54 protein-coding genes, 2 tRNA genes and 1 pseudogene (2 of these 57 cut by a window edge) are annotated in these 54,043 nt (G+C 68.2%); 24 read left to right on the plus strand and 33 right to left on the minus strand.

Features of this window, described 5'->3' with window-relative positions; genetic code table 11:
- Positions 1-409: the 3' portion of a branched-chain amino acid aminotransferase gene (locus tag ACAZ03_RS12310; RefSeq protein WP_373353976.1), read on the plus strand. It extends 458 nt beyond the left edge of the window; 409 of the gene's 867 nt are visible here — the last part of the coding sequence; the start codon falls outside the window, past its left edge; the stop codon is at positions 407-409.
- 69 nt (positions 410-478) lie between these two features.
- On the opposite strand, the gene irrA is transcribed toward ACAZ03_RS12310, so the two are convergent.
- The gene (irrA, locus tag ACAZ03_RS12315) at positions 479-907 is read right to left on the minus strand and encodes an iron response transcriptional regulator IrrA (protein WP_373353978.1); all 429 of its coding nucleotides are present in this window, start codon (positions 905-907) and stop codon (positions 479-481) included.
- 201 nt (positions 908-1,108) lie between these two features.
- On the opposite strand from irrA, the gene fabA reads away from it, so the two are divergent.
- The 3 genes from fabA to ACAZ03_RS12330 are packed head-to-tail and all read left to right on the plus strand — an operon-like array spanning position 1,109 to position 3,648.
- The gene (fabA, locus tag ACAZ03_RS12320; protein ID WP_373353979.1) at positions 1,109-1,621 is read left to right on the plus strand and encodes a bifunctional 3-hydroxydecanoyl-ACP dehydratase/trans-2-decenoyl-ACP isomerase; all 513 of its coding nucleotides are present in this window, start codon (positions 1,109-1,111) and stop codon (positions 1,619-1,621) included.
- A 10-nt stretch (positions 1,622-1,631) separates the two neighbouring features.
- Entirely contained in the window at positions 1,632-2,861 is a 1,230-nt protein-coding gene (gene fabB / locus ACAZ03_RS12325; protein ID WP_373353981.1) for a beta-ketoacyl-ACP synthase I, read from the plus strand.
- Positions 2,862-2,865: 4 nt separating this feature from the next.
- The gene (locus ACAZ03_RS12330) at positions 2,866-3,648 is read left to right on the plus strand and encodes an enoyl-ACP reductase (RefSeq protein ID WP_373353983.1); all 783 of its coding nucleotides are present in this window, start codon (positions 2,866-2,868) and stop codon (positions 3,646-3,648) included.
- Positions 3,649-3,912: 264 nt separating this feature from the next.
- Here ACAZ03_RS12330 and ACAZ03_RS12335 read toward each other — a convergent pair whose 3' ends face one another.
- Complete coding sequence (locus tag ACAZ03_RS12335) at positions 3,913-4,524, minus strand: LysE family translocator (protein ID WP_373353985.1); 612 nt, start codon at positions 4,522-4,524, stop codon at positions 3,913-3,915.
- A gap of 129 nt (positions 4,525-4,653) precedes the next feature.
- On the opposite strand from ACAZ03_RS12335, the gene ACAZ03_RS12340 reads away from it, so the two are divergent.
- From ACAZ03_RS12340 to ACAZ03_RS12365, 6 genes and pseudogenes are all read left to right on the plus strand, one after another.
- The gene (locus ACAZ03_RS12340) at positions 4,654-5,331 is read left to right on the plus strand and encodes a haloacid dehalogenase type II (protein ID WP_373353987.1); all 678 of its coding nucleotides are present in this window, start codon (positions 4,654-4,656) and stop codon (positions 5,329-5,331) included.
- On the plus strand, positions 5,331-6,170 hold the full coding sequence (locus ACAZ03_RS12345) for an alpha/beta fold hydrolase (protein ID WP_373353989.1): 840 nt from the start codon (positions 5,331-5,333) through the stop codon (positions 6,168-6,170). The genes ACAZ03_RS12340 and ACAZ03_RS12345 overlap by 1 nt, the downstream gene beginning before the upstream one ends.
- On the plus strand, positions 6,167-7,153 hold the full coding sequence (locus ACAZ03_RS12350; protein WP_373353990.1) for a threonine/serine dehydratase: 987 nt from the start codon (positions 6,167-6,169) through the stop codon (positions 7,151-7,153). Before ACAZ03_RS12345 ends, ACAZ03_RS12350 begins: the two co-directional genes overlap by 4 nt.
- Before the next feature lie 81 nt (positions 7,154-7,234).
- On the plus strand, positions 7,235-9,655 hold the full coding sequence (hrpB, locus tag ACAZ03_RS12355) for an ATP-dependent helicase HrpB (protein ID WP_373353992.1): 2,421 nt from the start codon (positions 7,235-7,237) through the stop codon (positions 9,653-9,655).
- A gap of 88 nt (positions 9,656-9,743) precedes the next feature.
- Positions 9,744-10,193: an NUDIX hydrolase gene (locus tag ACAZ03_RS12360; protein ID WP_373353994.1), complete on the plus strand. Its 450-nt coding sequence runs from the start codon at positions 9,744-9,746 to the stop codon at positions 10,191-10,193.
- A 50-nt stretch (positions 10,194-10,243) separates the two neighbouring features.
- A pseudogene (locus ACAZ03_RS12365) lies at positions 10,244-10,462 on the plus strand (cupin domain-containing protein); the annotation flags it as partial.
- A 318-nt stretch (positions 10,463-10,780) separates the two neighbouring features.
- Here the strand turns inward: ACAZ03_RS12365 and argF are convergent.
- From argF to ACAZ03_RS12415, 10 genes are all read right to left on the minus strand, one after another.
- Complete coding sequence (gene argF / locus ACAZ03_RS12370) at positions 10,781-11,707, minus strand: ornithine carbamoyltransferase (RefSeq protein ID WP_373353995.1); 927 nt, start codon at positions 11,705-11,707, stop codon at positions 10,781-10,783.
- A gap of 45 nt (positions 11,708-11,752) precedes the next feature.
- The gene (locus ACAZ03_RS12375) at positions 11,753-12,238 is read right to left on the minus strand and encodes a GNAT family N-acetyltransferase (RefSeq protein WP_373353997.1); all 486 of its coding nucleotides are present in this window, start codon (positions 12,236-12,238) and stop codon (positions 11,753-11,755) included.
- Positions 12,239-12,278: 40 nt separating this feature from the next.
- A complete protein-coding gene (locus ACAZ03_RS12380) occupies positions 12,279-13,463 on the minus strand; it encodes an aspartate aminotransferase family protein (protein ID WP_373353999.1) in 1,185 nt (394 codons plus the stop codon).
- A gap of 250 nt (positions 13,464-13,713) precedes the next feature.
- A complete protein-coding gene (locus ACAZ03_RS12385; protein ID WP_373354001.1) occupies positions 13,714-14,385 on the minus strand; it encodes an N-acetyltransferase family protein in 672 nt (223 codons plus the stop codon).
- Positions 14,372-14,872: a DUF2948 family protein gene (locus ACAZ03_RS12390; RefSeq protein WP_373354003.1), complete on the minus strand. Its 501-nt coding sequence runs from the start codon at positions 14,870-14,872 to the stop codon at positions 14,372-14,374. The genes ACAZ03_RS12385 and ACAZ03_RS12390 overlap by 14 nt, the downstream gene beginning before the upstream one ends.
- A gap of 141 nt (positions 14,873-15,013) precedes the next feature.
- Entirely contained in the window at positions 15,014-16,279 is a 1,266-nt protein-coding gene (gene murA / locus ACAZ03_RS12395; RefSeq protein ID WP_373354005.1) for a UDP-N-acetylglucosamine 1-carboxyvinyltransferase, read from the minus strand.
- A 223-nt stretch (positions 16,280-16,502) separates the two neighbouring features.
- Complete coding sequence (locus tag ACAZ03_RS12400) at positions 16,503-17,501, minus strand: aKG-HExxH-type peptide beta-hydroxylase (protein ID WP_373354007.1); 999 nt, start codon at positions 17,499-17,501, stop codon at positions 16,503-16,505.
- A 16-nt stretch (positions 17,502-17,517) separates the two neighbouring features.
- Positions 17,518-17,676 carry a hypothetical protein gene (locus ACAZ03_RS12405; protein ID WP_373354008.1) on the minus strand — a complete coding sequence of 53 codons (159 nt, stop codon included), beginning with the start codon at positions 17,674-17,676 and terminating at the stop codon, positions 17,518-17,520.
- 96 nt (positions 17,677-17,772) lie between these two features.
- Complete coding sequence (locus ACAZ03_RS12410) at positions 17,773-17,934, minus strand: hypothetical protein (RefSeq protein WP_373354010.1); 162 nt, start codon at positions 17,932-17,934, stop codon at positions 17,773-17,775.
- A gap of 57 nt (positions 17,935-17,991) precedes the next feature.
- Positions 17,992-18,159, minus strand: coding sequence for a hypothetical protein (locus ACAZ03_RS12415; RefSeq protein ID WP_373354012.1), 168 nt, complete (start codon positions 18,157-18,159; stop codon positions 17,992-17,994).
- 213 nt (positions 18,160-18,372) lie between these two features.
- Between ACAZ03_RS12415 and ACAZ03_RS12420 the strand changes: the two genes are divergently transcribed.
- Positions 18,373-19,317: a hypothetical protein gene (locus ACAZ03_RS12420; protein WP_373354014.1), complete on the plus strand. Its 945-nt coding sequence runs from the start codon at positions 18,373-18,375 to the stop codon at positions 19,315-19,317.
- Between the two features lie 51 nt (positions 19,318-19,368).
- Positions 19,369-19,443, plus strand: a tRNA-Thr gene (locus tag ACAZ03_RS12425).
- Between the two features lie 94 nt (positions 19,444-19,537).
- Here ACAZ03_RS12425 and ACAZ03_RS12430 read toward each other — a convergent pair.
- Positions 19,538-19,981, minus strand: a complete 444-nt coding sequence (locus ACAZ03_RS12430; protein WP_373354016.1) for a hypothetical protein — start codon at positions 19,979-19,981, stop codon at positions 19,538-19,540.
- A 201-nt stretch (positions 19,982-20,182) separates the two neighbouring features.
- On the opposite strand from ACAZ03_RS12430, the gene ACAZ03_RS12435 reads away from it, so the two are divergent.
- Both ACAZ03_RS12435 and ACAZ03_RS12440 read left to right on the plus strand, forming a co-directional pair.
- Positions 20,183-21,613: an MBOAT family protein gene (locus ACAZ03_RS12435; protein WP_373354017.1), complete on the plus strand. Its 1,431-nt coding sequence runs from the start codon at positions 20,183-20,185 to the stop codon at positions 21,611-21,613.
- A gap of 10 nt (positions 21,614-21,623) precedes the next feature.
- Complete coding sequence (locus ACAZ03_RS12440) at positions 21,624-22,685, plus strand: hypothetical protein (protein WP_373354019.1); 1,062 nt, start codon at positions 21,624-21,626, stop codon at positions 22,683-22,685.
- On the opposite strand, the gene ACAZ03_RS12445 is transcribed toward ACAZ03_RS12440, so the two are convergent.
- The 7 genes from ACAZ03_RS12445 to ACAZ03_RS12475 all read right to left on the minus strand — a co-directional run bounded on the left by ACAZ03_RS12445 (position 22,669) and on the right by ACAZ03_RS12475 (position 31,627).
- Positions 22,669-24,648 carry a TRAP transporter permease gene (locus tag ACAZ03_RS12445; protein ID WP_373354021.1) on the minus strand — a complete coding sequence of 660 codons (1,980 nt, stop codon included), beginning with the start codon at positions 24,646-24,648 and terminating at the stop codon, positions 22,669-22,671. The genes ACAZ03_RS12440 and ACAZ03_RS12445 overlap by 17 nt on opposite strands.
- Before the next feature lie 138 nt (positions 24,649-24,786).
- Positions 24,787-25,809, minus strand: coding sequence for a hypothetical protein (locus tag ACAZ03_RS12450; protein ID WP_373354023.1), 1,023 nt, complete (start codon positions 25,807-25,809; stop codon positions 24,787-24,789).
- A gap of 169 nt (positions 25,810-25,978) precedes the next feature.
- Positions 25,979-26,449, minus strand: coding sequence for a DUF1850 domain-containing protein (locus tag ACAZ03_RS12455; protein WP_373354025.1), 471 nt, complete (start codon positions 26,447-26,449; stop codon positions 25,979-25,981).
- A complete protein-coding gene (locus ACAZ03_RS12460; RefSeq protein ID WP_373354027.1) occupies positions 26,446-27,411 on the minus strand; it encodes a TAXI family TRAP transporter solute-binding subunit in 966 nt (321 codons plus the stop codon). The genes ACAZ03_RS12455 and ACAZ03_RS12460 overlap by 4 nt, the downstream gene beginning before the upstream one ends.
- A 214-nt stretch (positions 27,412-27,625) precedes the next feature.
- Positions 27,626-28,468, minus strand: coding sequence for a fumarylacetoacetate hydrolase family protein (locus ACAZ03_RS12465; RefSeq protein WP_373354029.1), 843 nt, complete (start codon positions 28,466-28,468; stop codon positions 27,626-27,628).
- Positions 28,469-28,591: 123 nt separating this feature from the next.
- A complete protein-coding gene (locus ACAZ03_RS12470) occupies positions 28,592-29,692 on the minus strand; it encodes a fumarylacetoacetate hydrolase family protein (RefSeq protein WP_373354031.1) in 1,101 nt (366 codons plus the stop codon).
- A gap of 18 nt (positions 29,693-29,710) precedes the next feature.
- On the minus strand, positions 29,711-31,627 hold the full coding sequence (locus ACAZ03_RS12475) for an acyl-CoA synthetase (protein ID WP_373354032.1): 1,917 nt from the start codon (positions 31,625-31,627) through the stop codon (positions 29,711-29,713).
- A gap of 212 nt (positions 31,628-31,839) precedes the next feature.
- Here ACAZ03_RS12475 and ACAZ03_RS12480 point away from each other — a divergent pair, with 212 nt between their 5' ends.
- From ACAZ03_RS12480 to hisH, 3 genes are read left to right on the plus strand one after another with little or no spacing between them, the layout of a single operon-like run.
- Positions 31,840-32,655 carry a DUF6635 family protein gene (locus ACAZ03_RS12480; protein WP_373354033.1) on the plus strand — a complete coding sequence of 272 codons (816 nt, stop codon included), beginning with the start codon at positions 31,840-31,842 and terminating at the stop codon, positions 32,653-32,655.
- Positions 32,656-32,711: 56 nt separating this feature from the next.
- Positions 32,712-33,299, plus strand: coding sequence for an imidazoleglycerol-phosphate dehydratase HisB (gene hisB, locus ACAZ03_RS12485; protein WP_373354035.1), 588 nt, complete (start codon positions 32,712-32,714; stop codon positions 33,297-33,299).
- Between the two features lie 7 nt (positions 33,300-33,306).
- Entirely contained in the window at positions 33,307-33,939 is a 633-nt protein-coding gene (hisH, locus tag ACAZ03_RS12490; RefSeq protein WP_373354037.1) for an imidazole glycerol phosphate synthase subunit HisH, read from the plus strand.
- 135 nt (positions 33,940-34,074) lie between these two features.
- Here hisH and ACAZ03_RS12495 read toward each other — a convergent pair whose 3' ends face one another.
- The gene (locus ACAZ03_RS12495; RefSeq protein WP_373357080.1) at positions 34,075-34,347 is read right to left on the minus strand and encodes a DksA/TraR family C4-type zinc finger protein; all 273 of its coding nucleotides are present in this window, start codon (positions 34,345-34,347) and stop codon (positions 34,075-34,077) included.
- Between the two features lie 181 nt (positions 34,348-34,528).
- Between ACAZ03_RS12495 and ACAZ03_RS12500 the strand changes: the two genes are divergently transcribed.
- A complete protein-coding gene (locus ACAZ03_RS12500; RefSeq protein WP_373354039.1) occupies positions 34,529-35,548 on the plus strand; it encodes a putative zinc-binding metallopeptidase in 1,020 nt (339 codons plus the stop codon).
- 85 nt (positions 35,549-35,633) lie between these two features.
- On the opposite strand, the gene ACAZ03_RS12505 is transcribed toward ACAZ03_RS12500, so the two are convergent.
- The gene (locus ACAZ03_RS12505; protein ID WP_373354041.1) at positions 35,634-36,044 is read right to left on the minus strand and encodes a DUF2147 domain-containing protein; all 411 of its coding nucleotides are present in this window, start codon (positions 36,042-36,044) and stop codon (positions 35,634-35,636) included.
- A 128-nt stretch (positions 36,045-36,172) separates the two neighbouring features.
- Here ACAZ03_RS12505 and hisA point away from each other — a divergent pair, with 128 nt between their 5' ends.
- Positions 36,173-36,895 carry a 1-(5-phosphoribosyl)-5-[(5-phosphoribosylamino)methylideneamino]imidazole-4-carboxamide isomerase gene (gene hisA, locus ACAZ03_RS12510; protein WP_373354043.1) on the plus strand — a complete coding sequence of 241 codons (723 nt, stop codon included), beginning with the start codon at positions 36,173-36,175 and terminating at the stop codon, positions 36,893-36,895.
- 61 nt (positions 36,896-36,956) lie between these two features.
- Here the strand turns inward: hisA and ACAZ03_RS12515 are convergent, their stop codons facing one another.
- Positions 36,957-38,057, minus strand: coding sequence for a class I SAM-dependent RNA methyltransferase (locus ACAZ03_RS12515; RefSeq protein ID WP_373354045.1), 1,101 nt, complete (start codon positions 38,055-38,057; stop codon positions 36,957-36,959).
- Between the two features lie 99 nt (positions 38,058-38,156).
- Between ACAZ03_RS12515 and hisF the strand changes: the two genes are divergently transcribed.
- The 3 genes from hisF (at position 38,157) to ACAZ03_RS12530 (ending at position 40,575) form a co-directional block, all read left to right on the plus strand.
- Positions 38,157-38,915, plus strand: a complete 759-nt coding sequence (gene hisF, locus ACAZ03_RS12520) for an imidazole glycerol phosphate synthase subunit HisF (protein WP_373354047.1) — start codon at positions 38,157-38,159, stop codon at positions 38,913-38,915.
- Entirely contained in the window at positions 38,912-39,220 is a 309-nt protein-coding gene (locus ACAZ03_RS12525) for a phosphoribosyl-ATP diphosphatase (RefSeq protein WP_373354049.1), read from the plus strand. Before hisF ends, ACAZ03_RS12525 begins: the two co-directional genes overlap by 4 nt.
- 269 nt (positions 39,221-39,489) lie before the next feature.
- A complete protein-coding gene (locus ACAZ03_RS12530; RefSeq protein ID WP_373354050.1) occupies positions 39,490-40,575 on the plus strand; it encodes a transglutaminase-like domain-containing protein in 1,086 nt (361 codons plus the stop codon).
- A gap of 205 nt (positions 40,576-40,780) precedes the next feature.
- On the opposite strand, the gene ACAZ03_RS12535 is transcribed toward ACAZ03_RS12530, so the two are convergent.
- The gene (locus ACAZ03_RS12535) at positions 40,781-41,212 is read right to left on the minus strand and encodes a CoA-binding protein (protein WP_373354052.1); all 432 of its coding nucleotides are present in this window, start codon (positions 41,210-41,212) and stop codon (positions 40,781-40,783) included.
- A 207-nt stretch (positions 41,213-41,419) separates the two neighbouring features.
- The gene (rlmB, locus tag ACAZ03_RS12540) at positions 41,420-42,211 is read right to left on the minus strand and encodes a 23S rRNA (guanosine(2251)-2'-O)-methyltransferase RlmB (protein ID WP_373354054.1); all 792 of its coding nucleotides are present in this window, start codon (positions 42,209-42,211) and stop codon (positions 41,420-41,422) included.
- 113 nt (positions 42,212-42,324) lie between these two features.
- Here rlmB and ACAZ03_RS12545 point away from each other — a divergent pair.
- Both ACAZ03_RS12545 and ACAZ03_RS12550 read left to right on the plus strand, forming a co-directional pair.
- Positions 42,325-42,408, plus strand: a tRNA-Tyr gene (locus ACAZ03_RS12545).
- A gap of 380 nt (positions 42,409-42,788) precedes the next feature.
- Positions 42,789-44,282 carry a hypothetical protein gene (locus ACAZ03_RS12550; protein ID WP_373354055.1) on the plus strand — a complete coding sequence of 498 codons (1,494 nt, stop codon included), beginning with the start codon at positions 42,789-42,791 and terminating at the stop codon, positions 44,280-44,282.
- Positions 44,283-44,286: 4 nt separating this feature from the next.
- Here the strand turns inward: ACAZ03_RS12550 and ACAZ03_RS12555 are convergent, their stop codons facing one another.
- The 8 genes from ACAZ03_RS12555 to ACAZ03_RS12590 form a co-directional block, all read right to left on the minus strand.
- Positions 44,287-46,293, minus strand: coding sequence for a hypothetical protein (locus ACAZ03_RS12555; protein WP_373354057.1), 2,007 nt, complete (start codon positions 46,291-46,293; stop codon positions 44,287-44,289).
- Positions 46,294-47,307: 1,014 nt separating this feature from the next.
- Positions 47,308-47,499: a hypothetical protein gene (locus ACAZ03_RS12560; RefSeq protein ID WP_373354059.1), complete on the minus strand. Its 192-nt coding sequence runs from the start codon at positions 47,497-47,499 to the stop codon at positions 47,308-47,310.
- Between the two features lie 114 nt (positions 47,500-47,613).
- The gene (locus tag ACAZ03_RS12565) at positions 47,614-48,345 is read right to left on the minus strand and encodes an N-acetylmuramoyl-L-alanine amidase (protein WP_373354060.1); all 732 of its coding nucleotides are present in this window, start codon (positions 48,343-48,345) and stop codon (positions 47,614-47,616) included.
- Between the two features lie 107 nt (positions 48,346-48,452).
- Complete coding sequence (locus ACAZ03_RS12570) at positions 48,453-48,731, minus strand: hypothetical protein (RefSeq protein ID WP_373354061.1); 279 nt, start codon at positions 48,729-48,731, stop codon at positions 48,453-48,455.
- The gene (locus tag ACAZ03_RS12575) at positions 48,700-49,140 is read right to left on the minus strand and encodes a hypothetical protein (RefSeq protein WP_373354063.1); all 441 of its coding nucleotides are present in this window, start codon (positions 49,138-49,140) and stop codon (positions 48,700-48,702) included. The genes ACAZ03_RS12570 and ACAZ03_RS12575 overlap by 32 nt, the downstream gene beginning before the upstream one ends.
- A 32-nt stretch (positions 49,141-49,172) precedes the next feature.
- The gene (locus ACAZ03_RS12580; RefSeq protein ID WP_373354065.1) at positions 49,173-50,090 is read right to left on the minus strand and encodes a hypothetical protein; all 918 of its coding nucleotides are present in this window, start codon (positions 50,088-50,090) and stop codon (positions 49,173-49,175) included.
- A 3-nt stretch (positions 50,091-50,093) separates the two neighbouring features.
- Entirely contained in the window at positions 50,094-51,026 is a 933-nt protein-coding gene (locus ACAZ03_RS12585; protein WP_373354067.1) for a hypothetical protein, read from the minus strand.
- Positions 51,023-54,043, minus strand: partial view of a hypothetical protein gene (locus tag ACAZ03_RS12590; RefSeq protein ID WP_373354068.1) — the 3' portion only. It continues 981 nt past the right edge of the window; 3,021 of the gene's 4,002 nt are visible here — the last part of the coding sequence; its start codon lies off the right edge, out of view — the gene reads right to left on this strand; it ends in the stop codon at positions 51,023-51,025. Before ACAZ03_RS12590 ends, ACAZ03_RS12585 begins: the two co-directional genes overlap by 4 nt.

Here is a 54,043-nt window from a genome sequence, read left to right on the forward strand (position 1 = left end):
GGCCGGGGCGCTCTACCCGAACAACGCTCGGATGCTGGCGGAGGCGCAGCGGCGCGGCTTCCAGAACGCCCTTGTCGCCGACGCGCTCGGCAACCTCGCCGAAAGCGCCACCTCCAACGTCTTTCTGGTGAAGGACGGCGAGGTCTTCACCCCGGTGCCGAACGGCACCTTCCTCGCCGGCATCACCCGCGCCCGGCACATCGCGAACCTCCGCGCCGACGGGGTGATCGTGCACGAGACGGTGCTGAGCTTCGCCGATGTCCATGCGGCGGATGAGGTCTTCCTCACCGGCAACATGGCCAAGGTCACCGCCGTCTCCGCCTTCGAGGAGACTGTGTTCACCCCCGGCCCCATGACCGCCCGCGCCCGGTCGCTCTATTGGGACTGGGCGGCTTCCGAGCCGCTCTGACGCTTTTCATCCGGCCGGACATTTCCCGGGAACGCGCCGGAGCCAGCCCCCGGCCTAGGCCCTGCCGCCTCAGCCGCGGCGCCGGAGCCGGATCACCACGTCGACGGAGGCCACCTCCGCGCCCTCGGGCGGGGTCGGCAGGCGGGCGATCTCCAGCTCGGCAAGAGGCGCATCGGTGAGCGTGCCGCTCTCTTCCCAGTAGAAATGCGGGTGATCGGTGTTGTTCGTGTCGAAATAGCTCTTCGACCCATCGACACGGATCTCACGCAGGAGCCCGCAATCGCAGAAGGCGCCGAGCGTGTTGTAGACCGTGGCGAGCGAGACGCTCTCGCCGCGCGACAGCGCCGCCTCGTGCAGGCCTTCCGCGGTGACATGCCTGTCGCGCCCGTCACCGACGAGAAGGGCGGCAAGGGTCAGGCGCTGGCGCGTCGGGCGGAGGCCCGCCTCGCAGAGCCAGTCTGAGGCGCGCGCCTCGAAGGTTGGGGTGTCATCATGCATGGCGGTGACAAGATAAGACCCGAGGGCCCGCAGTTTCAACGGCTTTCGACGCAGCGATGCATCCAGGCGCCTCTGACGCCCCCTCCCCGGCGCGTCGCGGCCCCGGCCCTTGCCCTCTTTCGCCTCCGGGTGATAGTGGGGCACCACACGGCCGGGGGCTCGACGCCCGCCGGCGGCAGGTGATGTTTGCAAGGGGAAGGCATGGCGGATTTTCCGACCCGGTTTGACAAGGATGCCCTTCTGGCCTGTGCCCGGGGCGAGCTCTTCGGCCCCGGCAATGCCCAGCTTCCCGAACCTCCGATGCTGATGATGGACCGGATCACCGAAGTGTCCGGCGATGCCGGCGCGAACGGCAAGGGCCATATCGTCGCCGAGCTCGACATCACGCCCGACCTCTGGTTCTTCCCCTGCCACTTTCCCGGAAATCCGGTCATGCCCGGCTGCCTGATGCTCGATGGCCTGTGGCAGCTCACCGGGTTCAACCTCGGCTGGCGCGGCTGGCAGGGCCAGGGCTTCGCGCTCGGCGTCGGCGAGGTGAAGCTCTCCGGCATGGTGCGGCCCGACCGCAAGCTCGTGCGCTATATCGTCGATTTCACCCGGGTCATCGACCGGCGCCTCAAGATGGGCGTGGCCGATGGCCGGGTGGAGGCGGACGGCGAGACCGTCTGCGAAGTCAAGGACATGAAGGTCGGCCTTGCGGCCGCCGAAGGCTGAGGGGGAAGCGATGCGCCGCGTCGTCGTCACGGGCCTGGGGATCGTCTCGCCCATCGGCAATACTGCCGCCGAGGTGACGGAGGCGCTCCGCGCCGGCCGCTCCGGCATCGAGGCCAGCGAGGAAATGGCCGAACACGGCTTTCGCAGCCAGGTCGCGGGCACGCTGAAGATCGACCCCAAGGAGCATCTCGACAAGCGGACGCTCCGCTTCATGGGGCCGGGCGCCGCCTATGCCTATCTGGCCATGCAGCAGGCCATCGCCGATGCGGGGCTTGAGGAGGCGGAGGTCTCGAACATCCGCACCGGGCTCATCGCCGGCTCCGGCGGGCCCTCGACCTCTGCCCTCTTCGCCGCCCATCAGGCGGTGCTGAACACCGGCAGCCCTAAGCGCATCGGCCCGCTCGCCGTGCCGAAGGGCATGAGCTCCACGATCAGCGCCAACCTCTCGACCGCCTACAAGATCAAGGGGATCAACTATTCGATCACCTCGGCCTGCTCGACCTCGCTGCATTGCATCGGCGCGGCCGCCGAGCAGATCCAGATGGGCAAGCAGGACGTGATGTTCGCCGGCGGCGCCGAGGAGCTCGACTGGACGCTCTCCTGCCTCTTCGACGCCATGGGCGCCATGAGCTCCAAGTACAACGACACGCCCGCCAAGGCCTCCCGCGCTTTCGACGCCGGCCGAGACGGCTTCGTCATCGCCGGCGGCGGCGGCATCGTGGTGCTGGAGGAGCTGGAGCACGCCAAGGCCCGCGGCGCGAACATCCTCGCCGAGGTCACCGGCTTCGCCGCGACCTCCGACGGGCACGACATGGTGGCGCCCTCCGGCGAGGGCGGCGAGCGGGCGATGCGGCTGGCGCTGCAGACGCTCCCCGAAGGCCGCAAGGTCAGCTACATCAACGCCCATGGCACCTCGACCCCGGTCGGCGACGTGGGCGAGGTGGAGGCGGTGCGCCGCGTCTTCGGCGAGGGCACCACGCCCCCCATCTCCTCCACCAAGTCGATGACCGGCCACGCGCAGGGCGCGGCCGGGGCGCTGGAGGCGATCTTCTGCCTTCTCATGCTCAAGGACGATTTCATTGCCCCCTCGATCAACATCGAGGCGCTCGACGAGGCGCTGAAGCCCGAAGAGATCGCGATGAAGACCGTCGAGAGCGCCGGGCTCGATACGGTCATGACCAATTCATTCGGCTTCGGCGGCACCAACGGCTCGATGCTGCTCTCGCGGTTCAAGGAATAGATTTATGAACATGAGCGGAAAGCGCGGGCTGGTGATGGGGGTCGCGAACGACCATTCCATCGCCTGGGGCATCGCCAAAGCCCTCGCCGGCGCCGGCGCCGAACTGGCCTTCTCCTACCAGGGCGAGGCCTTCGGAAAGCGCGTCGAACCGCTCGCCGCCTCGCTCGGCTCCGACTTCCTGCTCGATGTGGACGTGACCGACGATGCCTCGCTCGATGCCTGCTTCAAGGCCATCGAGGAGCGCTGGGGGCGGCTGGACTTCGTTGTCCATGCCATCGCCTTCTCCAGCAAGGCGGAGCTGACGGGGCGCTTCCTCAACACCAGCCGCGAGAACTTCCGCAATTCGCTGACGATCTCCTGCTATTCGCTGATCGACGTGGCGCGGCGGGCGGAGCCGCTCATGACCGAGGGCGGCAGCATCCTGACGCTGACCTATCAGGGCTCGACCCGGGTCACGCCCTTCTACAACGTCATGGGCGTCGCCAAGGCGGCCCTCGAAGCCGCCGTGCGCTACCTCGCCAACGATCTGGGGCCGCAGGGCATCCGGGTGAATGCCATCTCTCCCGGCCCGATGAAGACCCTCGCCGGCGCCGCCATCGGCGGGGCGCGGCGGACCTTCCGGCACACGCAGGAAAACGCACCGATGCGCGCCAATGCGACGCTGGAAGCGATCGGCGGCACGGCGCTCTGGCTCTGCTCCGACGGTGGCGCCTGCACGACCGGCGAGATCGTGCGCGTCGACGGCGGCTACCATGTGCTCGGGATGCCCCAGTCTGAGAACCTCTGACCTCTGAGGATCGGGTGAGGACGTCGCGTCGTCCCTAGGCGAGGTCCTGAACGAGTTAGCCCCCGCCGAGGGGTGCGGCGGGGGCTGAGCGCGGATCAGGGGGGTCCGCGCCGGGGGAGCGAGATCCGGAACGGTACAGGCATGCCGTTCGATCTGACGTAGATACGCACCAACCCCCGATATGGTTTCCGCCCCGATACAAAGTTTTTTACGCCGCGCGGATTTTTTTCGGGCGGGGCCTGAAAACCCCCTGCTTTCAAGGCCTCAGCGGGTGACGATCCGGATCGCCGTTGCCGCCATGACAAGGCTCGACAGCTTCGAGAGCAGCTTCAGCCGCTCCGGCGTCGCCAGACGCGCCCGCGCCCGCGCGGCGAGAATCGCATAGCCGGAGAGGACGGAACTCGCCACCAGCGCCGTCGTCACCGCCAGTTCGGCCAGCCCCGCACCGGTCAGCCCGCCGAGGTCCACCACGCTCGGCAGCACCGCGAGGTAGAAGGCCACCGCCTTGGGATTGCCGAGGTTGATGGCGAGCCCTGTGAGGAAGAGCCTCCCCGCGCCCTCCGCCGGGGCCTCTCCCGCCGCCAGCATCCGCGGCTCGGCCCGCCAGAACTTCCACGCGAGATAAAGCAGATAGGCCGCCCCGGCGTAGCGGATCGCCACGAAGAGCGGCTGGAAGCTGGCGGCGATGAGCGCCAGCCCGGTCGCCGCCACCATCAGCCATGTGAGCGAGCCGAGCACGCAGCCGGCGATCAGCGCCGGCGCCCCCTGCCCGCCCCGCGCCAGAACCCGGGCGACGAGCGCGGTCACCGCGGGGCCCGGCAGGACGATGATGGCGAAATAGGCGGCCGCGAAGGCGGCGAGTTGTGCGAGCTCCATCGGGACCTCCGGCAGGGCGTGTCGCCGGCGACCCTGCGCCCCGGCCTCGCCGCAGGCAAGCCCTCGCGCCACTTCCCCTCCCCCGCGCCTCGTGCCACCTTGGCGCGGGTCCGCATCGGCGGGGGGATCATGCCGGTCACCACCATCATCTTCGACGCCTATGGCACGCTCTTCGACGTGGCGGCCCCCGTCCGCGCGGCCGCCGAGGCGGAGGGCTCGCCGCTAACCGCCGAGAGCTGGCCGGCCCTCGCCGCGCTCTGGCGGGACAAGCAGCTGGATTACACCTGGCTCCGCGCCGCCGCCGGCCGCCATGCCGATTTCGAAGCGGTCACCGCCGATGCGCTTGATGTCTCGATGGCGGCGCTGGGGCTAAGCGATCCGGCGCTCCGCCAGCGGCTCGTCGATCTCTACACCCGCCTGCCCGCCTATCCCGAGGTGCCCGCCACCCTCGCCGCGCTGAAGGCGCGGGGGCTCGCCACCGGCATCCTCTCCAACGGCACACCGCAGATGCTGGCGAGCGCCGTCGCCGCCGCCGGGATCGGCGCACATCTCGATCAGGTGCTCTCTGCTGAGGCTGCCGGCATCTTCAAGCCGGCCGATGCCGTCTATGCCCTTGTCGGGCAGGCCTTCGGCACGGCCCCGGCGGAGGTGCTCTTCGTCTCCGCCAATGGCTGGGACGCGGCCGGCGCCGCCGGCTACGGCTTCACCGCAGCCTGGATCAACCGCCGCGGCCAGCCCCGCGAGCGGCTCTGGGCCGAGCCCGCGCATGAATTCCCCGATCTCACGCCCCTCCTGGAGCTCACCTGATGCCCACCTTCCCCGCCGATGACGGCACGGAGATCTTCTTTACCGACGAGGGCAGCGGCCCGCCGCTTCTCTGCCTCGCCGGGCTCACCCGCAACGGCGAGGATTTCGCGCCGATCCTGCCGCATCTGAAGGCCGTGCGCATCATCCGCATGGATGCGCGGGGCCGCGGCCGCTCGGCCCATGCCGACTGGCGGAGCTACAACATCGCGCAGGAGGCGCGCGACGTGCTGACGCTGCTGGCCCATCTGGCGCTGCCGGCAGTGGGGGTGCTCGGCACCTCGCGCGGCGGGCTCGTCGCCCTCGCCCTCGCCGCCGCGGCGAAGGACAGGCTCCTTGCCGTGGCGCTCAACGACATCGGGCCCGAGATCATGCCCGAGGGGCTCGCCGTCATCTCCGGCTATCTCGGCCGGCGCCCCACGGCGCGGACGCTCGAGGCCGCCGCCGCCAGCCTCTCGCGCGATCCGGCCTTCCCCGGCGTGCCGATGACGCGCTGGATGGAGGTCGCCGCCGCCCGCTTCGCCGAAGGGCCGGGCGGCCTCGCGCTTCGCTACGACCCGGCGCTCCGTGATGCCGTCCTCGGCTCCGAGCGCACCGGCGAGGCCGGCGATGCCGGCCCGCCAGGCGACGGCTGGAGCCTCTTCGCGGCGCTGGACGGTCTGCCGCTGGCGCTGATCCGCGGCGTGAATTCCGACATCCTCGCCCCCGAGGTGGCCGACGAAATGGCCCGCCGCCGGCCGGACATGATCCGCGCCGAGGTGCCTGACAGGGGCCATGTGCCCTTCCTTGACGAACCGGAGGCGCTGGCGGCGCTCTCCGCCTGGCAGGAGGAATGGGCATGAGCCTTGCCGTTTCCATCGACGATATCCGCGCGGCAAGGGGCCGCATCGGCGAGGCGCTGAACGTCACGCCGCTCCTGTCCTCTCCCGGGCTCGACGCGATGGCCGGGCGGCGGGTGCTGGTGAAGGCCGAATGCCTGCAGGTCACCGGCTCGTTCAAGGCGCGCGGCGGCTGGTCCGCCGTCTCGAAGCTGGCGGCGGAGGGCGTGCGGGGCGTCATCGCCTTCTCCTCCGGCAACCACGCGCAGGGCGTGGCCCATGCCGCCCGCGCCCACGGGCTCGCCGCGACGATCGTCATGCCGGCCGACGCGCCCGCCGCCAAGGTGGCGGGGACGGAGGCGCTCGGCGCCGATGTCGTGACCTACGACCGGGCCGGCGAGAGCCGGGAGGAGATCGGCGCACGCCTCGCCGAGGAGCGGGGGCTGACGCTCGTGCGCCCCTATGACGAGCCGCTCGTCATCGCCGGCCAGGGCACCGCCGGGCTGGAGCTGGCGGCGCAGGCGGCGGCGAAGGGCGTGAGCCAGGCGGAGGTCATCGTGCCCTGCGGCGGCGGCGGGCTCGCCGCCGGCATGGCGCTGGCGCTGGAGGCCGAGGCGCCGGGCCTGCGCCTGCGCACCGCCGAGCCGCAGGAGTTCGACGACATGGCCCGCTCGCTGGCCGCGGGCGAGCGCCTGCGCAACGCCCGCCTCTCCGGCTCGATCTGCGACGCGATCATCACGCCGGAGCCGGGGGAGCTGACCTTCCCGGTACTCTCCGCGCTCGCCGGCCCCGGGCTGGTGGTGACGGAGGACGAGGCGCTCCGCGCCATGGGCGCCGCCTTCCGGCACCTGCGCATCGTGGTCGAGCCCGGCGGCGCGGTGGCACTGGCGGCGGCGCTCTTCCACAGAGAGGAGATCCCGGGCGAGACCGTGATCGCCGTCGCCTCCGGCGGCAATGTCGACCCGGCGATGTTCGCCCGGGCGATGGAGCTGGCGCCCCTCGCCTGATGGCGGTCGGCCGACCCGCGATGGCCCCGCCCACGATTTCCATGTGGAAATCGCCGCCCGCCCCGGGATAGGTCTGCCCCCATGACCCTTCCCCGCCTGCCCATCGACGAGGCCCTGCCGGAGCTGATCGCCGCGCTCAAGGCCGGTGGTCAGGCCGTCCTCCAGGCTCCGCCCGGCGCCGGCAAGACGACGCGCGTCCCCCCGGCGATGCTCGAGGCCGGCCTTGCGAGGGACGGCCGCATTCTCATGCTCGAGCCCCGCCGCCTCGCCGCCCGTGCCAGCGCCGAGCGCATGGCCGCCGAGCGGGACGAGCGCCCGGGCGAGACGATAGGCTACCGGATGCGCGGCGAGGCGGTGGTCTCGAAGGCGACACGCATCGAGGTCATCACCGAGGGCATCCTCACACGGATGATCCAGTCCGACCCCGAGCTCCCCGGCATCGCCGCCGTGATCTTCGACGAATTCCACGAGCGGAGCCTGCAGGCCGACCTCGGCCTCGCGCTCTGCCTCGAGGTCCGGGGCGCGCTCCGGCCAGACCTCTCGCTCGTGGTGATGTCGGCCACGCTCGACGCCGCCCCCGTGGCGGCGCTCATGGGCGATGCGCCGGTCATCACGTCGGAGGGCCGCACCTATCCGGTGGAGCCGGTCTGGCTGCCCCGCCCCCTGCCCGCCCGCGCCCGGCTTGAACAGGAGATGGCGGCGCTGATCCTTCAGGCCCTTGCGGAGACCGAAGGCGGCCTCCTCGCCTTCCTCCCCGGCCAATCCGAAATCAGACGGGTGGAGGCCGCCCTCGCCCCCCGCCTCCCGAAAGGCGCGCAGGTCTTCCCCCTCTACGGCGCCCTGCCGCCCGCCTCCCAGCGCGCGGCGCTGGCGCCGTTCGAGGGCCGCAAGATCGTGCTCGCCACCTCCATCGCCGAGACCTCGCTGACCATCGATGGCATCCGCGTCGTGGTCGACGCCGGCCTCGCGCGGCGCTCGCTCTTCGACCCGGGCTCGGGCATGGCCCGGCTGGTGACGGAGCGGGTGACGAAGGCCGAGGCCGCTCAGCGCGCCGGCCGCGCCGGCCGCGTGGCGCCGGGCCGGGCCTACCGGCTCTGGACCCGCGGCGAGGAGGGCGCCCTCGCCGCCCAGCCCCGGCCGGAGATCGAGGCCGGCGACCTCGCGCCCCTCGCGCTCGACCTCGCGCTCTGGGGCTCCGCCGAGCTGCCCTTCCTGACCCCGCCGCCGGAGGCCGGGCTCGCCGAGGCGCGGGCCCTCCTTCAGGGCCTCGGCGCCCTCGATGGCTCGGGCGGCATCACGGCCCACGGCCGCACGCTCGCCGGCCTACCGCTCCACCCCCGCCTCGCCCATATGCTGGCACTCGCCGGGGCGCCCGCCGCGCCGCTCGCCGCGCTCCTCTCCGAGCGTGATCCGTTCGGCCCCGGCGCCGGCAGCGACATCGGCCCCCGGCTCGCCTTGCTGGCCGGCCGGCCCGGGCCCACGGCGCCGCCGCCCGCGCTGCAGCGCCTCCGCGCCGAGGCGAAGCGGCTGGCCCGCGGCCTGCCCGCCGGCTCCGCCTCCCCCGGCGCCGCCGCCGCGCTCGCCTTCCCCGACCGCATCGCGCTCCGCCGCCCCGGCGATGCGCCGCGCTACCTCCTCTCCGGCGGCAAGGGCGCGCAGCTCGCCGAGGCCGACCCGCTCGCCGGCGAGCGCCTGCTCGTCGCCATCGAAACCGACGGCCACCCCCGCGAGGCGAAGATCCGCCTCGCCGCTCGGCTGACGGAGGCGGAGCTGCGCGAGACCTTCGGCCCCCGCATCGCCTGGGTGCAGAGCTGCGCCTGGTCGCGCCGCGAGCGCCGCGTCGTGGCGCGGGAGGAGGAGCGCCTCGGCGCCCTCACACTCAACACCCGCCCCTGGGACGCGCCGCCTGAGGCCCGCGCCCGCGCCATGCTCGAGGGCGTCCGCCTCGCCGGGCTCTCCCTCAGCGGCGCCGCGCTCCGCCTCTGCCAGCGGGCCGAGCTCGCCCGCTCCGCCGGGGCCGCGATCCCGGCCTTCACCGAAGAGGCCCTGATGGCGGAGGCGGAGGACTGGCTCCTGCCCTATCTCGCGCCGCTGACGACAGAGGCCGACTGGCGGGCGCTCGAGCTCCTCCCCGCGCTCGAGGCGCGTCTGGGCTGGGAGGGCGCCCGCGCCGTCGACGCCGCCGTTCCCTCCCATTACACGACGCCCCTCGGCCGCCGCGTGCCGATCACCTGGGAAGACGGCCAGCCCGCCATCGCACTCCGCCTGCAGGAGATGTTCGGCGAGACGCGCCACCCGCAGGCCGCAGGCCGGCCGATCCGCGTCACGCTCCTCTCCCCCGCGCAGCGGCCCCTGCAGGTGACGCTCGACCTGCCCGGCTTCTGGGCGGGTGAATATGCCGAGGTCCGGAAGGAGATGCGCGGCCGCTACCCGCGCCACCCCTGGCCGGAGGACCCGACCGCCGCCGATCCCACCTTGCGCGCCAAACCGCGGGGGAGCTGAGCCCCGGGGGCAGGCAAACCGCGCTTTGTTTTGCGGGTGACGCATGGTAGCTTTACGTAAAATCAAGATAATCGAGCAATCTACGCCCATGCCGGCCAAAGCCCTCCCCACGTCGAAGACGCGCAAGGCCTTCACGGGCCCCAAGCACCGCCAGCTGGCGGCGCTCTGCCTGCGCAAGGGAAGCGAGGGCACGGAGGTGCTGCTCGTCACCTCCTCTGAAGGGCGCTGGATCCTGCCGAAGGGCTGGCCGATCAGCGGCCTCTCCCCCGGCGAGACGGCGATGCAGGAGGCATGGGAGGAAGGCGGCGTCAAGCGCGGCAAGGTCGGCCGCAAGGCGCTCGGCAGCTTCATGGCCACCAAGATCACCGAGGCCGGCGATGAGGAGCCCTGCCTCCTCGATGTCTTCGCGGTGAAGGTCAGCAAGACCGTCTCGGACTACCCCGAGGCAGACCGCCGCGACCGCATCTGGGTCTCGCCCGAGAAGGCCGCCGAGATGGTCACCGAGGACGGGCTCCGCGAGATCCTGAGATCCATGTGAGCCGCGACCGCCTGATCGCCCTCGGCCCCGGCGAGGGCCGGCATTACGACATGGGGCTCCTGCAGGCCCGCTTCCTCGCCGACGAGGAAGAGACGGGCGCCGCCTATGCCATCTCCGAATGGATCCTCGCGCCGGGGCAGGACGGCGTCGGCGACCACAGCCACGCGGCCAATGACGAGATCTTCCTCGTCCTCGAAGGCGAGCCGGAGCTCCTCACCGGCGAGACATGGGCCCGCTACGCCCCCGGCAGCTTCCTGCGCATTCCCGCCGGCATGACCCACAACTTCCGCAACCCCACGGCCGCGCCCGCGCGGCTCCTCAACATCTTCCTCCCCGGCGGTTTCGAGCGCGACATGCCGGCCATCGTGGACTGGTTCGCGCGGAATGGCTGAGGACGAAGGGGGCGCTGCCCCCTCTTGCCCGCGAGCGGCCAAATCACCCCCAGGAGTATTTGCAAGAAAGCGAGAGGCACGGCGCGCCCCTCATCCTCGCTCATTTTCAAATACCGGCGCGGGAGTTTGAGGGGGCTGCAGGCCCCCTCATCGCAAGCAAAGGAATGCGCCGAAGGCGCGCCGCTGAACGGCCGGTCAGACGCCGAGGCACCAGCGCATGATCGCCTTCTGGGCATGGAGCCGGTTCTCCGCCTCGTCGAAGATCACCGAATGCGGCCCGTCCATCACGGCCGAGGTCGCCTCGTCGTCGCGATGGGCCGGCAGGCAATGCATGAAGAGCGCATCGGGCTTGGCCTGCGCCATCAGCGCCTCGTTGACCTGATAGGGGCGGAGCTGGTTGTGCCGCCGCTCGCGCGCCGATTGCGGGTCGTGCATCGACACCCAGGTGTCGGTCACCACGAGGTCCGCCCCGGCCACGGCCCGCTCCGGGTTGCGCTCGATCTCGATCTTGGCGCCCTTGGCGCGGGCCTCCTCGATGACGGCGCGCTCGGGGTCGAGCGTCTCGGGGCCGGTGAAGGTGAGGTCGAAGCCGAACTGCCAGGCCGCATGGGCGAAGCTCGCGAAGACGTTGTTGCCGTCGCCCGACCAGACGACCTTCCGCCCGGCGATGGGGCCGCGATGCTCCTCGTAGGTCATCACGTCGGCCATGATCTGGCAGGGATGCGTGCGGTTGGTCAGCCCGTTGATCACCGGCACATCGGCATATTCGGCCATGTCGAGCAGCGTCTGTTCCTCGAAGGTGCGGATCATGATGAGATCGACGTAGCGGCTCAGCACCCGCGCCGTGTCGGCGATGGTCTCCCCGTGCCCGAGCTGCATCTCGGAGCCGGAGAGCACCATGGTCTGCCCGCCCATCTGCCGGACGCCGACGTCGAAGCTCACCCGCGTGCGGGTCGAGGGCTTCTCGAAGATCAGCGCCACCATGCGGCCCGCGAGCGGCTGCTCGGCATCGGGCTCGCCCTTCGGGCGGCCGGCGCGCGCGTCCTTCATGGCGCGGGCGCTGTCGATCATGGCGCGGAGCTCGGCGGCGTCGGTGCGGTTGATATCGAGGAAATGGGTCATCTTTGATCTCTTTTCGGGCGGCCGCGCCGCCTCTTGCAAGTCAGGTCAGGGGGAAAAGGTCATGACGAGGACGTCATAGCCCTCCCCGTCGGTGCGGATCGCCTCGCCGTGAAAGCCGGCGCGTCGGTAGGCCGAGATGGCGCGGGCATTCTCCGGGTCGGGGTCGATCACCACCTCGGGCGCCCCGGCGACGAGGAGCTCCAGCGCCCGCGCGCGGAGGTAGCGGGGCGCATGGCCCTTGCCGAGCCACGAGGGCTCGCCGAGGAAGGTGTCGACGGCGCGGGAGCCGGGCGGGACGGAGCCGAATTGCGGGCCGGTCGTCGCGTCCCAGTCCTGCACGAAGGCGAAGGGCGTCTCGCCATGGTGGACGATCCGCATGTCGGTCGGCCCGATGCCGATCTCCTCCTCGATGAGCGCGATCTCCTCGGCGGGATCGCCCCACCAGGGCGACATATGGGCGCCGGAGAGCCAGCGCTCCAGCAGGGGAAGGTCGGCCCGGGTCACGGGGACGAAGCGGTAGCCGCCGGCCATGCGCCCCTCCCCCTGCCGCCGGGGGCGGTCGCGTGCCGCGTCATGCCCCCGCCCCCTTGGCCTCGACGGCGGCGGCCGTCGCCTCGAGCCGCGCCAGCGCCTCGGCGATATCCTCGTCGGGGATCGTCAGCGCCGGCAGGAGGCGGATCACGTTGTCCGCCGCCGCGACGGTCAGCACGCCCTCGGCATAACCCGCCGACACCACATCGGCGTTCGGCGCGCGGCACTTGAGGCCCAGCATCAGCCCCTCGCCGCGCACGGCCTCGAAGACCTCCGGATGCGCGGCGACGAGCCCTTCGAGCCCCTGCCGGAAGAGGGCGCCCTTGCGGTTCACCTCGGCGAGGAAAGCGGGGTCGGAGATGATCTCCGTCACCCGCTTGCCGATGGCGCAGCCGAGCGGGTTGCCGCCATAGGTCGAGCCATGCGTGCCGGTGGTCATCTGGGCGGCGGCGGCCTCGGTCGCGAGCACGGCACCGAGCGGGAAGCCGCCGCCGATGCCCTTGGCGACCATCATGATGTCGGGCGTGATCCCCGCCCATTCATGCGCGAAGAGCCGGCCGGTCCGGCCCATGCCGCATTGCACCTCGTCGAGGATGAGGAGCACGCCGGCCTCCTCCGTCGCCTGCCGGAGCCGCTTCAGCCAGGCGTCGTCCGCCGCGCGGATGCCGCCCTCGCCCTGCACAGGCTCGACGATCACGGCGGCGACGTCGGGGGCCGTCAGCGCCTCGAAGACCTCCTCGCCGCCCAGGTCGAACTGCGCGAAGCCGGGCAGGAGCGGGCCGAAGCCCTTGGTCATCTTCTCCGATCCCGACGCAGCGATGGCGGCGGAGGACCGGCCGTGGAAGGCGCCGTGGAAGGCGAGGATCTTCGTCCGCTCCGGCTCCGCCTCGGCGAAGTGCTTGCGCGCCATCTTCACGGCCAGCTCGCAGGCCTCGGTGCCCGAATTGGTGAAGAAGACGGTGTCGGCGAAGGTCGTCTCGACGAGCAGCGCCGCCAGCGCCTCCTGTTCAGGCACCCGGTAGACGTTCGAGACATGCCAGAGCTTGCTGCCTTGCTCGGTCAGCACCTTCACCAGCTCGGGATGCGCATGGCCGAGCGCGTTGACGGCGATCCCGGCGCCGAGGTCGAGATATCGCTGCCCATCCTCCGCTACGAGCCAGGAGCCCTCGCCCCGCTCGAAGGCGAGGGGCGCGCGGTTATAGGTGGGAAGGATCGCGGGGATCATGTCATAAGACCTTTCGCAGGGACGCCCATTGGTGGCCGAAGCCGGGCGGATGGTCAATCAAGGGGGAAGATGAGCGCGCGACAGCTCGCGCCGGGCCTGCGGTTCAGGCGCGGATTCGGCGGCGGAGAAGGGTCGCGGCGGTGCTCATGGCCCGCTTCATGGCGCAAGACGGGCCCGGGGCGCAAGAGAATTTCTCTTTGGGGGAGAAGTCGGGGCCTGAGCCCGGCGCCTCGGCGCCGGGGGGCAGGCGTCAGGCGTCCTCGCCGACCCGCCGCATCATCAGGATCTCGTCCACATAGGCGCCATCGATACGGAGCGCGCGGGGGATGACGCCGATCCGCGTGAAGCCGTGGCGCGCGTAGAAGTCATGGGCGGTGCGGTTGTCCTCGGCGACCGTCAGCTCGAGCTGGCGGATGCCCGTCGCCTCGGCCTCGGTCACCAGCGCCTCCAGCAGCATCGCCGCCCCGCCCTGCCCGCGCAGCTTCTCGCGCAGATAGACCTGCGTGATCGTGGCACGGTGGCGGGTGTTGCTGCCGCGCTCGCGCGCAAGGCACATGAGCCCCTCGAGCCCATGCGCGGTATAGAGCCCGAAGATCGCCGCCTGCTCCAGTCGCTCGGCGAAGGCGGCATGGGGGGCGTTGGCCATGTCGGCGAAGGTCGTGCCGAAGGCTGCGGGATGCTCGCGGAGCGCCTCGAGCCGCACATGGCGGTAGGCGATGACATCGGCCGGGCCGAGCTTGCGGACGGTCGCCTCCAGCGGCTCGGCCGGGGCGGCCGGGGCCGCTGGCGGTGCGACGGCCGGCACCGGCCGCCGGCTTTCGGCCGGGCGCTCTGCGGCCTGCTCGGGCACCTTCGTCGGCGCGCGCTCCGGGGCACGGGCGGCCGGCGGCATCCTGGGGGTGCGCTCCTCAGCCATCGTCATGCCCCGGCGCCTTGCCCGAGGGGGCCACATAGGGGCGGGTGACATCGCGCAGCGAGATCTCCAGATCCTCCGCCGCGACGGCAATCGCCCCGTCGCCGGCGAGGGTCAGGATCACCCGGCCCGCACCGTCCTCCTCCGGCTCCCAATGCATCGCGAGCAGAGACAGCACCGTGTCCTCCGCCCGGGGCGGCAGGCCCTGGCTCTGGACGGAGAGCACGTCGGAGATGACGATGACCGCCTGCACGCGCTCGGGCGACCGGCCGCGCGCCTTCGCCTGCGGCAGATCCTCCCAGCGGAAGCGGTTCACCAGAAGCGCGAAGCGCCGCGACGCCCGGTCCCAGCGCATCTCAGAGGCGGGAAACACGGCATCCTGGCAGAGGGAGGACAGCACCGCGAGGTCTTCGGCATCGCGCGCGAGGAGCCGCAGGGGCGCTTCGCCGCCATCCTCGAACCGGGCATCGCCGCTCTGGTCTCGCCGTTCGTTCATGCCGTTCTCTGCCCTCTTCTGGCCGGGCCGCGCTCTTTGCCCATCCCTCGGGGAGATGGCCCCCGCGGGCGCGGATCGCAAGAGCCGGCGCCCCGGGCCGGCCCGATCCCGCTCACCGCGGTCGAGAGAAACGCGGCAGGGTCAGTCCCGGATCCGCTCGATCTTCGCGCCGGCGCCGCCCAATTTGGCCTCGAGCTCTTCATAGCCGCGGTCGAGGTGATAGACGCGGTTCACCCGCGTCTCCCCCTCCGCCGCGAGCCCGGCGAGGATCAGCGAGACGGAGGCGCGCAGGTCGGTGGCCATCACCGGCGCGCCCTTCAGGCGCTCGACCCCCGTGACGGAGGCGGTGCCGCCATGCACCTCGATCTTCGCGCCCATGCGGGTGAGTTCGGGAGCGTGCATGAAGCGGTTTTCGAAGATCGTCTCTTCCAGATGCGAGGTGCCCTCGGCGGTGCAGAGCATCGCCATCATCTGCGCCTGAAGGTCGGTCGGGAAGCCGGGGTACGGCGCCGTCGCGACATCCACCGCATGGACCCGGCCATTGGCCCGGCGCACCTTCACGCCGCGGTTGGTCTGCTCGATCTCGACCCCGGCGTCATGGAGCTTCTCGGCGAAAGCCTCCACGAGGTCGAGCCGGCCGCCGAGGCATTCCACCTCGCCGCCGGCGATCACGGGGGCGAGCATGTAGGTGCCGAGTTCGATGCGGTCGGCGACCACCTCATGGGTGGCGCCATGCAGGCGGTCGACGCCCTCGATGGTGATCGTGTCGGTGCCCTCGCCCTCGATGCGGGCACCCATGGCGCGCAGGCATTTGGCGAGATCGACGATCTCGGGCTCCCGCGCGACGTTCGACATCACGGTCGTGCCCCGCGCCAGCGTCGCCGCCATAAGCGCGTTCTCGGTGGCGCCGACGGAGGGGAACTTCATCGCGAAGCGGGCGCCCTTGAGGCCGCCCCGCGCCACGGCATGGAGGTAGCCGTCCTTCAGTTCGATCTCGGCGCCCATGGCCTCGAGCGCGCTCACATGGATGTCCATCGGCCGGGCGCCGATGGCGCAGCCGCCGGGCAGCGACACCGTGGCCTGATGCTCGCGGGCCAGCAGGGGGCCGAGCACGAGGTTCGAGGCGCGCATCTTGCGGACGATCTCGTAATCCGCCCGCGTCGAGGTGAGCTGATGCGAGGACATGGCGATGACCTTGCCGCCGGCGAGGAGGCTGACCTCGGAGCCGAGCGAGCGCAGGAGCGCCGACATGGTGGCGATGTCACTGAGGCGCGGCGCGTTGGTGAGCGTCAGCGGCTCTTCCGACAAGAGCGTCGCCGGCATCAGGGCGAGGCAGGCGTTCTTGGCGCCGGCGATGGGGATGTCGCCGGAAAGCGGGGTGCCGCCGGTCACGATGATCGAATCCATCAGGGATCCTCCTGCTCTGCTGCCTCCGGCCCGGGCGCGTCGGGGTCTGGCGCCCCTGATGCCTCGGCCGCTTCTGCCCTTGCGCGGGCCTGCGCCTTGCGGCGCGCGATATTGGCCTTGAGGGCCGCCTTGCGTCGCGCGTCGCGGGCGTCTTTGTCGGATCCCGCGCTCATGGATTGTCGATACTGCGGCGGGGCTCGCCCGTCCAGCGGAACGGCGCCCGTCAGCCGTTCATCGCCGCCTCGGCGCCGGCGAGGATCCGCTGGCCGGTGGCGGTCAGCCTTCCATGCTCGCGCACGGTGCCGAGCCCCTTGACGAAATTCTCCCGGTCCTGCGCCGCCGCCTTGCGGACGCGGTCGCGCTCATCGGCGGAAATGAGGTCGCTTTCGGCCAGGCGCTCCATCGTCCAGGCCATGCGGGCGGAGACGAAGGTGGCATGGTAGATGCCATCCATCGGCCTGGGATCACGGCGAAGCGGCGAGGAGAAGAGCTCGTCATCGGGGTTGAGCACGAGCGGCTCGTCCCGGGTGAGTCCGAAGAGCAGCGCATGGCCCGTCTCATGCGCCAGCACCTCGACGACGGCGAGCGGCGTCGGATGGTGTTTGGGGTTGAGCAGGACCATCCCCCAGAACTGGAAATGCGAGGCCCCGTCGAACTCGATCTTCGAGTCGGGCGGCGACTGGGCGAGGACGATCTGGCTGAGGATGCCGCCGAGCTCGTCGTGAAGGTCGGGGACCGTCCGGGCCATGAGGTCCATCCCCTCGGAGAGAAGCGCCGCGAAGGGCGCCTCCGCTGCCGGGTCGATGGGAGCGAAGGTTTCGGCCTCCTCGCCCATGCGCGCATCGAGCACGCGGTCGAAGAGCGGATCGGCGCCCCGGCGGTCGATCGTGTAGCCGAGGGGCGCGCCGGGCGCGGCGGAGAGGGCCTCGGCGGCCTCCAGCGCCTCCTCCGGCCGGCCGCCGTAGATGGCGCTGACAAGCTGGTAGTAGAGCCCGAAGGCCACAGGCGCGAGCCGGGCGCCTTCGGTCAGGCGGGCACGGGCGGGCGAAAGCGCCTCCGCCACAGCCTCCCACCCCGGCGGGCCGGCGTCGATGGCGGCGGAAACATGATCGAGGCTGGCGGCCAGATCGTCATGGACGATCCGGTCGAGCCTGTGCCCACGAGCGCCGCTCGGCGCGAAGGCGCCAAGGAGCTCGTCATCGGCGCTTAGCGCCGTGTCCATGCCGGGCAACCCGCTATCAGCCCGTCGTGCCCTTGTCGCCCGCCTTGATGCCGGCCTTTGCGCCGAGCTGGCCGGCACGGCCGATGAGGGCGGAGGCTTCGGCGTCGGTCCCGGCGATGATGCGCAGGCCGAGAAGCGCCTGAGGGTCGAGAATGGGGCGCTCGATCTTGGTCATGACAATGGGAGTCCTTTTGGGAATGAGTGAACCGAAATGGCAGGGGCAGCCGCCACGGGAGCGGCCGCCACCCCTGCTCAGCGCTTGGGATGGGGCTTAGATCGGGACGCCGCCCTTGTCGCCCGCCTTGGTACCGGCCTTCGCGCCAAGTTGGCCAGAGCGGCCGACGAGCTCCGCGGCCTCTTCATCGGTGGCCGCGACGATGCGCAGGCCGAGAAGCTGCTGGGGGTCGAGAATGGGGCGTTCCATCTTGGTCATGTGGTTCTCCTGGGGATGGGAGCGGCCGGGGATCGGCCGCCAATTCGGGTCGTTGCGTTAATCGACGGTTCCCTTGTCGCCGGCCTTTTCACCGGCGCGGGGGCCGAGGCCGGCCCCGCTTTCAAGCTGTTGGGCCAGGGCGGCGCGTTCCGTTTCGGTGCCGGCAAGGGCCCGCAGGCCGAGCAGGCGGCGGGAATCGAGGGCAGGGCGATCGATATGTGTCAACTCGGGCTCCTTTAGGCGGCGCGCCAGAAGCGCGGACGCCAGGTTAATTCTCGTCTGCGCCAGAATAGGCGGCGCCGAATATCTCAATTCTCGACCTGCCCATGAAAATAACGATTGCCAGAAACGGTCAGGTGAGCACATCTTCTGGTTAACATGTTTTCACGCCAATTATTTTCGGTCAAGCGCCTCAAACGGTCCACCCCCGTTCTGCGGATGGTGACGACCGCAGACCACACCTATACGAGCGCAACACTTGAGCGGCAGATCGCCGATGCCGGCGCCCGGCTCGAGGTCGTCTCGTGGGAATCGCTCCTCGGCCGCCGCTCCTTGCCGGGCGGGACATGGCTGTTCACGGATTTCGACCGCCTCGCGCCGGCAGAGCTGCATGCCGCCGGCATGATCGCCGGCAAGCTGAAGGGCGCCCGGGTGCGCGTCGTCAACGATCCGCGCCGCTATCTCCGCCGCGAGCAGCTCATCAACCGGCTCTGGCGCGAAGGGCTCAATTCCTACCGGGCCTGGCGGCCCGCCGATGGCGAATGGCCCGACCGCTTCCCGGTGTTCCTGCGCCCGGCCTCCGGCCATGTCGCGCCGAATCGCAAGCTTCTGGAATCGGAGGAGGAGGCCCGCGACTGGCTCAAGGAACGGCTCCGCCGCGGCGACACGCTCAGCGATCTCGTCTTCATCGAATACCGCGGCGAGCCCGTGGGCGACCCGCCGTATTTCTCCCGCTACAGCGCCTTCCGGGTCGGCTCCGCGATCCTGCGCGCCAATACCGTCAACCAGGACCATTGGGTGGTGAAGGGCGGCCAGCGGGGCCTCGCTTCGGCTGAAGACTACAAGGAAGAGCGCCGCGAGATGGACGCCTACCCCCATGAGGCCGCCGTGCGCCATGTCTTCGATGTGGCGGGGATGGAGTTCGGCCGCCTCGACTTCGGCGTCACCGAAGGGCGGGTGGAGACCTGGGAGATCAACACCAACCCCGACATGACGCTCGCCCCCAGCCATCCCGACCCGGTGCGGGAGGAGGTGATGCATCTGCTGCGCAGCCGCCTCGCCGGGGCCCTCGCGGCGCTGGCGAGCCCGGCAGCGGGGCGGGTCGATATCTCGGAAGCCTACCGCCGCTCCAAGGCGCTTCGCGGCCGCGTCTTCCGCAGCTGAAAATCGGGCTTGCGCGGGCGGGTGCGGTTGCTAAAAGGGCGCCCACCCGGCGCTGCTGTAGCTCAGGGGTAGAGCACTCCCTTGGTAAGGGAGAGGTCGAGAGTTCGAATCTCTCCAGCAGCACCATTTATGTCCCTGATATCTCTGGCCCCCCTTGCAAATAAGGGGTTTACGCGCGCGATGCACTGCATGACGCACGGCGCCGACAACATTGCGCGGGTTAACCCGTGCTCATTGCTGCGATGCCAAGGAGAAAGGGCTCAGCTTGCGAAAGCCCGCCTTCGTCGGCGCGATCCTTGCTGATGGTTGCAGTCTCGCAATTCGGAAGACCGTCCATGACGACAGGCACAAGCACCACAATGCTCGCAGCCACCAAGCACATCGCAACGGCATAGAGAGCCCAGCTAAGAACCTGAGAGATCCTGAGAGCCCGCTCGCTTGTCCCAACAATCTCAAGAACTGTCGCAGAGAAATGAAAAACCCCGATCAAATAGACGATGAATGCAGCAATGATCGCGAGGAGCCCGCTGTAGGTACTGAAGGCCGTAGGCGCGCAGCTCAGCGAGCGAATTGCCGCGGTGCCGATTAAGCCAGAAATGGCGGCTAACGCCGCGAGCTTGAGGATCGCATCGACAAGTTCTCGAATGTTCGAGTTTCTAGACATCGTTGGCTAAAACTTTGCCTTTCCCTAGAACATACGCAAGTGCTCACGACGCTGACCAGAGTCCAAATCTCTCCAGCAGCACCGGGGGTTGGCGCCAACAATGGGCGCGCCCCGCCCGTCCCGCCCAAGAATCGACAATTTTAGCGGTATCTTCGCCGGCGCGGTGGCCGCGTGGCCCCGAGGCGGGAGGCGTCAGCCGGGATGCTCTTCACTGATCTGACGTTCTGGGCCTTCTTCGCGGTGGTCGGCGCGCTCTATGTCGCCCTGCCCCACCGGGCGCAGAACCGCATGCTGCTCATCGCCAGCTACGTCTTTTACGGCGCATGGGACTGGCGGTTCCTCGGGCTCATTCTCTTCAGCACGCTCGTCGACTATCTCGTCGGCCTCCGGCTCGGGGCGGAGGAGCGGCCGGCCCATCGCAAGCGGCTCCTCGGCGTGTCGCTCGCCTGCAACCTCGGGCTGCTCGCCGTCTTCAAGTATCTGGGATTCTTCGCCGAAAGCTTCGAGGCGCTGGCGGGGCTCTTCGGCTATGCCCCCGGCTGGGTGACCTTGCAGATCGTTCTGCCCGTCGGCATCTCGTTTTATACCTTCCAGACGCTCAGCTACACGATCGACGTCTACCGGCGCGACCTGCGGCCGACGCGCGACTTTCTCGACTTCGCGCTTTTCGTCGCCTTCTTCCCCCAGCTGGTCGCCGGTCCGATCGAGCGGGCGCGCACCCTGCTGCCGAATATCGAGCTGCCCCGCCAGCTCAGCTGGGAGGCGCTGCGGCGCGGCACCGTCCTTTGCCTTCTGGGGCTCATCAAGAAGGTGGTGATCGCCGACGGCATCGCGCCCTCCGTCGATGCCATCTATGCCAGCCCCGATCCCGCGCGGATCGACATCCTTTTCGCCACCTGGCTTTTCGCCATCCAGATCTATTGCGATTTCTCCGGCTATACCGACATTGCCCGCGGCGTCGCCAAGATTCTCGGTTTCGAGCTGATGCGGAACTTCGCCCAGCCCTATTTCGCCGCCGACCCGCAGGAATTCTGGCGGCGCTGGCACATCTCGCTGTCGTCGTGGCTGCGCGATTACCTCTACATTCCGCTCGGCGGCAGCCGGGGCGGCCGCTGGCGGACCTATCGCAACCTGATGCTGACCATGCTTCTCGGCGGGCTCTGGCACGGGGCGGCGTGGAATTTCGTGCTCTGGGGCGCCTGGCAGGGAGGGCTTCTGGCCGTGCACCGGGCCTTTGCCGGCCGGCACGGCCGCGTCGGCGAGGGCGAGCGGCGCGGCGCGCTGGCATGGGGTTGGCGGCTCGTGAAGATCGCCGCCTTCTTCCAGCTCGTGGCCTATGGCTGGCTCCTCTTCCGCGCCGGCTCCTTCGCGCAGATCGCCGAGTTCACCGGAAGGCTCGCGGGCGCCATTCCGGCGCCCGGCCCCGGCGCCATGCCGGCCCCGCCGCTGGCGGTGCTGCTCGGGATGGGGTTCCTCCTTCTCTGGGACGGCTGGATCGAGCTCTCGGGCGATATGCGCTTCTACGCCCGCTGGCCGGTGTGGCTCCGGGCAGCGCTTTACGCCGGCATGGTCTATCTCTTCGCCTTCGGGGCGACGACGGCGACCTCGGCCTTCATCTACTTCCAGTTCTGAGGAGGGCGCGATGCGGCAGACCTTGCGGACCTTCCTTCTCACCCTCGCGGCGCTCGCGCTGATCGATCTCGCCGCCGCCGGCGCTCTCGGCTGGGCGGCGGGGGCCGGGCGGCTCGGCGGGCTCGTCGCCTATTTCGACTACGGCCGCTCGGTGCCGGGCAAGCTCGCCGCCTGGGACGAGGCGCCGGATGCCCCCGGCAACCTCGCCGATATCGCCTGGCGGCCGGCGCAGCTCGCCGCCTCGGCGGAGGGGTTCGCGGCCGAAGACCCCGGCGCCGGGCCGGTCCTGCGCGCCTACGGGATGTCCTTCACCTCCAACATCCTGGCGGAGGCGGAGGCGCTGGACCCCGCGCTTTCCGTCGACCGCCATGACGGGCCGAGCGCGCCGCCCAACTTCACCTTCGCGCAATTCCTGGACGACCGGCCGAACCGGCGCGCGGGGGATGTCGTGGTGCTCGGCATCCTGTCGTCCTCCCTCCCCGCGATGGCGGCGCTCTCGAACCAGACCTGGGCCTTCGAGCAGCCGGCGCCCTTCACCTATCCGGTCTTCCTGCCGGAGGGGGATGGCCTCGCCCGGATCGAGCCCGTGATCGAGACGGCGGACGAGGCGCGCGACCCTGCCCTCGCCGGCGCCTGGCGCGCGCAGCTCCGCGAGGTCGACGCCTTCCACGCCCCGGTGACCTTCGGGGCCACCTGGGCCGATGCCTCCCCCTTCCTGCGGCTCGTCCGCCGCTCACTCGCCAAACGACATATCGCGCGGGTGGAGCGGCGGATCGAGGCGGGCGAGCTCTATCCCGTCGCCGAGGTGCTGCCCCGGATGATCGCGGCGTTCGCCGCGATGGCGCGCGAGGACGGGCAGGTGCCGGTGGTCCTGCTGATCCAGGGGCGGGACGGGAGCGATCTCGACCTCCTCGCCCTCACGGCGCCGGTGTTGGAGCGGGAGGGCATCCCCTATCTCGCGACGGCCGAGATCGCCTCCCCCTCCGACCCCGCCAATTTCGCCGCCGACAGCCATTACCGCCCGGAGGTCGACCGGCGCTTCGCCGAGGCCCTCCTCAGGCTGCTGCCCTAGCCCCGCCGCCCCGCGCGCTCCACCAGTTGAGCGCCAGAAGCGCCGCGAGCAGCCCCGCGCCAGCGGCCTCCACGGCAATCGACGGCCAGAAGACGGCGATGGTGCCCGGCAACACCAGCACCCGCGCCCAGACCGGCATGGGGCCGAAGAGGAAGCCCTCCAGCGCCGCGGCAAAGGCGGTGAGCGCGAGGATGACGATCACACCGTTCCAGAGCACGAGCGGCAGCGGCCCGCCGAGGATGATGACCGGGTTGAAGACCATGAAGAGCGGGATGAGGTAGAGCCCCTTGGCGTATTTCCACGCCTGCACGGAGGTCTCCATCGGTTTCGACCCCGCGATGGCGGCCCCGGCGAAACCGGCGAGGGCCACCGGGGGCGTAACGTTGCTGTCCTGGCTCCACCAGAAGACCACGAGATGCGCAACGAGAAGCGGCAGGCCGAACTCCTCCGACAGCGCCGGGCCGACGAGGATGATGAGCACGATATAGGCCGCCGTCACCGGCAGCCCCATGCCGAGGACGAGGCTCGCCAGCACCACCATGAGGAGCGCCAGAAGCAGGTTCCCCTGGCTGAAGGCCAGCATCATGGCGGAGAACTTGAGCCCAAGCCCGGTCAGCCCCACGACGCCGACGACGATCCCCGCCACGGCGCAGGCGAGCGAGACGGCGACGGCGTTGCGGGCGCCGAGGCTGAGGGCCTGCAGGGTCTTCTCGATGCCGGCGCGGGTGAGCGCCACGAGCCCGGGCAGCGTCGCCCCAGAGGTCACCCAGCCGATCACCCCGCGCAGCACCGCCGCGCCGATCACCGCGAGGATGGCGTAATAGCCGACCCGCATCGGCGAATAGCCCGCCACCAGCAGCCAGACGAGGGCGACGAGGGGCAGCAGGAAATGCCAGCCCTCGGCCAGCACGTCCCGCACCCGCGGCAGTTCGGCGGCGGGCAGCCCCCGCATCCCCTGCTTCACCGCGGCGATATGGACGAGGAGGTAAACCGAGCCGAAATAGAGCGCGGCCGGGAAGATCGAGACGAGGACGATGTCGATGTAGGGAATTCGGGTGAACTCGCTCATCAGGAACGCCCCGGCGCCCATGAGCGGCGGCATGATCTGCCCGCCGGTCGAGGCCGCCGCCTCGATCCCGCCCGCCTGCGCTGGGCGGTAGCCGAGCTTCTTCATGAGCGGGATCGTGAAGGCGCCAGTGGTCACAACATTGGCGATGGCCGAGCCGGAGATGGAGCCCATTCCCGCAGAGGCGATGACCGCCGCCTTCGCCGGCCCGCCCCGCTGCCGCCCGGTCGCCGCATAGGCGAGGTCGATGAAGAACTTGCCGGCGCCGGTCACCTCGAGGAACGCCCCGAAGAGCACGAAGACGAAGATGAAGGTCGCGGCGACGCCCAGGGGCAGGCCGAAGATCCCCTCGGCCCCCAGCGTCATCTGGCTCGAGAACCGCTCTAGCGTATAGCCGCGGTGATGGAGGATGCCGGGGAGCGTATCGGCCAGCCAAGGCAGCTCGCCCCGCTCGCCGGCGAAGGCATAGGCGATGAAGACCACCCCGATGATCGTGAGCCCGAGCCCGATGGCCCGCCGCGCCGCCTCGAGCACCAGAAGCGTGGTGATGATGCCGACGGTCACGTCGATCCCGCGCGGGATGATGGCATTGGCGATGATGTCGATATGGGCGGGAACCCAGTAGCCGACGAGCACGCCCCCGGCGATGAGCACCCCGTCGACGGCCCAGCCGAGAGGCCCCCGGCGGCGGCGGCCGGTCACGGGGAACATCAGGAACGTCAGGACGAGGATGAAGCCGAGGTGGATCGGCCGCTGGAAGAAGAGCCCGAGCGGCTGGATGCCGGCGGCATAGAGCTGGAAGAGCGACAGGGCGATGCCGATGACCGCGATGGCCCGCAGGACGAGGCGCGGCTGGTCCGGCTCGCCGGGGGTGGTGATGTCGCTGGTCTCGGTCATGGGGCGGCCTGCATGAGGATCGGTCGGGGGGCCGGCCCTGCGGGCCGGATAGAGGTTCTGCCCGCACCGCTCCGGCTGGCTTTCGGCCAGATCATGTGGCGACCGATATGCAGGATCGCGCGGCGGGGCATCATTCCCTCATGTGCTTGCAAGCGAAGTGGTTTTCAGCAGATCGATATCCGGCTCGGCCCGGGGGACGAGCCTGTCCCTGTAGGTCCAGTTGAAGTAATCGGGGATCTTTCCGACATGGCTGCCCGGCACCCAGTATTCCGACAGCTTCTCAAAATCCGCGCGGAAGAGGTCGTCGAAAAGGTCGGATTGGGTCTCGGCACTGAAGTCGCGGGTCCAGAGCTCCTGGGCCTCCATGCAGGCGGCGGCCGTTTCGGGATCCATGTCCCTCATGATCTCGTGCCCGCGCTCATTGCAGATATAGAACTGCCCGGCCGGCAGATGCGCCTCGTCCCCGGCGCTGTTGCGAATGCAGAGATCCTCATCCCGCGCGTAATAATATCCCGGATGCCCCCGGCCCCTCGCAAGCTTGGGAATTTCCGCGCCGCGGCGCGTGTTCGGCGTAGGAAAGCCGGTCCGGTCTATGACGAAATCGTAGAAGCGGTCGAAGGCCGCCGCGTCTTCCTCGAGAAAGAAGAACAGCACATTGTCCTGACCGAAGCTGTCGACATAAAGGCCGACGATGTCCGACAGGAGGCACCCGACCATCTGATCGGACCGGACCGCCTCATCGAACGTCTGCCCATAGGGCTCCGCCAGGCAACGCTCTTGCTCTGAATGCCGCTTTCCGCCGAATCGTGAATAGGATTGGAGAAAGTGATGATAGGCTGACATGCTGCGCGACACGGGCTCGCGGATGGTGAAAATCACGAACGGATTGTCGACGCTCTTGCGGATTCTCTCCACAATTCTCTTGTTCCAGGTAAGATCGGCGACTGTCGTGTAGGTCGGGCTGAATTCGAACCTCAGGGCGCCGGCGTCACTCCCGCCGACGTCGAAGACATCCTCATAGGGGAAATCGCGATCCGTCGCGAAATAGGAATATTCCTTCCCCTCGCGCGGCCCGTAGCACCCTTCGATGTTCTCAAACAGAAAGTTCAGGAGGGTCGTCCCCGACTTTCCCGGCCCGGGGCATATCACTGCAGACTTCATCTCTCTCCGATCCTGTTCCCTGCCACCGCAAAAGCCGGGCCGCGCCCTCGGCCACACGGCGGCTCCAGCAATCGAGCAGGTCGCGCCAAGTGGTCTAGAAGGGATAGTCTTGGCGGTGTCAGGCACCCGCAGGTCGGCATCGAACGGCCGGCGGACGCCCTGCCCCGCCTCATTCCGCCACCAGCGCGATGCGCACCCGCGCATGTTCGGCAAGGGCGGAGAGCGAGACCTCGCCGGCCGCGGCCACCAGCCGGTGGTCCACCGCCATGGCGCCGGGGCGGAGGATATAGGCATCCCCCGGCACCGGCTCGTCGATATTCTCGATCCAGTAGCCATGTGTGTCGTCGGAGGTCTCCTCCCCCCGGCCGATGATATGGCCGAGCCCGGCGGCGTAATCGGGCTGGTGGGAGCGCATCAGCACCATGCGGCCGGCGCGGTTCTCGTAGCAATCCTGCACCTCGAAGCCCTGCACCGAGTGGTTCCAGACGACGCACCAGCCCTGCCCCTCCGGGATCTCCAGCCGCGCGATCTCGGTCTCCCCGGTCTCGGGGCCGCCGAGGATCGTGGCGGTGAGATCGGCCGCCCCGGCGGGGGCGGTGAGGAGGAGGGCAAGGAGCCCTCCCCCGATGGTGCGGATCACGGGCGCAGGTCGTCCGGGATCTCGGCGCCGATCTCCTCGTAGTAGCGCAGCGCCCCCGGATGCAGCGGCACCGGCGTCGCGTTCATCGAGAACTCGACGGTGGTCTCGTTGGCGGCGGGGTGGACAGCCTGCAGCTCGGCGATGTTCTCGTACATCGCCTTGGTGATCTGGTAGACCGCCTCCTCGTCCATCTCGGAGGAGACGACGAGCACGTTCGGCACGCCGACGGTGGCGATGTCATCGGCCACACCCTCGTACATGCCGCCAGGCAGCGACAGGGACGCGAAGGTCGGATCGGCCCCGAGCGCCGCCTCGACCTCGGCCTCGGACAGCGGGATGACCACGATATCGTTGGTGGTCGCGAGGTTGAGGATCGAGGAGGTCGGCGCGCCGACGCTCCAGAAGCCGGCGTCGATGTCGCCGTTGGCAAGCGCATCGGCCGTCTCGTTGAAGTTCAGCCGCTCGGCGGTGAAATCGTCGAAGGAGATGCCGTTGGCCTCGAGAAGCGTCATGGCATTGACCTCCGTCCCCGAGCCGGGCGCGCCGACGGAGACGCGGTGTCCGGGCAGGTCGGCGATCGAGGTGATGCCCGAGCCCTCGAGCGTCACAATCTGCACCATGTTCGCATAGAGCGAACCGACGGCGCGGATCATCGGCAACTCCTGCCCCTCGAAGCGCCCGGTGCCGGTATAGGCCTGCTGGACGGTATCGGCGAGCGCGATGGCGAGGTCGGCATCGCCGGTGGCGATGAGGCCCATGTTCTCGACGGAAGCGCCGGTCACCTCGGCGGTGGCGCTATAGCCCTCGACATGGCCCTCGATGACCTGGGCGAGCCCGCCGCCCATGGGATAATAGACGCCGCCGGTCCCCCCGGTGGCGATGGAAAGCTGGGTCTGGGCGGCGGCCGGCGCGGCAAGGGCGGCGGCAGCGAACCCGATGGCGAAGAGACGTCCGTAAGACATGGTATCCTCCCTTTTGACTTAAGGGAGCCTAGCGGCTGGGGGCGAACAATCAATGGGCTTGGGCGGCGAAGTGTCGCGGGGGGCGGGGTCGGGAGCCGGGGGGAGAGCTCCGGGCGCGGGATGGGTTTGTGACCCACCGCGCCGCGCCCGGGACATCCCGTAGGGTGGGTTTTCAACCCACCTTCGGCGGCGGCGCCCCGCCCCGCCTGCCCCGTCAATCCGCCGCGCAGACCTGCCGCTGGACGCCGAGCCCCTCGACGCCGAGCTCCATGATGTCGCCGGCCTTGAGAAAACGCGGCGGGTTCATGCCCATGCCGACGCCGGGGGGCGTGCCGGTCGAGATTACGTCGCCCGGAAGCAGGGTCATGAACTGGCTGAGGTAGCTCACCAGATAGCGCACCCCGTAGACCATCGTCCCGGTCGTGCCCTCCTGCATGGTCTCGCCATTGACCTTCAGCCAGAGCGGCAGCGCCTGCGGGTCGTCCACCTCGTCGGCCGTCACCAGCCAGGGGCCGAGGGGGCCGAAGGTGTCGCAGCTCTTGCCCTTGGTCCATTGCCCGGCCCGTTCGGTCTGGAAGGCGCGCTCGGAGATGTCGTTGGCCACGCAATAGCCGGCCACATGGTCCATCGCCTCGTCTTCGGAGACGTATTTCGCCGCCTTGCCGATCACGACGGCCAGCTCGACCTCCCAGTCGCTCTTCACCGAGCCGCGCGGGATGCGCACCTCGTCATCCGGCCCGACGATGGCGGAATTCGCCTTCATGAAGATGATGGGCTCCGGCGGCACCTTCTGGCCGGTCTCCGCCGCGTGGTCGGAATAGTTGAGCCCGATGCAGATGAGCTTGCTCGTGCCGGCGACCGGCGGGCCGAGCCGGGGGTTGCCCTCGACCTTCGGCAGGGTGGCGGGATCGGCGGCGGCGATCTGCGCCAGGCCTTCGGGGGTCAGCGCCTCGCCGGCGAGGTCGGGCACCACGCCCGAGAGGTCGCGGATCGTGCCATCCGCATCGAGGAGGCCGGGCTTTTCGGCACCCGGAGGGCCGTAGCGGAGAAGTTTCATGGGCGGGCTCCCTGTTGTCGCGTTTGCCCCAAGGCATAGCCGTCCGGGCGCCCGGGGGCCAGCGGGGCGGCCAGCGGCGCCTGTCGTAGGGACGGCATAGGCGGCCCCCTCGGGGTGTCCGCCCTAGGCCAGCAGCCCCCGCGCCGCGAGGTTCGCCATGAGCGCCCCGATGCCGACCCGCCATTCCGGCGCCTCGGTCGAGAGCGTCACGCGGTTCTCCAACGCGCCGAGCCCGGGCGCCGCGATCCGCACCCTGTCGCCCGGCTTGTGGGTGAAGCCCTCGCCCGGCACGTCGCGATCCTCCACCGGGGCGAAGAGCGTGCCGAGGAAGAGCATCACCCCGTCGGGATACTGGTGATGCCGTCCGATGGTCTGGCGGACGAGATCCTCGGGGTCGCGCGAGATCTCGGCCATGGAGGAATGGCCCGTCAGCCGGTAGCCGTCCGCGCCCTCGACCGTCAGCGTCAGCTCGGCGCGGCGGACGTCATCGAGCGTGAAGCCCGCGTCGAAGAGCCGGATCATCGGGCCGATGGCGCAGCTCGCGTTGTTGTCCTTCGCCTTGCCGAGGAGAAGCGCCGAGCGCCCCTCGACATCGCGGAGGTTCACGTCGTTGCCGAGCGTGGCGCCCCTGATCTCGCCGCGGGAATTCACCGCCAGCACGACCTCCGGCTCGGGGTTATTCCAGCGGGAGGCGGGATGCAGGCCGATCTCGGCCCCCGTCCCGACCGCCGAGAGCACCGGCGCCTTCGTGAAGACCTCGGCATCCGGGCCGATGCCGACCTCCAGATACTGGCTCCAGAGGCCTTCCTCGATCAGCCACGCCTTGACCTCCGCCGCCTGGGGCGAGCCCGGCTGAAGGTCTCGCAGCGCCCCGCCGATGGCTTCGGCAACCCGGGCGCGGATCGCCTCGGCGCGGGCGGGGTCGCCGGCCGCGCGCTCCTCGATCACGCGCTCGATCATCGAGCGGGCAAAGGTGACGCCGCAGGCCTTGATGACCTGCAGATCGCAGGGCGCGAGCAGCGCCACGGCCTCGAGCGGGCCGAGGGCCGCGCCCTCCGCCCCGGCCAGCCAGGCCGCGGCATCGGGGCGCTCGAGGAGCGCGCTCACGGTCGGCACCTCGCGGCAGGTGACGTCGATCACCTGCCCGCCCCTCAGCGTCACCACGGCCGGACCCTCGGGCCCCGCCGCGCGGCCGAGCCAGAGCCCGTCGCCCGGGTCTTCCATCCGCACCTCCGTCACGGCTCAGGCGTCTTCCGAGACGGCGGAGGTCTCCGCCCAGGCCCAGGGCCGGGTGAAGCCGCCGAGCGCCCGGGCGACATCCTCGTCGCCGACCGTGCCGGTGGGTCTGAGATAGGCCACGAGGCCGCGGCGCCGGTCTTCCTCCACCCGCTCCACCTCGGCCGCGACATCGGCGCGGGCCAGCGCCTCGTTGTAGACGCGGGCGATGGCGCGCTTGCGCAGATCGGGCTTGAAGATCTTGCCCACGGCCGTCTTCGGCAGTTCGGGCAGGATCTCGATATGCTTGGGATAGGCCGCCCGCTCATGGACCCGCGCGATGGTGTGAGACATCAGATCGTCGACGCTCGCCTCGCCGCCGGCGACGAGCTCGACATAGGCGCAGGCCACCTCGCCCGAATGCGCATCCGGCTGGCCGATGGCCCCGGCGAGGGCGACGGCGGGATGGGAGGCGAGTGCCTCCTCGATCTCCGCCGGGTCAATGTTGTGGCCGCCGCGGATGATGAGATCCTTGGCGCGGCCCGTGATCCAGATATAGCCGTCCTCGTCGATCCGGCCGAGATCGCCCGTGCGCAGGAACTGCGCGTTGGAGTCCGGCCCCGCGCGGTAGAGATCGGTGTTCTTGGTCTCGTCCATATAGGTCTCGCCGCGCCAGACACCGGGATTGTCGACGCAGATCTCGCCGACCTCGCCCTCCGGCCGCTCCTCGCCGCTGTCGACATCGAAGATCTTCACGTCGCAATGGGGGAAGGGCACACCGATGGAGCCGATCTTCTTCTCGCCGTCGGGCGGATTGATCGAGACGAGGCAGGTGGCCTCGGTCAGCCCGTAGCCCTCGCAGATATTGACGCCGGCCGCCGTCTCGAAGCGCCGGTAGAGCTCTGCCGGCAGGGGCGCCGAGCCGGAAAAGGCCAGGCGGAGCGAGGAGATGTCGGCATTGACGGGCACCTGCATCAGCCGCGAGATCGCGGTCGGCACGGTGATCATGAAGGTCACCTTGTAGCGCTCGATCAGCTTCCAGAAATTGTCGTAGACCCCGTCGCCGCGATAGCCCGCCGGCGTCGGAAAGACGATCTGCGCCCCCGAGCCCAGCGCCGCGCCGAGCGCGACGACCGCCGCGAAGACGTGGAACATCGGCAGCGGGCAGATCATCACGTCGGTCTCCTTGAAGAGGAGCCGGTCGCCCAGCCAGGCGTTGTAGACGATGCCGGAATAGCGGTGCCGCGCGATCTTCGGCATGCCGGTCGTGCCGCCGGTGTGGAAGTAGATCGACACCCGGTCGGCGCCGGAATCCGCGAAGCCCAGTGTCGTGCTCTCGCGGGCGACCTCCTTGTTGAAATCGAGGACGCGGGCGGAATGGTGCACCTCCATCTTCGGGCGGATGAGCGGCACGATCAGCTTCTTGATCCCGGTCATGTAGCGCAGGAGGTCCACCTCCAGCACCGTCTTGACATCGGGCGCATGGCGCAGCGCCTCCGCCGCCTTCTGGGCCACGTCGCTCTTGGGGAAGCTCTTTAGCGTCACCAGCACCTTGGCGCCGGTTTCGCGCAGGAGCGCGGCGATCTGGCTGGGGTCGAGGAGCGGGTTGATCGGGTTGACGATCCCCGCCACCTGACCGCCGAGATAGGTGGTGATGACCTCGGTGCAGTTCGGCATGAGATAGGCGACGACATCGTCCTCGCCGATGCCGAGCCGGCGGAAGAGATTGGCGGTCTGCGCGGTGCGGGCGCGGAGCTCCGCCCAGGTCAGCGTCTCTTCCTTCGCGCCCTCGTCGGCGAACATCTGGAAGGTCGTCGACGGCCGGTCGGGGCAGCGCGAGGCGACGCGCTCGATCATGCCCCAGGTCGTTGTCGGCAGGTCGCGATCCGCCCAGGCGCTTTCCGCTGTGATGGCGCGGCTGTCGTCGATCGAAGCAAAGCTCATGTCATCCTCCCTGCCAGGCGCCTTTGCCGGCCCCTTTTGAGACAACATCGGTGCAGAGCCCCCGGGGGGCAAGAAAATTGCCCGCCGCGCCGCAGCGATACGGGCGGGTGCCCGTGCAGATACAGGCCGGCTGAGAGGGGGCCGGGAGGGGCCCGCGAAGCTGCGGCAGACTGCCTCTTCCACCGGGGCGCGGGGCCCCCCATATCGGGCGCATGGAGCCCGTCGCCACCGCCGAAGCCCTGACCGACCTCGCCCCGCCCGACCCCTTCGCGGCGGCGCGGGCGCGGGTCGACGCCTTCTGCGACAGGCATTTCACGTTCCGCGGCTCGCTTCGGCTCCACCGCGCGGCGCTTGGATGGGATCTCCTCCGCGCGCCCGCAAACGTGGTGCTGGCGCCTTTGCAGATCCTCTCCCGCCTCGGCCAGATGCTGCTCCGCGCCCTTCGCCTGCGCCGCCCGGCGGACTGGCTGGCCCGGCATCCGCTGGTCTTCGAGACCGACCTGTCGGACAGGGTGGCCGCGCATATCCGCGCCGAGCTGCTGCCCGAGGGCGCCGAGCCGCATCTGCCCGCCTATGCCGAGAGCCGCGGCGCCATGGCGGAGCTGGCGACGCAGATCGGCACGCTCGGCACCGGCGCGGTGCTCTTCAAGAGCCTGACGCCGGGGATGCTCTCCTTCGCGCCGGCCGTCGCGCTCGGCGTCGCGCAGAGCGCCGCCATCGCCGCCTTCCCGCTCGGCGCCATGCTCGGCTCCGGCTGGTATGCGCTCTTCCCCGCTGCTGCCTCGACGGGGCTGACCGCCGGCACGATGCTCGGCTTCGCGGCCTTCGGTGCGCTCCTCACCGCCTTCGCCGGGGTGATCGCCGACCCGATCCAGCGGCGCCTCGGCATCCATCAGCGGCGGCTCCTGCGGCTCATCGCCGCCGCCGAGGGGCGGGCGCGCGGCTTCTCGGCCCGCGAGCCCTATCTGGCGCGGCTGGGAGACGCCGCCGACCTCGCCGCCACGCTGACGAAGGCCTTCCGCAGCTAGCCCCTTGGCGCCCCGCCCGGGGCCGGCCTATAAGCCCGGCGACGAAAGGGAGCCCCATGCGCCGCGCCAGCATCACCCGCACCACCAGCGAGACCGCCATCACGGCGGAGATCGCGCTCGACGGCACCGGCAAGGCGGAGATCGCCACCGGCATCGGCTTCTTCGACCACATGCTCGACCAGCTCGCCCGCCACGCGATGATCGACATCACGCTCTCGGCGGAGGGAGACCTGCATATCGACGATCACCACACGGTGGAGGATTGCGGCATCGCGCTCGGCCAGGCGCTGAAGGAAGCCGTCGGCGACAAGGCCGGCATCCGCCGCTACGGCGCCTGCCACCTGCCGATGGACGATGCGCAGATCCGCGTGGCGCTCGACCTCTCCGGCCGGCCGTTCCTGATCTGGAACGTCACCTTCGCCGCCCCGAAGATCGGCACGTTCGACACCGAGCTCGTCCGCGAGTTCTTCCAGGCCTTCTCGACGCACGGCGGCATCACGCTGCATGTCGACCAGCTCCACGGGATCAACGCCCACCATGTGGCGGAGGCCGCCTTCAAGGCGCTGGCCCAGGCGCTCCGCCAGGCGGTGGAGCCTGACCCGCGCCGCGAGGGGGCTATCCCGTCGACCAAGGGAACGCTGTGAGGCGGCCATGAGCGTCGCGCTGATCGACTACCAGTCGGGCAACCTCCACTCCGCCCGCAAGGCCTTCGAGCTCGTGGCGGCGGAGGTTGGCGCCGGCGCGGTGACCGTGACCGACAGCCCCGACGTGGTGGCCGCCGCCGACAGGATCGTCCTGCCCGGCGACGGCGCCTTCCCCGCTTGCGCCCGAGCGCTCCGCGCCATCCCGGGGATGGAGGAGGCCTTGAGCGAGGCCGTCCACGCCCGCGGCCGGCCTTTCTTGGGCATCTGCGTCGGCATGCAGCTTCTGGCCACCACGGGGTTTGAGTACGAGGAGACGCCGGGCCTCGGCTGGATCGACGGAGCCATCCGGCGGATCGACGCGCCGGGGCTGAAGGTGCCGCATATGGGCTGGAACGACCTGGTGCTCGCCCGGCCGCATCCGCTGCTCGAAGGGATCTCCACCGGCGATCACGCCTATTTCGTCCATTCCTATGCGATGGATGTGGAGAATGAGGGCGACCGCCTCGCCCATGCCGAGTACGGCGGGCCGGTGACGGCCATCGTGGCGAAGGGCAATGTGGCGGGCATGCAGTTCCACCCCGAGAAGAGCCAGGCCACCGGCCTGCAGCTCATCCGCAACTTCCTGACCTGGGCGCCCTGAGCGAAGAATTTTCTGCGGAAAATTCTTGTGCCCCGCCGCGGGCGGCGCGCAGGGAGGAGAGTGCGGGAGCGAGGGGCCGTCTGCCCCTCGCGCTCCCCGAAGGGTATTTGGAAAGGGGCAGAGGCAGGGGAGCGCCTATTTCAGCTGGCTGTCCTTCGAGCCGCGGCGGTTGATGCCGCCGCGCTGGGTCTGCCGCTTGTCGCGCCCGCCCTGGCATTCGACGCAGAGCTTCACGCCCGGGATCGCCTTGCGGCGCGCCTCGGGGATCTCTTCGCCGCATTCGGCGCATTCGGTCAGGCTTTCGCCCTCGGGCGCCCGGCGGAGCGCCTGCATCCGCTTCAGCTCGTCGGCGATCGACGCCTCGATCTGTTCTTCCACCGCTCCGTCGCGGGACCAGCCTCCGGCCATGGTCGCCTCCATTCGTTTGCCCTTAAAAGATAGGGCGCGGCCGGTCGGGCGCCCAGCCCCTCAAAGGTTTTTCGCCCGAGGAGGGAACCTCGGCGCGCGCCAGCCGCTTGTCTGTCGCCAGACCGCTCTTGCGCCCGTACTTGCCCCCCCGCCCTTTCCCGCCCTGACCCGGAGCCCTTCCTTGCAAATCTTCACCTGCCCGGCCTGCCAAGCGCCGCTGTATTTCAACAACCTCACCTGCGGCTGCGGCGCCGACGTCGCCTTCGATCCCGAGGCGCAGGCGATGGTGCTGGATGCCGACACCTGCGCGCACCGCGCCGATATCGGCTGCAACTGGGTGGCCGAGGACGGGCCCTACTGCCGCTCCTGCGTGATGACCGAGGTCGTCCCCGACCTGTCGCTGCCCGACAACCTGCCCCTGTGGTCGAACACCGAGCTCGCCAAGCGCTGGATGCTCGCCAATCTCGGCCGATGGGGCTGGTTCAGCCGCGCCGACACCGGCGCGCGGCCGCATTTCCGGCTCCTGTCGGAAGAGACGCGGACGGGCGAGACGCAGGTCACGATGGGCCATGATGCCGGCGAGATCACGATCAACATCTCGGAGGCCGGCGCCGCGACCCTGGCCGTGCGGCAGGAGCAGATGGGCGAGCTCTACCGGACGATGCTCGGCCACATGCGCCACGAGATCGCGCATTTCCTCTTCGAGCGGTTGGCCGCGGGCCCCTCGGGCGAGACGGAGTTCCTGCCGGCCTTCCGCGCCCTCTTCGGCGACGAGCGGGAGGATTACGCCGCCGCGCTCCAGCAGCATTACGCCGCGCCGCAGCCGGCGGACGAGACGCATATCACCAGCTATGCTACCTCGCATCCGCATGAGGACTGGGCGGAGACCATCGCCCATATCCTCCACCTGACCGATCTCGCCGACAGTGCCGCCGCCGCGGGGCTGTCGCTGCGCGACGGCGCGGCGCTGCCGCAGCGGCGCGGCATGTTCCGGCGGAAGGCGGGGGCGGGCGCGCCGCCCGATGCCTATGCCGAGGCGGATACCGAGGCGCTGCTGACCCGGGCGATCGATCTCTCCATCGCGGTCAACCACGTGAACCGCACGATGGACCTGCCCGATCTCTACCCGTTCGTGCTGCCGCAGGGCCTGCACGACAAGCTGACCTTCGCCCATCAATCGGTGCGGGAGCTGCCGGCCTAAACGCCGGCCGCCCCGTCTTTGCTCCCGATATATCCTCGGGGGAGTCGCCGAAGGCGGCGGGGGCAGACAGCCCCCCGGTCTGCCGTCAGCCGACCCGCGCCCAGGTCTGGCTGGCGCAGAACAGCCCGCCGGCCACGCAGCCCCTCAGCTGCATCCGGTCGCCCGAGACGGCCACCTTTCCGAGGTAGATCTTGTCGTTGGACGGCCGCCAGACCTGGCCCTCGTATTCGCTGCCGCCGACGGGCACCATGTCGATGACGATCTGCCGGCCGAGCGTCTCGGATTGGAACTCGCCATCGGCGTTGAACGTCCGCGAGATCACGCCGCAGAAGGCCGATCCGCAGGGGGCGATGGTGACAAGCGCATAGGCGCCCTCATCAACCTGGGTCTGCCAGAGCCCCTCGATCGGGTCGGCCGCGGCAAGGGTGGCGCTGGCGATCAGGGCGGCGAGCGCGGCGGTCATCGCCGCGGTCAGGCGGGCAAGAAACTGGGTCATCGGAAGCTCCTCCTCTTTGCCTCACGCTGGGGCAGGCCGGCCCCGGCCGTCCAGTCTGACGTGAGGTCGCTTGCCCCCGGCCCCGCCCCGTGGCACCCCCCGCCCCGAGACAAAGGAGTGCCCCTAAAATGATCCTCTACCCTGCCATCGACCTCAAGGACGGCCAGGCCGTGCGGCTCCTGCGCGGCGAGATGGCGGCGGCGACGGTCTTCAACGACAGCCCCGCCGATCAGGCCCGCGCCTTCGCCGCCGCCGGCTGCTCCTGGCTGCATCTGGTCGATCTGAACGGCGCCTTCGCTGGCAAGCCGGTCAATGCCGCGGCGGTCGAGGCGATCCTCGCCGCCTGCCCCGATCAGCAGATCCAGCTCGGCGGCGGCATCCGCGACATAGCGACGATCGAGGCCTGGCTCGACAAGGGCCTCACGCGGGTGATTCTCGGCACGGTCGCGGTGGAGGAGCCCGAGCTCGTCCGCGCCGCCGCGAAGGCCTTCCCCGGCCGCATCGCCGTCGGCATCGACGCTCGGGCCGGCCGGGTCGCCACCAAGGGCTGGGCGGAGGAGACGGAGGTTCTGACCACCGAGCTCGCCCAGCGCTTCGAGGATGCCGGCGTCGCGGCCATCGTCTACACCGATATCGAGCGCGACGGCGCCATGGCGGGGCCGAATGTCGCGGCCACGGCGGCGCTGGCGCGGGCGGTGAGCATCCCGGTGATCGCCTCGGGCGGGGTCTCTTCCCTCGCCGATCTGACGGAGCTGAAAAAGAACGGCGTCATCGCCGGCGCCATCTCCGGCCGGGCGCTCTACGAGGGGGCCATCGACCTTGGCGAGGCGCTGGCGCTGCTATCGGAGTGAGGGCCCAAAGATCTTTCGACGAAAGATCTTTCAAAGATTTTTCTGCGAAAAATCTTCGGCCTCAGCCCAGCACTCCCGTCTGCCAGAGCCGGATCTTCAGGGGCCCGTGCGGCACCGGCGGCCCCGGCGCCTGCCAGGGCAGGCCGGTCGCCCGGGCCAGCTTCTCCTCGCTGGTCACGAGACCCACGCGCCAGCCGGCGAACTGCTCCTTCAGCCGGGCCCCGAGGTCCCGGTAGACGCCGACGAGCACGCCGCGATTGCCGATCCGCTCGCCATAGGGCGGGTTGACGATGACGAGCCCGGGCGGCCCCTCCGGCCGCTCCAACTCCGCCACCGGGCGCGTCTCGAAGCGGCAGGCCGCCGCCACCCCGGCCCGCTCGGCATTCTCGGTGGAGAAGCGCACGGCGCCCGCGTCGCGGTCGAAGCCGAGGAACCGGGGGCCGGGCATCGCCCCCGCCCCGCCCCGCAGCGCCGCCACCGCAGCCGGGTCATAGCCCGCCAGAAGCTCGAAGGCGAAGGGCCTGTCCCGCCCCGGCATCAGCCCGGCGGCGATCTCGGCGGCTTCGAGGAGGAAGGTCCCCGAGCCGCACATCGGGTCGAGGACCGGCTCCGCCCCGTCATAGCCGCAGGCGCGCAGGAAGAGCGCCGCCATCGTCTCGCGCATCGGCGCCTTGCCGACCGCCACCTTGTGGCCGCGCCGGTGGAGCGGCTCGCCGGAGGTGTCGACGCTGAAGGTGACGACATTGCGCTCGATGCGCGCCATCAGGCGGATGCCGCCGTCGCCGAGGGGCGCGCCCAGCTCCTCGGTGATTGCCCGGCCCACACGCTCCGCCGCCGCGCCGGCGTGGTAGATCTTCGAGGCCCGCGAGCTCGCCTCGACCTTGACCGGCACATCCGGCCGCAGCACCTCGCCCCAAGGGAACTTCCGCGCCCGCTTGTCGAGCTGCGCGAGGTGCAGCGCCGGAAAGCCGCCGATCCGCGCCAGCACCCGCCCGGCGCCACGGAGCGCGATGTTCGCCCGCCAAACCTCCGGCCAGCCGCCCTGCAGCGTCACACCGCCCGGCACCTCCGCCACCTCGTTGAAGCCCGCCTCCCGCGCCTCGGCGGCGAGGAGGGGCTCCAGCCCGGGCTGGGTGGCGAGGAAGATCTCGAATGTATCCATCCCGCCCCTCTACCCCGCCCCGGCCGCGACGGCGAGGCCCCCTCCTCCCTCGCCGTCTCGCCTCTTTCCAAGCCCGCCGCCCGCGCCTAGAACGCCCCCATGCTCAAGACGCGCATCATCCCCTGCCTCGACGTGGCCGACGGCCGCGTCGTCAAGGGCGTCAACTTCGTCGATCTCATCGACGCCGGCGACCCGGTGGAGGCGGCGAAGGCCTATGACGCGGCCGGCGCCGACGAGCTCTGCTTCCTCGACATCCATGCGACGCACGAGAACCGCGGCACGATGTTCGACCTCGTCACCCGCACGGCAGAGAGCATCTTCATGCCGCTGACCGTCGGCGGCGGGGTCCGCACATCGGAGGACGTCCGCGCCCTCCTCCTCGCCGGGGCCGACAAGGTGAGCTTCAACTCCGCCGCCGTCGCCGACATCACCGTGGTGGCCCGCGCCGCCGAGCGCTTCGGCGCCCAGTGCATCGTCGTCGCCATCGACGCCAAGGAGGTGGCCCCCGGCCGGTGGGAGATTTTCACCCACGGCGGCCGCCGCCCCACCGGCATCGACGCCGTGGCCTTCGCCCGCTCGGCCGAGGCCCATGGCGCGGGAGAGATCCTCCTCACCTCTATGGACAGGGACGGCACCAAATCCGGCTTCAACCTCGGGCTGACCCGGGCCGTGGCCGATGCGGTCGGCGTGCCGGTCATCGCCTCGGGCGGCGTCGGCACGCTCGATCACCTCGTGGACGGCGTGACGGAGGGCCATGCCTCCGCCGTCCTCGCCGCCTCGATCTTCCATTTCGGCACCTTCACCATCGGCGAGGCCAAGGCCCATATGGCCGCCGCCGGCATCGGGATCCGCCCATGAGCCTCCAGCGCCTCGCCGCCACCATCGCCGCCCGCGCCGCCGCCCCCGACCCGGAGGAAAGCTGGACGGCCCGGCTCCTCGCCGCCGGCCCCGAGAAGGCGGCGGAGAAGTTCGGGGAGGAGGCGGTGGAGGCCATCATCGAGGCGGTGAAGGGCGACCGCGAGCGGCTGACCGCCGAGGCGGCCGACGTGCTCTACCACCTGCTCGTCATGTGCCAGACGCGCGGCGTGACGCTGGCCGAGATCGAGGCCGAGCTCGCCCGCCGCGAGGGCACCTCCGGCCTCGCAGAGAAAGCCGCGCGCTAGGTTCCCGGGAGGGGGGGCGTTCAACCGCCCCGTCTGAGGCGCGGCCCCCGCTACAATGTGTGCCCCGTAGGCCGGGCTTCAGCCCGGCCCACCCCATACGACCCAGAGCGCCCTCCCCGCCCTCCGTGTCTGTTGGCCTGCCCCCCAAGCCCGCCCCCCGCCACCCGCCTTGCCCGACGCCCCGGCCCCGCCTATACGCGGCGCCGATGCTCCGAATGGCGCCGGGTTTCCCCCCGGGCCCGGACTCCCTTGAACGAGAGACCAGACCGATGACCTTCACCAGACGATCCGCCCTCCGCCTGGGCGGCGCGGCCGCTGCCATGGCCGCCTTCCCCCGCCTCGCCGCCGCCTCCTACGCGCCCCGCCCCGAGGGCTGGCGGAGCTATGAGCTGACCACCAGCGTCACCATGCCGCGCAACGGCGCCCCCGCCCAGGCCTGGGTGCCGGTGCCCTATCACATGGATGCCGACTGGACGCTCCCCGGCGAGACGACCTTCGACACAAACGGCACCGCCGAGCTCGTCCGCGACGACGCGCAGGGCATCGCCTTCGTCCATGCGATCTGGGAGGCGGGCGATTCCCCCGCCGAGCTGACCGTCGTCTCGACCGTGCAGACGCAGAGCCGCGCCGTCGACCTGACCACCCGCGGCGACGCCACCCTCCCCGTGGCCGAGCGCGCCCGCCTGACCGCACCGACGGAGCTCCTGCCGACCGACGGCATCGTCCGCGAGACCGCCGAGGGCGCCATCGGCTGGGCGCGGGGCGATCTCGCCCAGGCCCGCCGGCTCTACGATTTCGTAGTGGAAAGCACCGAGCGCGACCCGAATGTCCGCGGCTGCGGCCTCGGCGACATCAAGTCGATGCTCGAGATGGGCGCGCTCTCCGGCAAATGCGCCGATCTCAACGCGCTCTTCGTCGGCCTCGCCCGCGCCGTCGAGCTTCCGGCGCGCGACCTCTATGGCCTGCGCGTCGCGCCCTCCGCCTTCGGCTACAAAAGCCTCGGCGCCGGCTCCGAGGTCGTCTCCAAGGCCCAGCACTGCCGGGCGGAAGTCTTCCTCGAGGGCTACGGCTGGGTCCCCGCCGACCCCGCCGACGTCCGCAAGGTCGTGCTCGAGGAGCCGCCGCAGGACCTGACGCTGGAAAGCCCCGAGGTCGAAGACGTCCGCGCCGCGCTTCTCGGCGCTGCGGAGGGCAACTGGGTCTGCCTCAACACGGCGCATGACGTGACCCTGCCGGGGTCCGAGCAGGGCATGCTGCCCTTCTTCATGTATCCCCAGGCCGAGATCGGCGGCGTCGCCCAGGACGAGCTCTCCCCCGATACCTTCACCTACGAGATCATCGCCCGCGAGGTCTGACAGGAGTAGCGGCCGGCCTCATCCGGCGCCGGCCGCCCCCATGTCTTTGCTCCCGGGCATCCTCGGGGGGAGTCGCCAAAGGCGACGGGGGGCAGACAGCCCCCCAGGCCCGGCCTCAGCCGGGCACCCCGCCCGCAGCGGGGCCCAAAATTCTTCGCAGAAGAATTTTTGCCCGAAGATCTTTCTCGAAAGATCTTCGCCCCGCTCAGGCGTCGCCCAAGAGCCGCGGGATCTCGATCGCCGGGCAGCGGTCCTGCACCACCTTCAGCCCCTTGGCGCGCGCCACTTCGGCGGCGGAGAAGCTGGTGATGCCGAGCTGCATCCAGATCGATTTCAGCGTCTTGAAATGCGACATGGCGGCGAGCGCCACCGAGGGCACGTCCTCGGGCTTGCGGAAGATGTCGATCATGTCGACCTCCTCCTCGATCTCGCGCACATCGCCATAGACGCGCTCGCCGAGCAGCTCCTTGCCGGCGAGGCGCGGGTTCACCGGGATCACCCGGTAGCCGCGGGACTGGAGGAACTTCATCACCCGGTGCGACGGGCGGTCTTCCTTGTCTGACGCGCCGATGAGGGCAATGGTCTTCGCCTCCGTCAGCACATCCCTGATGTAATCGTCGGGCTGAATGAGTCGCATGGCTTCCTCCTCGTTCTGCCCCATCTGAGGAAAAAAGCGCCCGGAGCCAAGGGCCCGGGCGCGGAAGGTGTGGAACGAGGGACAGTGATCAAGGGCACCGGTGTTCCAGAGTGGCGCCCTCATGCGACAATATTGGCACAGGCAAGCGCCAAGGAAAGCCCGGGTCAGGGAAATGTGATCGGGGCGGAGCGGCGCTCCGCCGGGCGCTCAGGCCGGCGCGTCGCCCTGCGCCGCGCGCGCCGCATAAAGCGCCACGGCGGCGGCGTTGGAGACGTTGAGCGAGCCGAAGCTCCCCGCCGCCTCGATCCGCACCAGCGTGTCGCAAAGCTCCCGCGTCCGCTCGCGGAGCCCCGGCCCTTCGGCGCCCATGACGAGCGCGATCTTCTCGGTCTCGCCTTGGGCCAGTGCGGCACCGATGGAGGTCTCGCCTTCGCCGGCGAGGGCGAGGAGCCGCCAGCCCTCGTCCCGCAGCCGCTCCATCGTGTCGGCGAGGTTGCGCAGGCGCAGATAGGGCTGCCGCTCGAGCGCCCCGGAGGCCGCCTTGGCGAGCGCCCCCGTCTCGGGCGCCGAATGGCGCGCGACGCCGATGACGGCGCGGGCGCCGAAGACCTCGGCCGAGCGCAGGACGGCGCCGACGTTATGCGGATCGCTCACCCGGTCGAGAAGCACGAGGATCCCCGGCCCCGGCCGCGCCAGCACCTCGTCGAGCCCGCCCCAGTCGAGCGGCTTCGCCTCCAGCGCCGCGCCCTGATGGACGGACGAGGGGTCGAGCGGCACGTCGAAGCGCCGGGCATCGACGATCTCCGCCTCGATCCCGGAGGCGGCCACGGCATCACCCAGCCGGTCGGCGGCATTGCGGGTGAGGACGAGGCGCAGCTTCTCGCGCGCCGGATTCTCCAGCGCATCGCGCACGGCATGGAGCCCGAAGAGCCAGACGGTCTCCGCCGCCGCCGCGCGCTTGGCGCGCTCCTTCTCGATGACCCAATGCGGCTTTTTCATCCGCCCTCCCTGCCCCGCCGCGCCCCGCAGCGCAAGGCCGGACGCACCCATTCAGACCTGCCCGGAAAGTGATTGACCTCCCGCCGCCGCCCGACTATTCCCCCGCGGGCGTCGGGCGACGAGCTGCAAGGTGCGGCAGCGGACTGTAACTCCGCCGGGGAGACCCATGCCTGGTTCGATTCCAGGGTCGCCCACCACTCCCCCCTTTTTGTCAAAGAAATCAATGCAGTGGTGTCCCGCAGCACCGCTGAGCAGGGCATTACAAATCAATGGGTTAGCAGGCAGGTGTCCCGCAGATCAGCGCATGATTGGGACGGTCTTGCCTCTATGATCGCGGTCCTGCGGAGCGTCCACATTGCGCGATTCTGCCGAAGCGCAGTTCACTGCATTCAAACGCGCCAAGAGAACTTGCGCCACTTGCCTCGAGACCGGATCCCCGACGAAGAGCTACGCAGGACTAGATGCAGAGCTCGGCAAAGAAAAACTACCGCTCCCCGTTGATTGAAGCTCCGGGCTTCATCTAGTCTGGTTGCCGTCAGGTAACGGTGAACTCCGGTCGTCCGGAGCGGAGAGACGCATGAAGCCCCACGTCCTTTTGCATATCGGCGCACATCGAACCGGAACGACATCACTGCAGAACTTCCTACGCCAGAATCGAGATTTCCTCGACAAAGCTGGCATCGGAACAATACACCCACCAGAGACGCGCCAATACGCCGAATGGGCCGACGAGAAAATATCCCGACGCTTCATCGTCAGCGAGGAGAACATCTGGGGCACGATGGAGCAGAACATTCGGACCGGCGAGATCTATCCAGGCGGTGCCGACAGAGTTTCTCAGCTACTGGTTAGTCTTGATTGCCCAGCAACGATCTTTGTCACAATACGAAGCACTTTCGAGTGGTGGCGGTCTCAGATCAATTTCGGGATCTCTCGCGGAACCTTTATCCCGGAGGCGGCGCATATCGATGGCATCATCAGTGCAGGAAGCCGCTGGCACAAGGCAATTGAAGATCTCTCAAGAGCATGTGATGCCAGAATAATCGTCCGGGAATTTAATTGGAAGACAGACAACCCCAAGCGACAGCTGATCGAAGTCACTGGCTGGAAAGAAATTGAACAGGCCAAGGTGTCACGGGACATCAACAATAGATCGCCGAACGAAATTGAAATTGCGACCCAGCTTGCAGGAGCATCCGCTCATGAGCTGCTTAAGAAGTATGAAACCGGGAGCCGGTCAAGCCCATTCACTGAAGACGATATCTCCGTTATGAATGAGCAATATGAAGAGTCCCTTTCCACGGTTGCAAGTCTTGAACGCGTTGAACTCAAACAGGAAAGCGAGCAGGAGAGAAGGAAGAGAGCGGATTTGAAAACTGGCACTATGCCGAGACCGACAGCAATAGCATTCCTGCACATCGGCAAGACCGGCGGAACGTACTTCAAGTCGCGATTGGCGTCTAGCGCCGAAGAGAACCCCAATCTGAAGTTGGGCAATCACTCCGACACCCTCCTCACAACAGCGGAAGAGCTCGGAGATAGCCGCCGGGTTGGATTCTTCTTCAGAGATCCGGCATCTCGATTTGTGTCAGCCTTCCATTCCAGAATGAGACAGGGAAGACCGACTTACGATGTGCTGTGGTCTCCGGCCGAAGCCTCCGCATTTAGCTTTTTCGAAGATGCTAATTCGCTGGCCGAAAGCATCTATAGCGACGACAAGCGCATGGAGTCGGCCGCTCGCTTTGCGATGGCGAGTATCCAGCACCTTAAGAACGGCTATCAGCACTACCTGATCTCACCTGAAGCAATCGAGTTCGAACATCGTTCGAAGAGAGTGTTGTTCTGCTGCCCAACTGAGCTCATCGACGCACACTGGGCGCGCATTTGCGAGCTCTTTCAATCGGCGTCACCGAGGCGTGAGAATGTCAACTCCGAGGGGATAAGGCACTCAATTGGCCAGCATGAAGAACTTTCGCCCACGGCAGTTTCTTCCCTACGAGAGTTTTGGCGTCGCGAGTACGAAATCTATGAGGCGTGTTTGCGGATCTCGCACGACCTACATTTCGACTGATCGGCTAGAGAAGCGCATCCCGATCCCAGATGAATTCATCGCAACCGGCAAGAGTGATGTCGACAACCACATTACCGTCTTCGATGATGTCAATGTCATAGCCACCAGCCTTTGACCTTGCCCGGACCTGAAGATTGCCGTACTCAACGGTATCATCAACGCAATTGAATACGTATCTTTCGAACTTGCCAGCATCAATATTGAAGCTGCGAGAAGCCTGGATGATTTCTCTTAGGTCCAATTTGTCGACGCCGACCTCAAAGTCGAGGATCTGGAGCGAGTCGGTATCATCATTCACCACAAACCTATCGTGGCCGGACTTTCCCTCCATCCTGTCTGATCCCCCGTCACCGTCTAGAACGTCGTTGCCGGGTGTCCCAAATATGAACTCATCTACCGGCAACTCGACCTTGCTCTTGCTGTCATCCACTATCAGCAGGATCTCGTGCGGCCGGAGTTCGATCTTGAGCTTCCCTCCCTCCACCAGGTCGCCTTTCGAGACCGCCGTCAGCGATGCTTCAGCATCCGGGTCAGCCCAGTACGCAGGGACCTTTGTTCCTTTGTAGAAACCGTCCGCGGTGCTCTCGTCCACACCCAGGATGTAGGCCTTGAAGGTTCCCGAGAGGCTATCGGGCAAGTCGATGACTTTGCTCTGCGCCTTGTCGCTATGAGAGGCGACGAGAAGAGCGTACTTCTTCCCACTTTCGAAAGAGAACGCTTCCAGTCCAGGCCCTAGCCTGGGGGCGTCGGTAACCTCCATGCCGCGCAGGTTCGAAGACATGAAGCGGATGAGCTCACCCGCCGGCGACAGATCTGCGCCGTCCTGAGCTATGCTGGTCGGCTTGTACTGGCTTGACCAAAAGTCGGCCTCATCTATGCCGGCTTCGATGAAGCTCGAGAACATCTTTAGAACTATTGGAGCCTGCTGCAGTCCCCACGTCGACGCGTTTTTGTGGTTGACGTTCCATTCGGACACGATCGACGTGAGATCGCTGTCGAACTTCCCATAGGTCTCCCAAAGCGAAAGCTGCTTTGCCGCCCAGTCCACAATTTCATCGATATTGTCGTACCGGTGCGTGTTCCAGGTATTCTTGTGGCTGCCTTCGTCGAAGTAGAAGTGCGTAACAAGCGCATCGACCGCTGCCGCTTCTTTTGCGTCGAACTCTGCGATCACCTTTAGGTTCTTGTCGGCGAGAACTGACTTCGGTGTCCCCTCATTGGCGGCTTCGGTCCAGACTTGGACAGCGATCTCTGGCTCATCCCAGTTGGTCAGGCCTCTCGCGGATTTGAAGTTGTCGATCGCCTTCTGTGCTATTTCCGCTATCGCACTGGCCACGCGCCCATACTCGACGGCGCTCATGTGAGTCTCGTACTCATTTCCAATTTCGAAACGACGCACGGAGGATACTCCACCGGAGCTGAGCGCCGTCATGACGTAGTCGTATACGTGACGCTCCATAGCGACGTCGAAATCACGATGTCCACCTCTGGTGGAATCTGTGAGTGTGCACAACGTTGGGATGATCACCGATGCTCGCACGTTCTCTGTCTTGCAGAACTCCATGAAGCTGGAGAGCGACGAGACATTGGTCACGTCAGCGCCGTCCGTCACGTAGGATGCTCGGTTTGGATCCCTGATGTCCAACGTGGTTTCTGCGCCAATGCCGCCAGGATACCTAATCGTCCCGGGAGAGACCTTTTGAACTATCTCATCGAACTTCTGCCACGGCTTGTCACCGAACTGCTCGTAGTCGTAGACGAAGTTCATGCCAAAGTGCGCTTCACCAACGGTGTTCGCTCTCGGCTTTCCGGCATAGTCGTTCGTCGATAGGTTGATTTCGGCTAAGCGCGCACCGTGGGTCGCGCTTGGTAGCGATAAATCCCCATCGTGACCGTAATCGATTTCAATTTCGATTGGATTGCGCGAAAGCGAAGACCAGTCAAAAGCGTCCTTGACTTCCTCCGGAGCGAAAATGCTCCATTCGACGAAACTTTGAATTGAGTCCTTCACAACTCATCCCCTCATTAACCCGAGGGAAATGTGCGTCGAGAACCTTTCGAAGTCATTATTGCAATAGACAAGCTACGTAGACATTGAATAAAGAACTTGATAAACGATCCGTTGTTGTTGTGAGTAGGTCGTTCTGATGATCAGCCTTTTGGACGCCGCGGATATGAGGGCTTTGCTGCGTAGCCTTCAGATAACCACGAGATGTGCAGGCAACAGACTGGTGCTCAAGGAGGGCGCGTGTCTGCACTGTGGCTCGGGTCGACCCAAGCATAACTGTCTCAGGCCGGGTCGGCCGCCTTCGGAAGACGGCGTGCCGTCATCGAGCGCCCCGCAAGAAAGTGAAAAATGGATCATTGGAGCGACATTTCGCGCTTCGCGCGCGGTCTCGCAGTACTCATTTGAGCAACTGGGCGCCACTTTTACTGTCACGGGGTTCAGAGAAAACTGCGTCATCGCAGTGGGAGTTGTTGACCTTCGGCTCTTAAGCGGAAGGCTCTTCCACGGGCGACGCGAGATTGGGAAAACTACTTTCTTTGAAGGTGTCGAATTGCACCCAGAAGAAGGGATTCCCCCTTGGGTCTCAATATAGCTAGCTGCGATTTTTTGTCGACAGAATTTCAGCGAGCTTCGGATAATTGGTTTATAACCGCTTTACCAACTTTTCACTTGGTCGTGCTAGGTTGATTCGTGGTTAAGTTGCGGTTCTGGTTGAGGTTTGTGCATGGGCTGTTCGAAGGCTGAATACATCGATTCACGACTAAGGCGCGGATCGGTTTCGAGCGTGATATGCATAGGCGGCGGCGTTTCGGTGACCTATATTGTGGGGCCCAGCGAGCAGTGGCTGCCGATCTCGGAGCTTCCAGTCTTCATGAGTTTGCGTGATGTAGTCAGGATCGACAGGAAGCTGGGAGTGCCAGATGAGCAGCTTTCGCTGTTGAATTGAAGTTGCGTCCACAGGCGCCCCTGCTCGTCAACAGGGGCGCTATGGATCATCGAACGGTCGAAGACTAGGCTTCAGTCGGGGGGAACGTAGGTCGTCCCCTTGTTGGGCGTGATGTAGGTGGTGATCGCGCCGGCGACGCTGGCCACGAGTAGCTCCAGGACATCGCCCACGGTCATCTCGGGAGAGATGCCGATGAGGCTTAGTAAGTACACCAGCGCGCCCACGATCAGCGGCGCAAAGGCTTTGTCAAAAGTGGTGAGCATAGGTGGCTCCTTTCAGAGGTTGAGGCCGAAGCGGTTGACGGTCTGCCCGGAGGGGCGACGAGAGTGAATTGACGTTGGTGGCTGGGGGGCTGAGCTTCGCTGCTTCGGTTAGCTTCAAAGCAGAGCAGCCCAGGTCATCGGTCCGACGATGCCGTCGGGCAGAAGCTGGCGCATGGTCTGGAAGGCGACGACACGCGTCCGCGTGCGAGGGCCGAATTCGCCATCGATAGCGAGCCCGCCGAGGCGCGCCTGAAGCTCCCGGACAGATTGGCCGATGCTGCCCTGGCTGAGCACCGGTTGAGAGCCGCTCGGAGCGGTCAGGCTTGTCGGCATCATCGGCTCGACATGCCGGCCGATCGCACGGCATATCTCTTCGCGGAGTTCGTTGCCGATTGCGATCGGATCTCGGGAGCTGGTGCCACCACGGGGCGGATAGTCGTAGTCCCATTTGGCATGCTGCCGCACCCCTAGAACCAGGTCGACCTCTGCATGGCTCAGAACGAAGCGGCCAGTCGGCTCGATGCGGTAGATCTGGCAGAGCCGCGCCGCCTCCGCGACCAGGGCGTCGACCTGTCCCGGCCTGATCGGCGCCGCCCCGTCGAACGGCCGCGCCCACGTGGCGCCAGCGAGAGCGCATACCGAGATCCCGATCGATCCTGAATTGAGGTGGCGGCAATGCGCCGCATAACGGCCTGCGACGAGGGGGCGACCGGGCTCGTTCGCCGAGATCGGGTGCTCGCCGTCATGCAGCTTTCCGTCGCCATCGATGAGCCGATGATAAGCGCGGAGGTCGACGCTGTTCGGCCGGTACGCCCCCCCGGTATGGTGGAGGATGATGCGGTTCATCGGCATAGGAATCTCCAATGTGGAAAACCCCGCCGGCGGCGGGGCGAAGAGGGTTGTCGGATGGATCTGGAGCTTTCGGAGAGCGATTGATGCGGCCGCCCTGAGCCCTATCGGGCGGTCCGGTCCTTCAGGATCGCCATGTCGCGCTGCAGATCCTCGACGCGGCCGTGCAGCTCCTCCTGCCCCTCCCTCAGCGCCTCGAGGGAGGGCAACAGGTCCGGGACACGGCAGGAGGCAGCCTGGACGGCGGCAGCCACTGCTGAGCTCGTGGGGCGGCCCTTGCGCGCGCCGATGATGAAGGAGCCGATGGCCGTGAGGCCGAGGCCTGCGGCGGTGGAGAGGGCGGCGAGCGCCTCAATGCCCGAAGATGTGAGCCAGTCGAGCATCGGCGCCGCTCCTGTAGGCTGCGAGGATTTCGAACAGGGCGAGCACCGTATATGTCCCGGCGCCGGTCGAAGGGGCGACGGCTGCGCCGATCACGTAGGGCCAGCCGAACGCCATCGCGAGAAAGCCGAAGATGCCGGCCCCCACGACGGCGCCGGCCATGCGAAGAGTGGGGGTGCGCCGCCAGCTGCCGTTGATGTAGAGCGCTACCAGGCGCATCGCCGCAATCAGAGCCAGCGGCGTCGAGACCATGGCATCGTCGAAGCCAATTCCATCGAACGTGCTGAAGCTCGGCTCCGCCATGGTTTCGCCCGGCAGCATCAGTGCAAGGGCGAAGCCCAGGAGCACGAGCGACGTCAGCCACTCCGTGGCCCTGCCGTGCTGCACGAGAGCGGAGGCGATGCGGCGCATGGGCGACGGGCCCCTTGGCGTCACGGCGCCGATCACGCCCACCTCCCTCTCATTTCGACATCGAGACTCACTGTGTTTCCGGAGACGAAGTTCGCTTCGCCGCTCTGGCGCGGGACCACGATGGAAATCGAGGGTGCGCTCGGGAACACCCCGGTCGCATAGGGCAAGCCGACGCTAAGATCGCCCGGCCCGCCGGAAAGGCTGGAGCCCACCTTGTTCAACGCCGTAAGGTAGACCGTGCCCACCGGGGCAATAGGGAAAGACCAGGTGACCGACAGGCTGAGCCCCGATCCGCCATAGGCGGCCGTCACGCGATGGCGGCATACGAGCCGGCCATCGCTCCACTTCTCGTAATAGCCGTTGCCGCCCGTGCCGCTATTGATGAGGAATGGCTGCTCCGTCCAGCTTGACCACGACACTCCGTTATAGCTCCGCGTGAAGGACCGCCGGGGCCAGATGACGTTGCCCGTGAGTTCGGTGGCTGTCTGCAGCAGCCGGCCAGCCAAACCGTCGGTGTGGAGCAGCCAGACCCGCGTTCCGCTGCCGCCGAGCGCCGGGAAGCTCTTGGCGACGGCGTTCGCTTCGGTGTCAGTCAGGCTGTAGCCAGAGAGGATCTCCGCATCATTGGCGGTATAGCCGTCCGGGAGCGCCGGCACTTCCTCGCCGATGAAGCGCCCGGGGTAGAAGAACGGCGCGCCATCCGCGATGCCGAGGACCATGCCGTTGTAGGGCGTCAAATCGCCGCTCAGGACCTCTCCGGTGAGCGCCGTCGCCGCGATCGTGTTCATGTCGGCCTGAAGGGCCGCACGAAAAGTCTCTCGGAAGTCGTGATCTGCCTCAAAGAAGGCGTAGAGCGCCGCGACGGCGGCATCGAAGGGGACCTGCCCCATGTTTCGGAGGGGATAGGTGCCCGGCGTCGCCGGGGGCACCAGATTGGCGACTTCGCTCATGATTCAGAGCCCCACTATTCTCAGGTTAAGGTAGGAGTGTCGGGAGGTCCGGGCTGTCATGACAGCGCTCTCGAGGACCCCGTAAACCGTGTATTCTGGATTGCCATCCGAGAGCTCCCAGACGGCGGCCAGGCCGTCGAGCGCTCGCAAGACCTCCTTGACAGCCCTCTGGCCGCCGGCCGGAACCTTGACTTCGCAGCTCACCATTTCGCCCGGCAAAAGGCGGATCAGCGTGGTTTTGCGACCATCGCTCTCCTTGATGCTGAAGCTGTCGATCTCCCAGCTCGGCTTGACGAGGGTAGCGCCGACTTCTTGCACCAGCCCCATGACGATCGCTCCGACTCGCGCGGTTCCGCCGGGATGGCTGATCGCGATGTCGATCGGCACCGAAGGCGCCACGTTGAGGTCAGTCCGTCGGTATTCTCGCTCCGGCACGAAGGGAAGGTTGAAGTAGCGCCAGAAGCTCTCCTGGATATTCGCAAGATCCTGAAGCTGGTATTCGATATCGAGGTTGTCACCCGGCGAGATATCGGTGGCGATGGCTTCGATGGACGAGCCCTCGACGTTCTCGAAACACAGCCCCATCACGCGCCCGGGGGCGGCGACAGTATACGTGATCTCTTCGGGCCATTCCGCATGGGTCTCGATGACCCGCGCCTGATCCACCCCGCGCTGGATGTCGAAGGGGCGAAGCCGGTTCGGCGGCCCGAGCAAGACCCAGTCAGGTTGGTCCGGCAAAACAGGATTTGCGTGAGCATAGGCCGCGCCGCTGTCGCCGATGAACTCGTAGATCTGGCCATCGGATGCGAGAACGATGGAACCCGGGGCCCCCCTCGAATAGACATCACCGTGATCCCATTCCGGCTCGAGGGGGATGTTCGTGGCTACGATCTCGGCGGCGGTGATCTCGTAAGGAGTGATGATCCGGAAAGTCATGCGCTCACCTTCGCCGCACCTTGAAGGCCGAGCATCTTGCGCGTGTTGCCCTCCGTCCGCTTGGTCGCGGCAACAGTCTCCCGAGAGGAGCTCGCCATTTCCTCCATGGATGTCTGGATCCGGGTCAGGATCTGCTCCACCCGCGGCATCTCGATCGTGGTCGGGCCGTTGGAGGACGACCCGCCATAGTCGCGGAGACGCTCGCGGCCGGCACGGGCGTCCACGACGGCCCGACGCTCGTCATAGAGGCTTGCGTAATACTTGTAGCCCTCGGCCGCGCGCACGGCGTCCTCGATGCTGCGGAGGCGCTCCTCTTCGGCGCGCTTCGCCTCTTCGGCGACACGAGTTGCCTCCTCCTGCAGGTAGATCTGCTCGATGAGCTTCTTCGCGTGCTCGGTCTGCGCATCGGCAAGCCGGGCTTCCAGCTCGAGCTGACGCACCAGGTCGTCATTTCCCTGAGCCCGAGCGAGTTCCAGCTCGAGGTTGTCGACCTCATCTCTGGCGCTTTCGACCTTCGCCAGCTTCTGGTCACGGGCCGCATCCCGGGCCGTCTGCATGGCGGTGCGCAGATCTTCGACCTGATCCACCAGCCCGGCGAGGCTGATCGCCCCGGCGGCCGCAGCGGCCCGCCCGGCGTCCATGAGCTTGTCGACGACCTCACGCAGATCCTCGGCGCTCTCCACCGATGCCGTGATGCCGAAGCCGCGGAGCTGCTTGTCGAGATCCCGCTGCAGGATCGCGAGCTGCTCGGCGTCGTCGTACATTCGGAAGTAGGCGTCGGCACCGGCCGAGAATTCCGAGGCCCCTACCCTGTCAAGAATGTCGGCGGCCTTGGCGGCGTTCTTGATGGTCTCTGGCAGCGTGTCCATGCCGAGCATGCGCTGAACATCGTTGTAGGTGCCCATGGCCTCCGTGAGGCGCGCCATAGTTTGCAGCGCCGTCTCGCCGGCAAGGGTGTAGGCCTTGGTGCCCAGAGCGGCCTGCGCTGCTTGCTCCTGATAGTCGCTGAGCTCGTCGGTGAGAGCCGACATCGCCTGATCGGCACTCATGCCTTGCGTGTCGAGGTCGAACTTCGTCACGACGCCAGAGAGGCTCTCTGCGGTCAGGCCGAGCCCGCCGGCGAGGTCGCGGACCTCTCCTCGGATCACTGCGGATGCCTCCCGCAGATAGGCCGTGACCTCCGCGTTGATCTCGCTGGAGGTGGAGTCGTTTTTCGACAGGCCCCAGAAGCTCGTGCGGCGGGTGGTCTCATAGTCCGAGGCTCGGCTCCCGCCACCGATCTGGCCGCGGATGCCGCCGGCGATGACCTCGCTCGACGAGAATCCCTGGATGAGCTGGATGGCGGTGGTGACTGCGCCGATCGCCGGCATTGCGGAGGACAGCGCCGCGCCGATGCCGGCGAGCCCGTCGCCGGAGAACAGGCCGCCAAGTTCTACGCTGCCGAAGATATCGCCGATGCTGCGGCCCTCGCCGAGCGCGTCGTAAAACGAGCTGCCAGCCTGCCGGCCAAGATCACGGAAACCGCCTAGGAGATCGCCCGCCGCGGCTGCCTCGGTCAGGGACTGGATCGTCGAGGACGCGAAAGCGATGTTCGCCTCTCGCGCCTCCTGCGCAGCCCTGGCGACATCGAGGAGGTCGTCCATCAGCTCCTCGGCCGCCTCGGAGGCCTCGGTCATCGCCCCAGCGGCACCTCCGCCACCGCCAGCGGCCGCCGCGGCCAGCGCATCCATGCCGGCGGCGATAGAGTGGGTTAATTCTTCAGCGCGCGCAGCCTTTGCTGTGCCAGCTTCGTAAGCCGCAGCAATCTGATCGGCCGTAAAGGTGGCGGCTGATGCCACGCCCCCCAATTCTCCAGAGAGTGCGGCGAGTTCGTCCCGTTGCGCGAGAATAGTCGCCGAGGCCGCCCCGACGCCGAGTTCGACCTGATAGCGGACGGCCGCATCCTGTCTTTCAAGACCGGCGATTACACCGTCGATCTGCCCCGCAATTCCCGCCATGGCCGCAGGAACCTGCCCGAGGCGCGCGACCAGTTGTGCCGCGAGCGAGGTTGCCGAGCCAAGCTGAATGGACAGCGTGCCAGCGGCAGTGGCGGAAGCTTGGGTTGCTCTCTCGGACGCCTCTGCGTTGCCAAGAAGCACCTCCCATTCCCAGGTCGCGGCGGCGAGCTTGTCGTTGTAAGTGCCCAGTTCCATCCCGCCGTTTTCCCACAGGCGGGCGAAGGCTTGATCGTCGACATTGCCCAAGGGCATGAGCGCTTCGACAAATTGCGCGCCCATCTGGCGGGCCTGATCCTCGGCCACGATGAGCTGTTCGATGACTTCGGTTGAGATATCCTGGCCGGTGGCAACGAGCCCGCGGCGGAACTCCCCGAGGCCTTCGGCGACCCCGTAAAAGTCGCCCATCTCGACGGCCTTCGAGAGAGCCTCCTGCACGGCGGCGATGTCATAGAGCAGCGATCGGTCGAAGGTGATCTCATTGGCCAGGTTGCCGATGCCGGAGACGCGACCCTCGATCGCCGCGAGTTCCTGCTTCGCAACTGTCAGGTTGTCGAGCATAGACTGGGGCACGAAGGTGCCGAGAGCATTCATGTTCGCGATATCGGTCTCGAGTTGCCGGATAACCGCCCGCGCCTCGTCCGCCCCGTCGGCCATGCCTCCGGTGAGCGCACGGCCGACGTCGCCGAAGATCCGGTCGACCTCAATCGACGCCGGGGCGAGCGCGTCTTCGATGAGTTTGGAGAGGCTCGCGACCGCACTCGCCTCCTCCATCCGGGCCATCTGGTTGACCATGTCGCGAACGGTTTCGGTTGCCGCACCATAGGTCGCGATGAAGTCGTCGCCCCCATTGGGCCCAGCCAGCCTCATGGCTTCGGAGGCCCGCGAGATTGCCGTCTCGGTCTCCGACAGTTGTTCAGTGAAGGTGCGGGCCTCCTCCTCCGCTTCTTCAGTATCCCGCGCGGCCTTGAGAATATTGCCGCCCAGCATCAGGGCCGCAGAAGCGGCCATACCGATGCCGAT

This window comes from Pseudoroseicyclus sp. CXY001, from assembly GCF_041714655.1.
GTDB lineage: Bacteria > Pseudomonadota > Alphaproteobacteria > Rhodobacterales > Rhodobacteraceae > Pseudoroseicyclus_A.

What these genes read in the sequence shown, in the direction of transcription:
- ACAZ03_RS12580 (WP_373354065.1), bottom strand. Translation starts at nt 50,090, where the DNA reads ATGAGCGAAGTCGCCAATCTGGTGCCCCCGGCGACGCCGGGCACCTAT.
- ACAZ03_RS12465 (WP_373354029.1), bottom strand. Translation starts at nt 28,468, where the DNA reads ATGAAACTTCTCCGCTACGGCCCTCCGGGTGCCGAAAAGCCCGGCCTC.
- ACAZ03_RS12375 (WP_373353997.1), bottom strand. Translation starts at nt 12,238, where the DNA reads ATGGCCGGCGGCTACCGCTTCGTCCCCGTGACCCGGGCCGACCTTCCC.
- ACAZ03_RS12405 (WP_373354008.1), bottom strand. Translation starts at nt 17,676, where the DNA reads ATGACCAAGATCGAGCGCCCCATTCTCGACCCTCAGGCGCTTCTCGGC.
- murA (WP_373354005.1), bottom strand. Translation starts at nt 16,279, where the DNA reads ATGGATTCGATCATCGTGACCGGCGGCACCCCGCTTTCCGGCGACATC.
- ACAZ03_RS12410 (WP_373354010.1), bottom strand. Translation starts at nt 17,934, where the DNA reads ATGACCAAGATGGAACGCCCCATTCTCGACCCCCAGCAGCTTCTCGGC.
- argF (WP_373353995.1), bottom strand. Translation starts at nt 11,707, where the DNA reads ATGACCCATTTCCTCGATATCAACCGCACCGACGCCGCCGAGCTCCGC.
- hisA (WP_373354043.1), top strand. Translation starts at nt 36,173, where the DNA reads ATGATCCTCTACCCTGCCATCGACCTCAAGGACGGCCAGGCCGTGCGG.
- ACAZ03_RS12445 (WP_373354021.1), bottom strand. Translation starts at nt 24,648, where the DNA reads ATGACCGAGACCAGCGACATCACCACCCCCGGCGAGCCGGACCAGCCG.
- ACAZ03_RS12525 (WP_373354049.1), top strand. Translation starts at nt 38,912, where the DNA reads ATGAGCCTCCAGCGCCTCGCCGCCACCATCGCCGCCCGCGCCGCCGCC.
- rlmB (WP_373354054.1), bottom strand. Translation starts at nt 42,211, where the DNA reads ATGAAAAAGCCGCATTGGGTCATCGAGAAGGAGCGCGCCAAGCGCGCG.
- ACAZ03_RS12495 (WP_373357080.1), bottom strand. Translation starts at nt 34,347, where the DNA reads ATGGCCGGAGGCTGGTCCCGCGACGGAGCGGTGGAAGAACAGATCGAG.
- ACAZ03_RS12345 (WP_373353989.1), top strand. Translation starts at nt 5,331, where the DNA reads ATGCCCACCTTCCCCGCCGATGACGGCACGGAGATCTTCTTTACCGAC.
- ACAZ03_RS12460 (WP_373354027.1), bottom strand. Translation starts at nt 27,411, where the DNA reads ATGTCTTACGGACGTCTCTTCGCCATCGGGTTCGCTGCCGCCGCCCTT.
- ACAZ03_RS12480 (WP_373354033.1), top strand. Translation starts at nt 31,840, where the DNA reads ATGGAGCCCGTCGCCACCGCCGAAGCCCTGACCGACCTCGCCCCGCCC.
- fabB (WP_373353981.1), top strand. Translation starts at nt 1,632, where the DNA reads ATGCGCCGCGTCGTCGTCACGGGCCTGGGGATCGTCTCGCCCATCGGC.
- ACAZ03_RS12350 (WP_373353990.1), top strand. Translation starts at nt 6,167, where the DNA reads ATGAGCCTTGCCGTTTCCATCGACGATATCCGCGCGGCAAGGGGCCGC.
- hisB (WP_373354035.1), top strand. Translation starts at nt 32,712, where the DNA reads ATGCGCCGCGCCAGCATCACCCGCACCACCAGCGAGACCGCCATCACG.
- ACAZ03_RS12565 (WP_373354060.1), bottom strand. Translation starts at nt 48,345, where the DNA reads ATGAACCGCATCATCCTCCACCATACCGGGGGGGCGTACCGGCCGAAC.
- ACAZ03_RS12560 (WP_373354059.1), bottom strand. Translation starts at nt 47,499, where the DNA reads ATGCTCACCACTTTTGACAAAGCCTTTGCGCCGCTGATCGTGGGCGCG.
- ACAZ03_RS12535 (WP_373354052.1), bottom strand. Translation starts at nt 41,212, where the DNA reads ATGCGACTCATTCAGCCCGACGATTACATCAGGGATGTGCTGACGGAG.
- ACAZ03_RS12575 (WP_373354063.1), bottom strand. Translation starts at nt 49,140, where the DNA reads ATGCGCCGCATCGCCTCCGCTCTCGTGCAGCACGGCAGGGCCACGGAG.
- ACAZ03_RS12550 (WP_373354055.1), top strand. Translation starts at nt 42,789, where the DNA reads ATGAAGCCCCACGTCCTTTTGCATATCGGCGCACATCGAACCGGAACG.
- ACAZ03_RS12440 (WP_373354019.1), top strand. Translation starts at nt 21,624, where the DNA reads ATGCGGCAGACCTTGCGGACCTTCCTTCTCACCCTCGCGGCGCTCGCG.
- irrA (WP_373353978.1), bottom strand. Translation starts at nt 907, where the DNA reads ATGCATGATGACACCCCAACCTTCGAGGCGCGCGCCTCAGACTGGCTC.
- ACAZ03_RS12330 (WP_373353983.1), top strand. Translation starts at nt 2,866, where the DNA reads ATGAACATGAGCGGAAAGCGCGGGCTGGTGATGGGGGTCGCGAACGAC.
- ACAZ03_RS12435 (WP_373354017.1), top strand. Translation starts at nt 20,183, where the DNA reads ATGCTCTTCACTGATCTGACGTTCTGGGCCTTCTTCGCGGTGGTCGGC.
- hisH (WP_373354037.1), top strand. Translation starts at nt 33,307, where the DNA reads ATGAGCGTCGCGCTGATCGACTACCAGTCGGGCAACCTCCACTCCGCC.
- ACAZ03_RS12585 (WP_373354067.1), bottom strand. Translation starts at nt 51,026, where the DNA reads ATGACTTTCCGGATCATCACTCCTTACGAGATCACCGCCGCCGAGATC.
- ACAZ03_RS12335 (WP_373353985.1), bottom strand. Translation starts at nt 4,524, where the DNA reads ATGGAGCTCGCACAACTCGCCGCCTTCGCGGCCGCCTATTTCGCCATC.
- hrpB (WP_373353992.1), top strand. Translation starts at nt 7,235, where the DNA reads ATGACCCTTCCCCGCCTGCCCATCGACGAGGCCCTGCCGGAGCTGATC.
- ACAZ03_RS12360 (WP_373353994.1), top strand. Translation starts at nt 9,744, where the DNA reads ATGCCGGCCAAAGCCCTCCCCACGTCGAAGACGCGCAAGGCCTTCACG.
- ACAZ03_RS12475 (WP_373354032.1), bottom strand. Translation starts at nt 31,627, where the DNA reads ATGAGCTTTGCTTCGATCGACGACAGCCGCGCCATCACAGCGGAAAGC.
- ACAZ03_RS12505 (WP_373354041.1), bottom strand. Translation starts at nt 36,044, where the DNA reads ATGACCCAGTTTCTTGCCCGCCTGACCGCGGCGATGACCGCCGCGCTC.
- ACAZ03_RS12470 (WP_373354031.1), bottom strand. Translation starts at nt 29,692, where the DNA reads ATGGAAGACCCGGGCGACGGGCTCTGGCTCGGCCGCGCGGCGGGGCCC.
- ACAZ03_RS12385 (WP_373354001.1), bottom strand. Translation starts at nt 14,385, where the DNA reads ATGACGATGGCTGAGGAGCGCACCCCCAGGATGCCGCCGGCCGCCCGT.
- ACAZ03_RS12340 (WP_373353987.1), top strand. Translation starts at nt 4,654, where the DNA reads ATGCCGGTCACCACCATCATCTTCGACGCCTATGGCACGCTCTTCGAC.
- ACAZ03_RS12420 (WP_373354014.1), top strand. Translation starts at nt 18,373, where the DNA reads ATGGTGACGACCGCAGACCACACCTATACGAGCGCAACACTTGAGCGG.
- ACAZ03_RS12450 (WP_373354023.1), bottom strand. Translation starts at nt 25,809, where the DNA reads ATGAAGTCTGCAGTGATATGCCCCGGGCCGGGAAAGTCGGGGACGACC.
- ACAZ03_RS12380 (WP_373353999.1), bottom strand. Translation starts at nt 13,463, where the DNA reads ATGATCCCCGCGATCCTTCCCACCTATAACCGCGCGCCCCTCGCCTTC.
- ACAZ03_RS12400 (WP_373354007.1), bottom strand. Translation starts at nt 17,501, where the DNA reads ATGGACACGGCGCTAAGCGCCGATGACGAGCTCCTTGGCGCCTTCGCG.
- ACAZ03_RS12570 (WP_373354061.1), bottom strand. Translation starts at nt 48,731, where the DNA reads ATGCTCGACTGGCTCACATCTTCGGGCATTGAGGCGCTCGCCGCCCTC.
- fabA (WP_373353979.1), top strand. Translation starts at nt 1,109, where the DNA reads ATGGCGGATTTTCCGACCCGGTTTGACAAGGATGCCCTTCTGGCCTGT.
- ACAZ03_RS12515 (WP_373354045.1), bottom strand. Translation starts at nt 38,057, where the DNA reads ATGGATACATTCGAGATCTTCCTCGCCACCCAGCCCGGGCTGGAGCCC.
- hisF (WP_373354047.1), top strand. Translation starts at nt 38,157, where the DNA reads ATGCTCAAGACGCGCATCATCCCCTGCCTCGACGTGGCCGACGGCCGC.
- ACAZ03_RS12390 (WP_373354003.1), bottom strand. Translation starts at nt 14,872, where the DNA reads ATGAACGAACGGCGAGACCAGAGCGGCGATGCCCGGTTCGAGGATGGC.
- ACAZ03_RS12530 (WP_373354050.1), top strand. Translation starts at nt 39,490, where the DNA reads ATGACCTTCACCAGACGATCCGCCCTCCGCCTGGGCGGCGCGGCCGCT.
- ACAZ03_RS12430 (WP_373354016.1), bottom strand. Translation starts at nt 19,981, where the DNA reads ATGTCTAGAAACTCGAACATTCGAGAACTTGTCGATGCGATCCTCAAG.